Source organism: Abyssibacter profundi (assembly GCF_003151135.1).
Taxonomy (GTDB): domain Bacteria; phylum Pseudomonadota; class Gammaproteobacteria; order Nevskiales; family OUC007; genus Abyssibacter; species Abyssibacter profundi.
Genome location: NZ_QEQK01000007.1, coordinates 194,719 through 251,351 on the forward strand (window position 1 = coordinate 194,719; position 56,633 = coordinate 251,351).

Below are 56,633 nucleotides of genomic sequence, written 5' to 3' on the forward strand. Positions count from 1 at the left end.
AGCCGGGCGGCGTGCTGGGCGGCGGATTCACGGGAGGTGTCGGGCAGCAACATGACAAATCGCTGCCCAGCCCAGCGGGCGGCCAGATCGGAACTGCGTGCCTGCGTATGCATGACCTCACCGATAGCACGGAGCAACGCGTCGGTCGCGTCCGGGCCCAGCCGGTCGGCGAGCCCGTCGAACTGATCCAGCTCGATGGTCATGACCGCCAGCGGGTGACCATTGCGTCGCGCCTGGTTCAGACAGCGCTCAGCCTGATGCATCAGCTCACTGCGATTCAGCAAGCCGGTCAATGCATCGGTCACGGCCAGGCCGGCCAATGCGGCATTCGCCTGTTCCAAGGCCTCAGATCGGGCATCGAGATCGGCACCTAGCGCGTCCAGTACATCCAGCCGCTCCATGACCAAGGCGGTGAACTCGGCCAGCGTGCCCAGCAGCCAGCGCTCGTGTGGCCGGGGTGTCCGCGGCGTCGACCAATAGCAGCCGATCGCGCCCACAGGCGCGTCAAGCTGGATCGGGGTCACCACCAGCCCGCGGACGAAGGTGGAGCGGTAAAGCGTCTGCGGCACCCGATCATCGGCATGCGCATCGGGAATGATCACGACCTCGCCCTGCAGCATGGCCCAACCGCTGACGCAGGCCCTGAGTGGAAATCGCCGCCCTTTCCAAAGCGGCGCGACCGCGTCTTCCTCGACGTAGCAGCATTGGCCCTCTGCGCGCATGACAAAGCAAGCACCCTGCGCATCCAGGCAGGTACGCACCGATCGACAGACCGCGGTTTGCAGGTCGGCCAATGTTGGGGCCTGGAACAAGCGGGGTACGGCCTGCAGCAAGGTCTGCATGGATCGCAGGCAGGCGGGCTGATCGGCCGCCGGCACCTCCGGTGGCATCAACCGAGTTGGACTGGCAGCGACGGTTTTCAATCCCACCTCCCCGCGCGCGTTGGCTGCGTCCATGCAGCAATGCTGCCGAGCTTAGTCCGCCCTGAGTCCTGAGCAAGCCGCAACGGGGAGTTTCCGACAAACGCGCGACCGAGGCCGACCCCTACCGCAAGCTGGCGCCCAGAAAATCGAGCAACATGTCCCAGGACCGACCACCGGGCAGCACCGCGTCGAAGTGTCCCTCGCCGGCGACCACCCGCAGCTGCACCGGATCGTTCTCGAGCATGGCGGCATGCGCAAACGCCTCCACGGACTCGGGCGCCACGATCTCGTCCTGCCCTCCGCTGATCAACAACACCGGCACGCGCAGGGGCAATCGGTCCATGGGTGAAACCGCCGCGTAGCGATCTCCGACAGTCGCGGGCGTACCGCCCATCACCCTGTCCACTGCAGCGTGGCAACTGCGCTCCGGGCCGACACGGTAGGCCGCCAGGTCGGTAATCGGCGCGATCCCGACCACCGCGCGAACCGGCAGCGGCGCATCGGCGGGTAGCGGACCATGCGGGTCGTCGCGCGTCGCGGCCCACAGCGCCATCTGCCCGCCTGCGGAGTGACCCAGTACGGCGACGCGTGACAGATCCAGTGGCTGGCTGTCACCCAGTGTCTGCAGGTGATCGATCGCAGCACCCGCATCCAGGAACGTGCCCGGCCACCCTCCATCCGGATCGCCAATGCGTCGGTATTCGATGGACCAGGTGGCATAGCCGGCGTCGGTGAGACCAGCGGCCAGATGACTGAAATATTCCAGGCTGAACTGGGACAGCCAACAGCCTCCGTGTATCAGGACCACGACCGGATGCGGCCCGGCACCGGCCGGCAGTCGGAGTTCACCGAACTGCTGTGGGGCCGGCCCGTACGCCAGCCGTTGACCAGGGGGCGGCTGCGGCATCGCCGATAAGACAGACCAGGCCAGGGGTGTTGCGGTGGCGGGCGCCGCCGTCTCGGCAACCGGCGCCACGGGCGTGCGGCTGGCGCAGCCCACCAGCCCGAACAGGAATAGGCCCGCGGCCAGAGATCGGATCCAGGACATACGTCAGGTGACTCGTTGTTGTGCTTGAAACCGGGCATCCCGCCACCGGCCAGATGCCATGATCTGCGCCAGACGTGCCCCCGCATCCCAGACATCGACATGGCGCAGGTACAACGGCGTCAGCCCGAAGCGCAGTATGTCCGGGGTGCGGAAATCGCCGATCACACCCGCCTCGATCAAGGCCTGGCAGATCGGCCAAGCATCCGGATGACGACAACTGACCTGGCTGCCACGACGCACCGGATCGCGGGGGGTCACCAGTTCGAATCCAGCATCGGCCAGCGGCCCGTCGATCCACGCTGCCAGCCCATCGAACAAGGCGGCGGACTTCTCCGCCACATCGGAGATCGACACCGAATCCCAGACCGACAACGCGCCTTCCAGACTCCGCATCCCGATGACGCCGGGCGTGCCCACCTGCCAGCGATCCACCCCCGCCGCAGGTTCGTAAACATCATCGAATTCAAATGGCCGCGCATGACCAAACCAGCCACAAATCGGATTCTCGAGCACGGGCTGTAGCCCCGGCGCCACATAGAGAAATGCCGGGGCACCTGGGCCACCATTCAAGAATTTGTAGCCGCAGCCAATCGCGAGATCGACGTCATCGCCGGCCAGATTCAGCGGGACGGCACCGGCCGAATGGGCCAGATCCCACAACACCAGAGCGCCGCATGCGTGGGCGCGGCGGGTCACGGCGGCCATGTCATGTCTTGCCCCCGTCCGATAATGCACGTGGCTGAGCACCACCACGGCCACCGTCTCGTCGATGGCCTGCTCGATCTCATCAAACGCAACCCGTCGCACTCCATGCGTTGCACCTGCCCGGGTCGCCGCGTCGGTGATGTACAGATCGGTGGGAAAGTTGCCGGCCTCGGTCAGCACCGTGCGGCGCCCGGACTGGAGGGCTAGCGCCGCCACAAGCAGTTTGTAGAGGTTGATTGACGTGGAATCAGCCACCCGTATGTCCTGTTCGGCGGCGCCGAGCAGGTCCGCCAAGCGCCGACCGCAACGCTGAGGCAGGTCAACCCATCCAGCGGTATTCCAGCTTCGGATCAGGCCACGGCCCCACTCGTCTCCGATACAGGTCTGCGCCGCATCACGCGCCGCGTGAGACAGCGGACCCAGGGAGTTGCCATCGAGATAGATCATGCCTTCGGGTAGCTCGAACTGGTCCCGATGGGCGCGCAAGGGATCGACGGCGTCGAGCGCCGCCGCTTCTTCTCGACTCATCAGCATTCGCGAAAGATGCGGCGGCCTGCGTGCCAGCGCAAGTCTGCGCACCCCACGGTTCGCCGCAGTAGGAGTCCGTGCGTGGTGAATCCCGCTTCGGCGATACTGGCCGCATGCACCTCGACCCGCTCATGCTGAAACTGGTCGCCGCGCTGCTGGTTATTCTGGTGGTGGGTTTGGGGTTGCGTATCTTGAAACAGCCCCATGTCGTCGGTTATCTGCTCGCGGGCGTCATCCTCGGACCGCATGGACTAAGCCTGGTTGCCGACCAGCATGCGGTCGCGCGCCTGGGCGAGTTCGGGGTGATCTTCCTGCTCTTCTTCATCGGGATGGAGGCTTCACCCAAGCGGCTGATCGCCAACTGGCGGGTCACCGTCATTGGGACTTTCATCCAGATCAGCGCATCCGTCGGCATGATCTGGATCGTCGGCGCCATGGTCGGCTGGTCCATCGCGCGCATCGTCCTGCTGGGCTTTGTCATCAGCCTGTCCAGCACGGCGGTGGTGCTCAACTATCTGCACGACTCCGGGCGGCTGCGCACCAAAGTCGGCGAGGACTCCATCGGCGTGCTGCTGGCACAAGACCTGGCCATCATCCCCATGCTGGTGGTCATCGGCATTCTCGGCGGCGGGCAGCCCGACCCGCACACCATCTCGCTGCAGGCCATCGGCATCGTGCTGGTCGCCGGGTTACTCGTGTGGATGGTTCGCAGCGACCGTGTCCGGCTGCCGTTGGGCGCCCGGTTGCGGGCAGATAAGGAACTGCAGGTCTTCGTCGCGGTGCTGATCTGTCTGGGCCTGGCCCTCATTACCGGTCTGTTTGACCTGTCGACCGCGCTGGGTGCATTTCTGGCTGGCATGCTGGTGGGCGCGGCCAAGGAAACCCACTGGGTTCATCAGCGACTGGAACCGTTTCGTGTGGTCTTCGTCGCGATATTCTTTGTCTCGATCGGCATGCTGCTCGACCTCGGATTCGTTCTTGAGCACTGGGCCATGGTGGTAGCGCTGCTCCTCACCGTGCTGGTCACCAAGACCGGCATCAATGCGGTCATGTTCCGCTCGCTGGGCGACACTTGGCGGCATGCCGTTCTGGCTGGCGCCGTACTTGCGCAGATCGGCGAGTTCAGCTTTGTGCTGGCTGCAGCCGGTGCTCGCACAAACCTGATTACCGACTTCGCGTACCAGGTCGCAATCTCGGTCATCGCGCTCAGCCTGCTGGTGAGCCCGGCGTGGATTGGAGGCACCCTGCGACTGCTGAAGCGGAACAAGGCCAGGGCGGCGCAACGGGCAGCAAACGCCCAAAATTGAACAACCTCAATATGAACAACCCTCGCTCATTGCCCGATCTTGTCCAAATCACCTCGACCTGCTTGCGCCATGGCGGGGCTTGGCAATCCCCCGTCACAACAGGCGATGTCGCTGATCAGCGACAACCCGCCTCGTCGCTGACGATGCGTGCACAGGCCGCGCAGATCTTTCAATGGACACTGAATGGGTTACTCACATTACGACCCTGCTTGCAAGCATTTCAGCAGCGCGGCCAATTAATATTAAATTCTTGTGAAGAAGCCACCTAACGTGCTGATTTTTATATCAATGCTGCGGAGCAAAAAGGTCACATTTTGTTCACATGGGTAGAAATCACCTCTTGACTTTCTCGCTGGCCAAAACTTTTCCCCAAAGTTATCCACAGCCTGTGTGGATTGCCTGATGTCCACGGGAGAATCATCCCGCACCGTCCAGGTGGCGGTCCCCACGCCGCTGTACCGATGCTTCGACTACGACCTGTCAGCCGGTCAGTCCGCCCCTCCTGGCACACGTGTTCAGGTGCCCTTTGGACGCCGGCGCCTGGTCGGCGTCGTCACAAGCCAGGATGCGGCGGCGGATCAGCGGCCACGCAAGTGCGTCGAGGCTGTGCTCGATGACACACCGATTTTCGGCGCCGAGGATCGCGCGCTCATCGAATGGACCGCGCGCTACTTCGCCGCCCCCATTGGCGAGGTGTACTCGCTAGCGCTGCCCGTACGTCTGCGCGCCGGTCAGTCCGCCGCCTGGTCAGCACCCCAGGCCTGGCGCCTGCGCGATGACCACCCCACCCCTGCCCGGCTGGGCCGCCGGCAACAGGCCGCGCTGGATGCCCTGCGGGATGGCGCATTGGGTGAAGACGAACTTCGCGCACGCAGCGGATTGGACCGACGCGGCGTCGAGCGGCTCAGCGCCCTCAAGCTGATCACGGCCGCCGAAGACGCATCTCCCGCGGCCGCGGGCACCGCGGCGCGGCTCAGCGATGCCCAGGCCGCCGCCGTCGCCTCCCTGACCGCGCGCCTCGGTCAGTTCAGCGCCAGTCTGGTCGATGGTGTGACGGGGAGCGGCAAAACCGAGGTGTATCTGGCCGTAGCCGCCGAGGTCATCGCGCGGGGCGGCCAGGTGCTGGTGCTGGTGCCCGAGATCGGTCTGGTCAACAGCATGGCTGATCGCGTCCGGGCGCGTCTGGGACGGTCACCGCGTGTCCTGCACTCCGGCCTGTCAGACGGCGAACGGGCTGAACAATGGCTGGCGGCCCGTGCTGGGGCCGCCGACGTGGTGATCGCCACACGTTCGGGTGTGTTTGTCCCGATGCCACGCCTCGGCCTGATCGTCGTCGATGAAGAACATGATGGCAGTTACAAACAGGAAGACGGCTGTCGGTACTCGGCACGGGCCGTGGCGGTTTGGCGCGCCCGGCAGCGGGCGATTCCCATCGTGCTGGGCTCGGCAACGCCCAGTCTGGAATCGCTGCAACTGGTCCAGGCCGGCCAGTGCGAGCGTCTGGTTCTGCCGGGACGGGCAGGCGCCGCAGTCCTGCCCAGCGTCCGCCTGGTGGATGTCCGGGCCCATCAGCTTGAACACGGGCTGTGCCACGAATCGCTGACAGCCATGACCGAGCACCTGCAGGCCGGCGGGCAAGTGCTGGTCTTTCTCAATCGGCGCGGCTACGCACCGGCCGTTCTTTGCCACAGCTGCGGCTGGGTTGCCGACTGCCATCGCTGCGACGCGCATCTAACGCTGCATCGCGCGCGCAATCGGCTGTGCTGCCACCACTGCGGATTGGAAGCCGCCCCGCCGGACCGCTGTCCCGACTGTGGCGACCGCAACTTCGTCGGAGCCGGCGCAGGCACGGAACGCCTGGAGCACGCGCTGGCACGACGCTTTGCCGGGTTTCCGGTACTCCGCATTGATCGCGATACCACCCGACGGGTTGGCGAACTCGACGCCCGCCTGGCCCGGGCGGCCTCTGGTGAGGCGCGGATTCTGGTGGGCACGCAAATGTTGGCCAAGGGTCACAACTTTCCCAATCTAAGCCTCGTCGTCATCGTCGATGCTGACCAGGGCCTGTTCAGCGCCGATTTCCGTGCCGGCGAACGTATGGCGCAGGGAATTTTTCAGGTGGGTGGTCGTGCGGGCCGCGCGCAACGAGCGGGGGAAGTGCTGATCCAGACACACCACCCGGACCATCCACTACTGCAACAACTGGTCCGCGGCGATTACGGTGGATTTGCCCGGATGGCCTTGGCAGAGCGGCACGAAACCGCCCTGCCGCCGGCCAGTCACCTCGTCTTGCTGCGCGCCGAATCCACCGACACCGATCGACCGCTGGAGTGGTTACGCGAGGCGGCGACCGTGGGTCGACAGCTGTTTCATGATTCCGTATCGATTTGGGATCCCACCCCCGCGCCGATGGCGCGTCGGGCCGGCCGACACCGTGCCCAGCTGTTGCTGGAATGTGCCCGCCGCGCCCCATTGCAAAGCGGTTTACCCGCGTGGATTGAGGCCTTGGCCAACCTGCGCAACAGCCGCAAGCTGCGATGGAGTCTCGACGTCGATCCGCAGAGCATGCTCTAGCGAACGCCCACGCAGTCCGTCCGGGGTCCCAGGCGCCACGCCGCGGAACCTGCGCTCAGGTTAGAATGCGCGGCCTTTTTTGAATGTTCGGGCACTTCGATGCAGGACCAGATTGTCGAGCTATTGCGCGCCGCCCTGAAGCAGGTTGCGGCCGGTCCGTTTCCCACGCTGGAGGTGCCCGAACGCATCGGCATCGAGCGCACGCGTGACGCCAGCCACGGCGATTTTGCGACCAATGTCGCGATGGCCTCTGCCCGGAGTGCGCGGGCCAACCCACGCCAGATCGCCGAGGCGATTGTGGCGGCCCTGCCCAATGATCCGCAGGTCGAGAAGGTGGAGATCGCCGGCCCCGGTTTCATTAATTTTTTCCTGACCCGTGATGCCGCCACGGCGGTTGTGGGCCGCGTGCTCGACGCAGGCGACCGCTACGGCCACGCCGCTGAACCCAGCGGCCGCAAGGTCATGGTCGAATTCGTGTCGGCCAACCCCAATGGCCCGCTGCATGTCGGTCATGGTCGCGGGGCTGCCCTGGGCGACTGCATCGCCAATCTGCTGGCCGCCGCCGGCCACACGGTGGCGCGTGAGTACTACGTCAATGACGCGGGCCGGCAGATGGACATTCTGGCCGCCAGTATTTGGGTGCGCTATCTCGAACAGCAGGACCAGGCCATGCCCTTTCCCACGGGTGGGTATCAGGGCGCCTATGTCCGCGATATTGCCAGCGGGCTGATCACAAACCATGGCGACCGCTTCCTACACCCGGCCGCCGAGGTTCAGGCCGATCTCGGCCATGACGCCCCGGCTGGCGATAAGGACGCCTATGTCGACGCCCTGATTGCCAAGATGAAAGCCCTGCTGGGTGATGATTTTGCGCTGGTTCATGCCGCAGGCCTGGACAGCCAGCTCAGCGATATCCGCGAGGACCTGGAAGGCTTCGGCATCGTCTACGATCGCTGGTTCTCCGAAGCCAGCCTGGTGACCGATGGCGCCGTTGAGCATGCCCTGGAACGGCTCCGCGCCTCCGGCCACACCATCGAACGAGATGGCGCACTGTGGTTGAAGTCGTCCGAGATGGGCGACGAGAAAGACCGCGTCCTGGTCCGTGCCAACGGCGCGTACACCTATTTCGCCACCGACATTGCCTACCACCTGAACAAGCTGGAGCGGGGATTCGACACCCTGGTCAATGTCTGGGGTGCGGATCATCACGGCTATATCGCGCGTATGCGTGCGGCCATCGAGGCGCTGACCGGCAGCGATGACGCACTGGTGGTCCGGCTGTCGCAGTTCGTCAGCCTGTTCCGGGCGGGCGAGAAGGTCGGCATGTCCACGCGTGCGGGCGAATTCGTCACCCTACGAGAGCTCCGGGACGAGGTCGGCCGGGATGCCGCGCGCTTCTTCTATGTGATGCGCTCCTCGGATCAACCGCTGGACTTTGACCTGGCACTGGCCACGTCCCAGTCCAACGACAACCCGGTGTATTACATCCAATACGCCCACGCGCGAATCTGCAGCGTGCTGCGACAGGCCACCGATGCCGGTGTGACCGTCAACCCGCAGGCCGGCCGTGCAGCGCTGGGGCGACTGACCGAGTCGCATGAAACGGCCTTGATGGGCTTGTTGGCCACCTTCCCGGAGCGCATCGAACAGGCGGCCGCGCAGTACGCACCGAACATCGTGGCCAACGCCCTGCGCGACGTGGCTGACCAGTTCCACAGCTACTACAACGCCCACCGTTTTCTGCTCGATGACGATGCCGAATTGACCCAGGCCCGCCTCACACTGGTATTGGCTGTGCAGCAGGTCTTGGCCAATGGGCTGACCCTGTTGGGCGTCACCGCGCCGGAGACCATGTAGATGGCGCGCGACTACGCCAATCGCAAGAAATCGCCCCCTCGGCGGGGTGGACAAACCAAATCGACCCAGCCGGGCTTGCCTGGCTGGGTCTGGCTCATGGTGGGCGTCACCGCCGGTCTGGTCATCGCCGTGGTGCTGTACATCATCAATGGACCAGAACCTGCGTCCCGCCAGCCCCAGGCACAGCCCGTCGAACAACAGGCCGAGACGCCGGAACCTGCCAAGGAGCTACCGCCCAAGGAAGAGGCCCGGTTCACGTTCTACGAGATGCTGCCCAATTTCCAGCTGGTCCCCCGCACCGAGCAGTACACACCGCCGCCGGAGCCTGAATCCAACCTGCGTTACGCGATTCAGGCGGGGAGCTTCGGCCGTCAGGCCGATGCCGAGGCCCGTCGCGCAGAAATCGCGTTGCTGGGCATGCAATCCCGGGTGGAAACGGCCAAGTTGGATGACGGTCGGACCGTGTATCGGGTCATCATCGGGCCGGAGTCCAGCTTCAAGCGGGTCAAGAATCAAATGGCTCGGCTCTACGACAACGGGATCGAAAGCTTCTTTCGCCGTATCGATTCCTGACCAAGAGACATTGCGCGTCGCCCACCGCCCGGGCCGCTCGATGCGCAGTGCTCGTCTGCGCGAGATGGGTCTTCGACGCCTAGGGCAGGCAGCCAGTATCAACCGTGATTCCGTCGCAGTCCGGTTCGTCCGGTGTGTCATCCGGGTCGTCACCGTCAGGCGTGACCTCCTCCGCCAGCGACTCGCCCAAGGCCCCGAACGCATCGTCGAGCACCCAGCCCACGACGACAGCGGTGATCAGTACGCCCCCAACAACCGTCCAGCCATAGCGGGAGAACCACCCGGCCTCGCCTGACGCCTCGCCACCCGCCCGCGCAGCTGACGACTGACCCATCACGGACCATTGGCCTGATGTCATGCGGCCATCGCGCTGGTAGCGTAGCAACGGAGCGCCGGTCATCGGCGCGGCTGCAGGCAACAGGTCCGGCGAATCCGGCAGCCATTGCAGGCGCAGCTCGGCCTGCTGGGTCTCGCCACCAAAGTGAATCTGCGCCTGCAACCAGGCCGCATCTGCGCTGGCGACAGCCGGCAAACAAGCCACCAACACCGCCAGAACTGGACGGAGCCGGTTCACGACGGCATGTCCTCCAAGACAGCCGCGCTTGCAACGGACGCCGGGGGATATTGCTTGACGCCGCGGGCGGTGATCCAACGCCCGCCATGCCGCCGCAACAGCGCTTCGGCAATGTCTTCACGCACCGCGCGGCCGCCCAGCAAAGGGCTGAGCAGTGGCGACTGCATCGGCGCGCCGGATTCGCCGTCCACCGTGTCTACGGCAAGGATGGTCCGGCGATCATTCAGGTAGAGATTGGTTGGCATGGTGACCCTTATTCCAGTCATGCCCCTCAAGACGGCAAGTCGCGACAAAAGCGGACACGCCACCGTTCGGCACCGACCAGCGGCGCTTGTAAATGCGAACGATTCGCAATAGCGTATCTGCATCACGCCCATCAGAGCTTCGTATGCACCTCGTCGCCGATCTTGAAAACCTGTTGCTCGACCCGCTGCCGGCCATCGAATACTGCCTGCGCACGACCCTGTTGGAGATGGGTTATGCGCCATCACCCGACCGGGATTTGTCCTGGGTGGTCAACGTGCCGTTCTCCGACGCCGCCATCACCCTGCTGGCCGATGATGCGCCCGCCCGGCTGGACGAGTTCACGGCGCGGTACCAGCGGCTGTTCGCCTGCCGAGGTCGCCGAGCATTTGGCTTGTACCCCGGGGCGCGCGCCGCTGTGGCCAGCTTGCAGGCTACACACAACCGCCACCTGCACTACTTGACGCACATCGGCCCGGACAGCGCCAAGGCATTGCTGGAGCACTACGCGTTTAGGCAAGCGGTGGACAGCATTTTCACCGCGCCGGCTCCGCAATGCCGGATGTGCCGCCCCAGCCTGTTGGAGAAGCTTTCCGGCAAGTTGCGGGAGCAGTCCGGGGAGGCGATTGCCTTTGCCTCGGACGACCCGGCCGAGCTGGCGCTGGCCCGGCGCATGGGGATTCACACCATCGGCCTGCTCTACGGCCGGTCGCCTGCTCCGGTCATTCGCCGCGCCCAACCCGATCTACTCATCGAATCCGCCGCAGGTTTGCCGACCGCCTTGGCAACGCTGGTCGCAGAACCCGGGCGGGCCGGAGCACATTGATGTCGCTGCGCGTCCATGCCCGCCTCGTGGACGGCTGCCCCTGCGTCGAGCTGCGCGATGAGCACACCGGCCAGGCCCGCTACCGCTGGCATCGCTGCGTCCCGGCCGCCGACATCGACGGCCACGCAGTGCAGGACCTGATCCGCATGTTACTGCTGGCCAGCGCCCAGCCCGACACGCCGCAGACTAGGGCTGCCAGTCCACCTGCAAACCGATGACACGCGATTCGCCATACCGCCGCGCCTGCCGGCCACGCAGAATGAACTGATCCTGCACATTCACGTCATCGGTGAGATTGCGCCCGAAAACGGCCAGTGTGAAATCGCCGATCTGCCGGGCCACTCGGGCGTTGACAAGCGTCCGCGACGGGATGGTGCGATCCGCCGTATTCCCGGGGTCACCGTAGTAGCGCCCGGTATGCGTGACGTTGAGTTGCAGACGGGTGGTCCGCCAGGGGTGCCAGGTTCCGGTCACTCCGCCGGAGACGCCCGGCGCGTAATTGAAGTCATTGCCAGCGTAGTCCTCATCGACATTCTGGAACCGGTCGTACTCGGTCTCCAGTAGGCCCAGCGAGGCGGACAGTTCGAACGCGCGCCCGGGCCGCCACTGTACGGCGGTCTCCAGACCGTAGAGATGCGACTCGCCGGCGTTTTCGATGATGGTGTAGTAATCCGTACTGACGCCGGTTTCGACCTGCTGATTCTCCCAGCGAGTGGCGAAGATGTTCGTCTGCAGGCTCAGACCCCAGTCGGCAATCCGGTTCCGTAAGGCCAGTTCGAGCGTATGGGTGGTTTCCGGCTGGTAGTCGTTGACGGTGCCGCCGAAGAAGCTGACCGAGGTCCCGCCGGAACGATAGCCCTCCGAATACGTCAGCGACAGCAATTGATCGGGCCAGTACCGCCAGCTCACGCCCAGCTTGGGCAACCAAGCCGTAAAACGCGTATCACCCCGCTCATCGTAGTCCTGGGGCAGCGGGTAAAACCCGGTGGACTCCAGGGCGTCAACCACCGAGGCAGGCAATAGCGGGCTCTCGCCCACGGCGTTCAAAGCCTCGATGACCACATCGGGGATGGGCACGCCGCCGGTACCGCTGGCATAGCTCACATCGCTGACGTTGTGCCGCCGAAAGCGTTCGTACTGACGCCGAAGCCCCACGGTGACCGACCAATCGTCGACAAACCACCACTCCAGCTCACCAAAGCCGGCCAGGGACTCGACCGACCGGTTGTACTCAACAAAGCCATCCAGCGAAACGGTGCCACCACCGATGAGCACATCGTCGCCGGTGACCAAGGAGTACTGCTGTAGACGGCCGCCATACACACCGACCACCGCGCGCAGTGCATCGGCGCGATACTCCAGCCGCAGTTCCTGCGACAGACTTTGATCATCGAGATCGTAGGTGCTGACGCCGCCTTCGTCCTCGGTGCGATCGAAATCCGAGACCCGGTCATCCTGTCCCTCGGCATAACCACTGGCACTGACCAGCGTCCAGGCCTCGCCCAGGGTTAGCGCTTGGTTCAGGCCGTAGATCTCGGTGGCATAGGTCTCGACATAGCGGACATTGGCGGTCTCGGTGCGATCGCCATAGGTGGAATCAAAGACGTTGTCGCCGAACTCATTGTCACTGTAAACAGCCAGTAGCTGCGCCGAGTAAGGCCCGCCGAGCGGCGCGAATCGGAGCTTGAGCCGAGCCATATCGGACCATTCGCGCCCGGCATCATCGAAGTTGACGATGGGCGGGGCGGTTTCTGTCTCTTCGCCGGTGATGGGGTCGGATTCGGTCTGTGGCGTGATGTTCACGACATCGCCGTCGCTGTGGTGGTGGTCCACCGCCACACGAAATGCAAAGTCGTCGGACCAGAGCGGACCACCCACGGCCGCCGCCAACTGCTCGCCACCCTGCTGGGCCAGCCCACCGCGCAACTTCGCCTCCCAGAACGGTTCGGCATCCCGTGTTTGGATGAACACGGCGCCGCCCAGGGCATTGCGACCCTGGCTGGTGGACTGCGCCCCACGCAGCACCTCGATCTGCTCCACATCGAAACCATTGAGCGGCCCGCCGAAGTTGGCTGCGCGCTGCGGCAGCGGAATGCCGTCGAGATACACGGAAATGGTCTCGGAATCGCCCCCGCCATTACCATTTTGCAATACGCCCCGAATGGCGATTTGCCGGTTACTCTGCGCCTGGGTCACGTTACCGAGACTGCCCAGCAGCTCGTGGAAGTCCTGGGTGCTGCCTTGCTCGATGTCTTCCCCGGTCACAATCGCGGTGCTGGCGCTGGCGCCATCCAGGTCGCGGCCCAGGCGATCGCCGCGAACCGTGAGTGCCTCCAGCGCAATGGCATCGGCGGGCGAGGCCGCCCCCGCTGGCACTGCCGCGTCGTCGTCGGACTCCACGACGATGACGTCGTCATAGGGCTCCACCGACTCGGCGGCGGCAGAGGACAAGACCAGCAGACAGCAGGGCAGCGCAAGCCCACGCAGAACAGGGGACACGGCAAGAACAAGTAATGATAATCGTTCCTATTATCCTTGTATGTTGGAAGCAGGTACAGCCACGGCCCTTGTCCGGATGTTGCTTCGGATCTCGTTATTCAAGCTGACCGGCGTATTCACGCCGGACCTCACGGTTTAAGGAGTACGACGATGGAACGTCATTACGTCCTCAGCGCGCTGGGTTACGGGCTGCTGGGCCTGGTGCTGGGGCTTTACATGTCGGCCAGCGGCCAGCACCAGCAACTGGTCACCCACGCCCACATCATGCTCGTGGGCTTCTTGCTGGGCTTTGCCTACGCGCTGCTGCACCGACTTTGGCTGGAGGCACCGCAGCCCTCCTGGGCCCGCCTGCAGTTCGCCTTGCATCAGTTGGGCGCGCCGCTGCTTTTTATCGGCCTGTTTCTGCTCTATGGCGGCTGGGTGCCGGAATCCCTACTCGGCCCCGTGCTGGGCCTGGCATCGGCACTGATCATCGCGGCTTTGGGGCTGATGACCTGGCTCTTTGTCCGCCAGCCGCAAGCCGGCACGGGCTAGAAAGCCGGGCTAGGCTAGATCGGGTCCAGCTTGGCGATGGACTGCATCAGCCACTTGGAGCCGACGGACTCGAAGCTGACCTCGACCCGTGCGCGCTCGCCCTCACCCTCCAGCGACAGCACGACGCCCTCGCCGAACTTGCGATGCACCACCCGCTGGCCGAGCTTGAGTCCCGCGGATTCGGTTTGCCGCAGTCCGGCGCTGGCCCCGTAGCCCAGCGGCCGGCTCACCGCCACGCGTGGACGAATCTCTTCGACGCAGTCGGGCGGCAGCTCGGCCAGAAACCGTGAGGGCACGCAGAACTGGTCGTTGCGGTACAGGCGACGGCTCTCAGCGTGCGAGATCACCAGCTGCTCGCGCGCTCGGGTAATGCCCACGTAGCAAAGCCGACGCTCTTCCTCGAGGCCGCCCTCGCCGATGGCGCGTTCATGTGGGAACAGTCCGTCCTCCAGGCCGATCATGAACACCACCGGGAATTCCAGCCCCTTGGCGGCATGCAGACTCATGAGCTGCACGGCGTCTTCCCACTCACCCGCCTGGTCCTCGCCGGCCTCCAGCGCCGCATGGGCCAGAAACGCTGACAGCGCCGGCAAATCCTCGTCGCCCTCGCTGGGCTCGAAGCCGCGGGCCGCGTTGGCCAGCTCATCAAGGTTTTCAATGCGGGCTTCACCCTGCTCGCTCTTGTCCTTGCCGTAATGGGCGCGCAGGCCGGACTGCTCCACGACGTGGTTGATCTGCTCGCCCAGCGTGTGGTCTTCGGTTTCCTCGGCCAAACGGTCGATCAGGTCCCGAAAACCACGAATCGCATTGCCGGCCCGGGCGGCCAGCTCCTCAGCCACTTCGCCGGCCGCCGACCACATGGTCAACTGGTCACGCCGCGCCCGGTAGCGCACCTTCTCCAGCGTGGTGGCCCCGATGCCGCGCGTGGGTTGGTTGACCACGCGTTCAAAGGCCGCATCGTCGGCACGATTCTCAACCAGCCGCAGATAGGCCAGCGCATCCTTGATTTCGGCGCGTTCATAGAAGCGGAGACCGCCATAGACCCGGTAGGGCATTTGCGCGGTCAGCAAAGCCTCTTCCAGCGTGCGCGACATGGCATTTGAGCGGTACAGAATGGCGCAATCACTGCGTTGCCCACCGGCCGCTACCCAGGCCTGGATGCGGTTGACGACGAACTCGGCTTCGTCTCGCTCGTTATAGGCGCTGTAGACCTGAATGGGCGAACCGTCCGGGTCCTCCGTCCACAACTCCTTGCCCAGCCGGCCACTGTTGTGGGCGATGAGGGTGTTCGCCGCCTTGAGAATATGCCCGGTGGAGCGGTAGTTCTGCTCCAGGCGAATCGTCTGTGTGCCGGCAAAGTCCTTGGGAAAGCGGATGATGTTCTCCACCCGCGCCCCCCGCCAGGAGTAGATCGACTGGTCGTCGTCGCCCACCACGAACAGCTTGGCGCGATCACCGGCCAGCACCCGCAACCAGGCGTACTGCAGTTTGTTGGTGTCCTGGAATTCGTCGACCAGGATGTGTTGAAACCGGTTGCGGTAATGCGCCTGAATCTGCGGGTGGTCGCGACACAGCTCATGCGCACGCAGCAGCAGTTCGGCGAAGTCGACCAGATCGGCGCGCCGGCAGGCGTCTTCATAGACACCATAGATTTGAATCAGCGTTCGCCGCGTCCAGTCACCGTTGTCGTCGAGATCGCCGGGGCGCAGCCCTTCTTCCTTGCGCGCGTTGATGAACCCAGTGACCTGCTTGGGCACCCACTGGTCTTCGGGCAGATCCATGCCCTTGATCAGCCGCTTGACCAGGCGTTGCTGATCGTCGGCATCCAGAATCTGAAAGTACGGCCCGAGGCCGGCTTCCTTGGCGTGCAGTCGCAGCATGCGATGGGCGATGCCGTGGAAGGTCCCCACCCACATGGCCCGCGTCGGAAACCGCACCAGCGACTCGATGCGCGAACGCATCTCCTTGGCTGCCTTGTTGGTAAAGGTCACCGCAAGAATCGACAGCGGCGATACACCCTCCACGCCCATGAGCCAGGCTACGCGGTGGGTGAGCACGCGGGTCTTGCCGCTACCCGCCCCTGCCAGTATCAGTCGGTGTTCCAGCGGGGCCGTGACGGCCTCGCGCTGCGGGTCGTTGAGCGGGTCAACAATCGGGGTGATATCGCCATCCATGGGCGCGGATTCTACCCGGCCAGACCGCCCCCCGCCGATCAGTCGTTGCGGGTCGTGCCTGCGCGCCCCTGTCCCCACCGCACGGAGTACAAATCGTGGCGGCGATCCTTGAGGTTTTGCACGGTGCCCGATTTGCGCGCCTGAACCAGCGCATCCAGCGACACATCCGCAAAGGCAATCATCTCCACGTTCGGCGTCGTATCGGCCGCGATGCCATCCCGTGCAAATGGGAAGTCGCAGGGCGTGTAAATGCCCGACTGCGCGTAATGCATGTCCATGTTGAAGTAGCGTGGCAAATTACCGACGTTGCCGGCCGTGGCCACATAGATCTGGTTTTCGATGCAACGCGCCTGGGAGCAGTAGCGCACCCGCAAATAGCCGTAGCGCTCTTCGGTGGAGAACGGCACGAACAGCAGATTCGCGCCCTGATCCACCAGATGACGGGTCAACTCGGGGAACTCCGAGTCGTAGCAGATCAGCACCCCGATGGGGCCGCAGTCGGTATCGATGGCGCGCACCGTATCGCCGCCGGTGATCTGCCACCAGTAACGCTCGCCGGGTGTGGGATGAATCTTTGGCTGCTCATGCACGGAGCCATCGCGCAGGCAGATCCAGGCCACGTTCAGCAATGTGCCGTCGGGCTGCAGCACCGGATGAGAGCCGCCAATGATGTTGATGTTGTAGCGCAGGGCCAGTCGCTGGAGCAGGTCGCGCACCGGCTCGGCGTACTCCGCGAGCTTGCGGATCGACTCCAGTGGCGACAGCGCGGCATTCTCGATCGACAACAGCTGCACCGTGAAGTACTCCGGAAAAAGCACGAAATCACAGCGATTGTCGGCGACCGTGTCGACAAAATAGGTGACAATGCGTTCAAAACCGGCCCAGTCGTCAATCGCGCGTTGCAGGTATTGCACCGAGGCAATCCGCACGGTAGACGCCGGCCGATCCGGCGCATAGGCCGCGTGTCGGGACTTGGGCTGATCCTGGTCATTGCGCCAGACCAGATGCACCGCGTAACCCAGCGATGCGCGGTCGGTGGGGTCGTAGCCCGGCAACACACCAATGGGCTCGAAGCCGTTGCGCAGCTGAAAACTCATCACCTGATCACGCAGATCACCGGCCCGAACCGCGGCGACATAGTCCTCGGCCGACGGGTAATCCGCCTGTCGGCGCGCCAGGCCCGGCAGGCGTCCACCAAACACAATGCCCTTCAGCCCCAGCTCCACACACAGCTTGCGGCGCGCGGTATACAGGCGCTGCCCCAGGCGATGGCCCCGGTGACTGCGGTCGACCATCACCTCGTAGCCATACAACCAGTCACCGTCGCTGTCATGGGTGCTGCCATAGCCGTTGCCGGTGATGCTCTTCCAGGTATGCGGGGCCAGCGCCCGGCTTTCGGGCAGCCGGATGCTCGCGCAGTAGCCCACGACCTCGCCGTCGTGTTCGGCGACCAGATGTCCGTCTGGAAACCACCGGATCTGGGCGGCGATCTGGTCTGCCGTGTAGTTGTCCTGCTCCGCATAGGCCGTTGCGCCCAAACGGCGAATGGCCTGAACGTCAGCCAGGCGGGCAGGGCGGATATGGATGCGACGCGGCTCGGTCGCCGGCGTGGAGGACTCGCTCATTCAGACTCCGGGGCACGGCCGTGCAACCGCACGGGGTTGTGCACCTTGCGAATACGCAGGTTGATCATCTCCACCGCGACCGAAAATGCCATCGCGAAGTAGATGTAACCCTTGGGAATGTGGAAATGCAGGCCTTCGCCAATCAGGGCGACGCCCACGAGAATCAGGAACGACAGGGCCAGAATCTTGACCGTGGGGTGGTTGTCGACGAAACGGGACACCGCGCCGGCCGCCACCATCATGAATCCCACCGCCAGCACGATGGCAATCACCATGACCGGCACGTTATGTGTCATGCCGATGGCGGTGATGACCGAATCCAGCGAGAACACGAGATCCAGCACCATAATCTGGGCAATGACGCCGGCAAAGCTGGCCGCGACCTTGGCCTTGCCCGTGACCTCGGCCTCGCCCTCCAGCTTGTGATGAATCTCCAACGTGGACTTGGCAAGCAGGAATAGGCCGCCTCCGATCAGGATGAGATCGCGGCCCGAGACCGCATGGCCCAGCACGGCGAACAACGGTGCGGTGAGCTTCATGACCCAGGTCAGCGACAACAGCAGCAATACCCGCATGATCATGGCGGCGCCCAGGCCGACCGTGCGCGCCCGCGCCTGCTGATGCTCGGGCAGACGGCTGGCCAGGATCGAAATGAAGATGATGTTGTCGATACCCAGGACAATCTCAAGCGCGGTCAAGGTGACCAGCGCAAGCAGGACATCGACTTCGAACAATCCGGTCATGGGCGACCCATCCGATTGGCAGGGGCGCCAGTATACGGATCGCTTGATCGAGTGAATCGGCCATTCAGGCCCGACCCGTCGTGGTGCTTCGCCGGGTATCAGGTGGCACCGTACAATGCTTGCGCCGAGGGATCGCCAGCGTCCGCGCCCAGGCTTCACCACCCCGACAGGATCAATGGAATGACGTATCGCCTGCTGCAACGCGCCGCCCCCCTGGCGCTGCTCTCACTGCTGCTCGTGGCCTGCGAAGGCGAACTGCAAATCCGCCTAACCGACGCACCCATCGACGACGCCACGGCGGTCAATGTCCGCTTTACCGGCGTGGAGCTGCTCACCGAGGCCGGCACTGCAGAGACTTATGATTTCGACGAGGTCCGCACGATCAACCTGCTGGACCTGCAGGGTGGCCGGACGGTCACCCTGGTCTCGGATGATGACGTGCCCGGCGGCACCTACAGCGGCATCCGTCTGCTGATCGACGCGCCCAGCACCGGCTCGGAATCCACCATCACATTCTCCGATGGCAGCGAGTTCCCGCTGGTGCTCAGCTCGGCGGCCGGCGGCAGTCGCAGCGTGTCGGGTAGCTTCACCGTGGAGGAAGACGAACGTTTGGCACTGACCGTGGACTTCGACCTGCGCCGCTCCATCCTCGAACCCACTGGCACCGCGACGGCCTACCGCCTGGCACCGCGTTTGCGGCTGGTGAACGACGCCGACGTGGGCACGCTGACCGGCCGTGTCGCGGCCGCCTATCTGACCGACCCCGACTGCGACAACGGCGATGACAACAGCGTCGGCAACACGATTTACGTGTTCTCCGGCCGCAACGCCACCGTCAGCGACATGGACAACGCGGTGGACGACGCCATCACCTTCGGCGCTGTGGAACTGGATGACACCAGCGGCGAGTACAGCTACACCGTGGGCTTTCTACCGGCCGGCAACTACACCGTCGCCCTCACCTGCCAGGGCCGGCTAGATGACCCGGTGACCCAGGAGACCATCGCCTTCACCAGCACGACCAACGTCAGCATCGAATCGGGCCGCACGCAAACAGTGGATTTCGACTGAGCCTCGCCCGACCGTCATCTGGCGGTCATCAAACTGTCAACAGAGGATCAAAGTCGCCACGTAGCGTGATGGAAACCTGCAACGGGATTTCACCATGCGAATTGCCTACGGCGTGATGGGGTATGGCCGCGGCCATGCCATGCGAACCGGGACCGTACTGCCCCACCTGATGAAGCATCACGACGTGCGCGTCTTTGCCGCGGCCGATGCCTACAAGGTGCTGGCACCGCGTTTCCCAACAACCGAGATCCCGCTGTTCCGGTATCACTACGGGCGCGACGGGCGGTACTCGCTGCGGCGCACGGTCGGTCGCAACATCAAGCCGATCGCGGACCTGCTGTTCCAGCTCGACGGCATGCAGTCGCTGATGAACGAGTTCGCGCATTTCCGCCCCGATGTCGTGATCTCCGACTCCGAGGCCTGGACGCTGCGGGCGGCCGAAGCCATGGGCATTCCGCGCCTGAGTTTCGATCATGTCGGCATCATTGCCCACTGCGAACCGCACTTCCCCTGGGAACTGCGCCTGGCCGGTGCGCGCGATGCGATGGGCTATCGCTATTTGATGGGTGAGCCGGAGCGCATCCTGATTTCCAGCTTCTATCCGGCCACACCCAAAGACGCACGCACGCGGGTCATCGGGCCGCTGATGCGGGATGAGGTCCTGGGCGTCACGCCCACGCAGGGCGAGCACCTGCTGGCCTATTTCAACAAAGGGGAGCACTTGTTCCGCCCCCAGGTGGAAGAAGCGCTGCGCAAGAGCGACCGGCCGGTGATCGTTTACGGCACCGAGCGACGGGGCCAGGACGACAATCTGCTCTTCAAGGCACCGGCCAATGCCGCATTCGTCCGTGACCTGGCCAATGCCAAGGCCGTCATTGGCACCTCCGGCAACCAGCTGGCCGGTGAGGCGATCCACTTCGGCAAGCCCATACTGGCCCTGCCGGAAGACGCCTTCGAACAACGGCTGAACGCCTACATGATCGAACGCATGGGCGTGGGGATGCGTCGCTCGCTGAGCAGCCTGCATGTCCGCGACATCGAGGATTTTCTCGCCATGTCACCGTTCATGCGCAACAACATGGACGAGCATCGTCGCGATGGCCGCGCCGAGGCCCAGCAGTGGCTGGACACCTACATCGATGAACTCGCCGGTGACCGCACCCGCCGCTCGGTCGGCCCCGCGGTCAACGGCTGGATGGCCCAGACCGCCTGAGCGCCGCCCTCAGCAGGCGCTGAGGCGGTCGAGCAGGTCAAAGAGGATCGGGCGCAGTGCGGCGAATCGCGCCGGGTCCGCCATCATGGCCTCGGCAGACTGAATCGTCGGCCCCGGAGTGAAATCCGTATGGTCGATGATGTCCTGCGCGCTGGCAGGCGTGGTCTCCAAATGGCATTGCAGCCCCACAACGCGATCACCCACGGCGAAGGCCTGCTGCGCATACAGCGCGCTGCTGGCCAGGTGCACCGCACCGGCGGGTAGCTCAAACGTATCGCCGTGCCAGTGGTAGGCATCAAAGCTTGCCGGGAGCGCATCACCCACCGGATGCCGGACACCGGCGACCCGTGTCACCGGAAACCAGCCCACCTCTTGTACCGGCCCACGAAACACACGCGCACCCAAGGCCCGGGCAATCAGCTGGGCACCCAGACACACGCCCAGCACCCGGACATCGCCGGCCAGCACCGACTGCAGCCAGCGCCTCTCGGCCTGCAGCCAGGGATACGCCGACTCCTCGTCAACATTCATCGGCCCACCCATGATCACCAGCAAATCCAGACTGGCCGGGTCGGGCAACGCATCGCCATCCCACAAGGCAATGCGCTCGAACGCATAGCCCCGTGCGGCCATCCACTCGCTGATCAGCCCCGCCCCCTCAAAGGGCACGTGTTGTATCCATGCGCAACGCATGCAGGCGATGAACTACTCGTCGGTCTCAAGACGCTGGCCCGGCGGTGCCTCGCCCGCGTCGGCCTCATCGCCCTCTGCAAGTTCTTCGCCCGTGGGGACTGCCTGAGCCAGCTGGGCAAGATCCTTTAGCCCCAGCTCCTTGACGAGCGCATCAAGCAAAGGCGATTGAGCCCGATACGCCAGTGCCGCGTTGACCATGTCATTCGCAAGATTGCCCGAGCCCGGCGTAGCTGCCCCGCTGGGGGCCGCCCCACCAGCTGTGCCGTTGAGTCCCCGCACGTCCATGATCTTGATGCCATCAATGGCCTGGAGGGGCTTGACCTGTTCGGCGATGATCTCCGGCAAGCGGTTGATCATGGCCAGCTTGACATCCAGACCGATGAGCTCCGAGCCCAGAATGTTTCGAGCGTCGTTCAATAGGCGTACACCTTCGGCCTCTACCGCCAGGCGCTTTTCATCGGCCTCCGCTCGCGTTCGAATCGCATCGGCCTGCGCACGCGCTTCGATACGCACGGCCTCAGCCTGGTCTTCCGCTGCGGCTTTCTCAGCCTCTGCCGCCACGGTCACGCCAATAGCCGATTCCTCAGCGTCTTCGCGCGCTTTCACCAAGCGAACCGCCTTGGCGCGTTCTGCCGATGCCACCTGCTGGACAGTAAGCACCTGTTCGGAGGCCTTCACCGCCTCGGCCCGCTTCGCATCTGCAGCCGCAGCAGCTGCTGACTCTTCCTGGGACTTCAGGGAGGTGGCGATCTCGGCATCCTGGGACGCAATCTTCACGTCGCGCTCTGCCGCCACCTTTGCCGATCGCTCATCTCTGGCCGCCTGCTCCCTGGCAACCTTGACGTCGCGCTGCGCTTGAATTTCCGCCTCTTCTGATTCGCGCTTTCGGCCCGCCTGCTCCGCCTTGATCATCGCGTCGGTCTGCGCCCGACGCATTTCGACTTCCTGCTCCTGCGCGAACCGGGCGTACTCACTATCCCGCTTGATCTCGAGAGACTGGCGTTCGGTTTCCAGGTTCTTTTGCTCAATCAGCACCTGGTTCTCACGCTCGATATCGTTTCTGACTTTCTTCTTTTCTTCGATCTGACGGGTCAGCTGAGTCAGACCTTCTGCGTCAAAAGCATTGTCGGGGTTGAAGTACTCTTTCCCGGTCTGGTCCAGGCCAGTCAGTGAGACTGACTCAAGTTCCAAACCGTTCTGCGCCAAGTCCTCGGCCACCGAGTTCTTCACCTCCTGTACGAAGGTGGTGCGATTCTCGTGCAACTCCGTCATCTTCATGCCTGCGGCGACGGCGCGCAGTGCGTCCACGAATTTGCCTTCCACCAACTCCTTGAGCGACTGCGGATTCGTCGTGCGCTCGGCCAGCGTCTGCGCGGCAACACCGATGGACGCCTCGTCCGGTGATACCCGAACATAGAATTCCGCCGAGCAATCAACACGCATGCGATCAGCCGTGATCAGCGCGTTCTCATTTGCCCGCCTGACCTCCAGCCGCAGGGTATTCATCCCGACGTGGCGGATCTCGTGAAAGACCGGGAGGACCAGGGCCCCTCCGTCCTTGATGACTTTCTCGCCACCAAATCCGGTTCGAACGAAGGCCAAATCCTTGGAGGCTCGTTTGTACAGTCGCATCAGGATCAGCCCAAGCGCCACCAGGGCACCCAGAATGATCGCGGCAATCAGCAGCGGGCCGGTCAGCATCAGAGGTTCACTCCTTGTCTATGAGTGCCGAATTCGGCACGGGTATGGCCCGAAACAGGGCACCTTTGACTTGCGCAACTAACAACACATGCTCGCCCTGACTCAACGTATCGCCAGACACATCAGGGATGACGCGGATATTGTGTCGTTGACCATGTCGGTCGCTCAGGACAGCACCGGCTGGCCGGTCGATGGTCGCATCGCCCAGTGACACCCGTGCGGTCGCACCGATGAAACCGGCAAGCGAAACTGCACTGGTCTCATCCTTGGGCATCAATCTCACCAAGATACCCGCCGCCCAACGCGTCGGCGGCAAACTCGCCAGGAACGCGAGGGGAGAGGCCAGCCCTGGGGGCAGCAGGTAGCCTGAGATGCCGTGCATCAACGACTGCCCCACCCAGCCCACGAGGCCAAAACTCGTCAGAAAACAGACGAGAATCATCAACAAAGGCACCTTGCCGATGTGCAGCCAGCCCAGGGCACGACCCAAATTGTTTGGCGCGACGTCGGCCTCGACGGCCGGGTCCACCAACGCGTCGGGCAGCAAATGCTCAACAGCCTCACTGACACCAAGCCCCAGTGCCGCACTGAGGACTTCGATCATCAGCAGAGCGAGCATGAGGAGAATGGCGACAACGAATGGTTCACAGCCCGGCTGTCCGATGACCTCCAGCATGGCTTAACCCTGACGCTGCGCCTTGAGTGCAGCGAGGCGCGCCTGCACCCGATTTTCGTGTGCCAGATTATCCAGTTCATCAAGCGCCGCGGCACGCTTGCCATCCGTCGCGCCCACCCCTGACAAGCCGGTCTGCCGTTCCAGAACACGATCAAAGGCCGAGGTCGCCTGTTCAGCAGCATTCTCGCGCTCCGCCTGATTGACGACGCCCGCAGCTGCACCATCGACACCCGGACTGGCTGCAGCCGCACGGCTAGTGCGAAACGCCTTCAGTTCGCTACGCATTTCGCGCTTCTTCGATTGCAAGGCTCGGATGTAACCTTCAATTTTTTCCGACTGCATGCGCAGGTCCGACATGCGCTCCGCCAGCACGGGCACCTGGTCCTCGATACTCAGCGACTCTTCGATAGCGGCAGTCGCTAGATCATCGCGGCCGCTTTCGATAGCGATCTCCGCCTTCTCTCGCAGAGACTCCAGCTTGTTCGACTCTTCGGCATGACGACGCGTTGCGAGGTGCAGGTTGGCCGATACCCCTCCCAGCTCGAGACGAGCATCTGCAATCACGCTGTCGATTTCGCGGATTGCTTGCTCCATCACGGCCTCTGGCGCCTGCCCTTCCACGGCATCCACCAGCGCGTTGAGTCCTCCACTCACAATTCGCCCCACCCGGGCGGCAAGAGATTCGCTCATGACCTTTCCTCTCCGTTAGTTACATCTGACGCAATCGATGCCAGTTTGGCCAATCCGGCCATTCTCCCGCGCATGGACTGCTCAAGCCCAGTCGGATCATAGGTGCTGGCGTAGTTGCTGACAGCCTGCTGCAACAACACTTCCGCCATGCTCATCAACCGCTTCGCAAGACCCATCTCAAGTTTGCGCAGTTGCTCGGCAGGCCGAGCCTCGCTGGACACGGCGGTACTGATGGCAAACGCGAAGCTGTCGCTCATCAGATTCATTGCACGCGCCACCAGCTCGGAATGCTGATCAGCGGCATCCTCGAGCACCTTGATCTCCGCATCCGCACGTGACGCAAAGCCACCGAACAACCGCATGGCGGCAGGGTAGTCCCCAAATCCCTCCCGCATCTGGCGGGCCTCGGCCATTAGCTTCCGGATGAGATCGGCATTGGTTTCGTCCGGCCTTCGATCCATGCCGGCCAGAAACTGCAGCATGTCGTCGTCGAGTCTGACCGAGGTGGGTGTCATTGAACTACGCTCGTATTCGTTTCAACTACGACTGTAGTCCGCTCGCCCTGGCCGCGCAAGCGTTCGCGTCCACAGCCAGGCGTCCCGTCCACCGAATCCACTGCTAACCTGCAACTACGAGATGTCGGCAAATAACCGGACACGACCATGAGTGAGAGACGACTATGACCGAACAAAAACGCGTCGGCCTCGGCGATATTGCCCGCGGGATGGTGCGCTGCGTGCCCGACACGCCATCCATCGCACGTGGGCTTTATCAGCTGGTGACGATTCGCCCGGGCAGCCAACATTCGATTGGCCGGGTCATCGAACACTGGGCCAACAAAACACCCAACGCACCGGCACTGCGTTTCGAGGGCCGCACCTGGTCGTACGGCGAGTTCAATGCCTGGGTGAATCGAATTGCCGCCGCGCTGGCTGCCGATGGTGTGACCGCCGGACAAACCGTTGCGGTGCTGATGGAAAACCGCCCCGAGGCGCTGGCCTGTGTTGCGGCGGCGCTCAAACTGGGCGCGGTGGCCGGCCTGCTCAATCACAATCAGCGTGGCGAGGTCCTACGCCACAGCATCGACCTGATCACGCCCAGCGCCATCATCATCAGCGCCGAGTGTGCCGAGACGATGGCATCGGCAGAGCTGGGGCCCGATTCGGCGAGCGACTGCCGCTGGTATTGGCACGGCGGCGACGACGCACAGCCTGCCCCGGACGGCTGGCAGGACATCGACCGGCTGGCCGGACGCCAGACCAGCCGCAACCCGGCGAGCACAGGAGCCGTGCAGGCCGACCAGCCCTGCTTCTACATCTTCACCTCGGGCACGACAGGGCTGCCCAAGGCATCAGTGATGACGCATTACCGCTGGCTGTCGGCCATGGGCGGAGTCGGCAATGCCACGCTGCGCCTGCATCGCGACGATGTGTTCTACGTCTGCTTGCCGCTGTACCACAACAACGCGCTCACGGTGTCCTGGAGCAGCGTGCTCGCCGCCGGCGCCTGCCTGGCACTGGACCGTAAATTCAGCGCCAGCCGGTTCTGGGACCGGATTCGCGATAACGGAGCCACCGCGTTCTGCTACATCGGCGAGCTGCTGCGCTATCTGTTAAACCAGCCGCCATCCGCAAGAGACCGTGACCACGCCGTGCGCCTGATTACCGGGAACGGACTCCGCCCCGAGATCTGGGCCGACTTCGAGCAGCGCTTTGGCATTGAGCGCATCTACGAGTTCTACGGCGCCAGCGAATCCAATATCGCGTTCATCAATGCATTTGGCGTCGACCGGACGGCGGGGTTTACGCCCATGGCCTTTGCGGTGGTGGCCTACGATACCGAAGCCGATGCACCGATCCGCCAGGGCAAGCGCCAGCGCATGCAACGCGTGGGCACGGGCGAGGTTGGCCTGCTGATCAGCAAGATCACCAAGCGCCGGCCCTTCGATGGCTATACCGACCCCAAGGCCAGCGAGCGCAAGCTGCTGCGCGATGTGTTCCGCAAGGGAGACTGCTGGTTGAATACCGGCGACCTGGTCCGGCGCCAGGGCCTGCGCCACATCCAATTCGTGGACCGCACCGGCGACACCTTCCGCTGGAAGGGCGAGAATGTGGCCACCGGCGAGGTCGAAGGTGTCCTCGCCAAGACACCGGGGGTCGAGCACGGCGTGGTCTACGGGGTGCAGGTCGCTGGCCATGACGGGCGCGCCGGCATGGCCGCCCTGACGCTGACGCCGGACACCCCGTTCGATGGTCAGGCGCTGGCCCGGCACCTGCTACAGGCCTTGCCCGCCTATGCCGTCCCGGTCTTCATCCGCCTGCGGGACGAGCAGGACACCACCGGCACGTTCAAGTACCGCAAGGTCGATCTGAAAGCCCAGGGCTTTGATCCGACCACGCTGCCCGACCCGGTCTACGTGCTACTGGATGCCGACTCGGGCTACCAGCGGCTCACCGAGCAGCTGGCGCAGGCCATCGTCAGCGGGGAGCAACGCCTGTGACACCCGTCAACCCGATGGACCTGGGCTTTCTGCTGCTGGAGCGGCGCAACCAGCCCATGCATGTAGGCGGCTTGATCCTGGCGCGCCCACCAGCCGATGCCGGCCCCGACTACGCGCAGACACTGCTTCGCGACATGCTCGCCTACCAGCAACCGGAGGCGCCGTTCAACCAACGCCTGCACCGCCGTGCCGGGGTCTGGTGCTGGACACGCGACGAGGAGTTCGACCTGGACTCGCATGTCTACCATTTGTCGCTGCCCGAACCCGGTCGCATCCGCGAACTGCTGGCCCTGGTCTCCAAACTGCACTCGGCGTTGCTGGATCGCAGCAAGCCCCTGTGGGAGGCCTATGTCATCGAGGGCGTGCAGGATGGGCGCATTGCCCTGTACATCAAGGTGCACCATGCGCTGGTCGACGGCGTGGCCGCGATGAAGCTGATGCAGCGCGTCACCTCAACCGACCCTGCTGCGACCGTGGTCGCACCCTGGGCGGTGCCGCCACGCATCCGGGACGCTGCGACACCGGAACGCAGCACCACCGCGCTCACTGCCCTTGCCGACGCGGCCTCGCAGTTCAGGCGCCACGCCGGCTCTGCCAAGACCGTGGCCACGGAAGTGTTGCGGTCCATCCGGGCGCGCAAGACCGACCCGGACTATGTCTCGGTGTTCCAGGCCCCCCGCAGCCTGTTCAACCAACGCATCTCGGGCAGTCGCCGGTTTGCTGCGCAGTCCTACGCCATGGCGAGAATTCGCGACGCCGCCGACCGCCACCAGGCCACGATTAATGACATCGTGCTCGCGATGTGCGGTTCGGCGCTGCGACGCTATCTGCTGGACCTGGGCGAGCTGCCGGACAAACCGCTGGTCGCGATGGTGCCGGTGTCCATGCGCCGCGATGACTCCGAGGGCGGCAACCAGGTCGCCATGATTCTCGCCAACCTGGCGACACACCTGGACGACCCCCTCGAGCGCCTGGATACGACGGTGCGCTCGGTCAACCAGAGCAAGCAGCGATTTTCCCGCTTGAGTCAGGGCGAAATCCTCGCGTACATGACCACCGTCATGGCGGCCCACGGCGCCAATATGGCCCTGGGGATTAATCCGGGCTGGCAGGCGTTCAATGTCATCATTTCCAACGTGCCGGGACCGCCCGAGCCGCTGTACTGGAACGGCGCGGCGGTCGAAGGGGTTTATCCGGTGTCCATTCCCATCGACGGCGCGGCGCTGAATATCACCCTCAACAGCTACGCCGACAGCCTGGAATTCGGCCTGATTGGCTGCCGACGCACACTGCCGCATATGCAGCGTTTGCTGGGCTATCTGGACGACGGTTTGAGCACGCTTGGCGCCTGAGTACGCCCTGGTTTCGACCGGCAGGCTTGCGACCGCTTGAACTTGTCACGCATCCTGCTTTCCAAGCAGCACGGCGCGCATCGACGCGCCGTGTGGGGTTTTCTGGCCCGCAGGGGGACTTGCAGACGCTGCTCGTCTGCGCGGGTGACATCAAGAGAGTTATCAGTGATTAAACACGTACTGCTAGGCGGTGCCGTCATCGGCATGTCCGCCTGTTCGCATTTTCAGGCGGTGGAAACCGCCGAATCACCGCAGCCGCAGGCACCATTGGCGTCCGGCGTAATCCACGCCCATTTCGACGACTCGGTCCAGCCGCAGGAAGACTTCTACCGCTGGGTCAACGGCACCTGGCTGGAAGAAACCGAAATTCCCGCCGATCGCTCCAACTACGGCGCATTCAGCGTGCTGGACGACCGTGCCGAACAGCAGCTGCGCAGCATCATTGAAACGGCCGCCGAGACGGACGCTGCACCCGGCTCGGACACCCAGAAGATCGGCGATTTCTACACCAGCTTCATGGACGTCGAAACCGTGAACGCCCTGGGCGCAAAACCCTTGGCAGAGGAGTTCGGCCGCATCGATGCGCTGACCTCCACCGACGAGCTGCCCGCGCTGATGGCCCACCATCAGCTGGTCAACATCGGCGGCATCTACGGCGCCTACATCTGGCAGGACGCCAAGCAGTCGGACCAGTACACGGTGTACTTCGTACAGTCCGGCACCGGCCTACCCGATCGCGATTACTACCTGGAAGACACCGAAGACTTTGCCCGGATTCGCAAGGCCTATCGTGCACATATCGAAAAGATGCTGACGCTGGCCGGTATCGAGGCACCGGCGACCAAGGCCGAGGCCATCTTCGATCTCGAGACCGAGCTGGCCCGCATGCAGTGGACCAAGGTCGATAGCCGGGACATCTCCAAGACCTACAACAAGGTCACGGTCGACGAGCTGGCGAAACTGACACCGAATTTCGACTGGGCCACCTTTCTCACCGAGATGGGTATCGAGCTCGATGCCGTTGTCGTCGCCCAGCCCAGCTTTTTCGAAGCCACCAGCGATCTGATCGCCAACACAGACCTGGCCACCTGGCAGGCCTATCTCAAGTGGCAGGTCATCGATGACTACGCCCCTTACCTGTCGCAGGAATTCGTCAACGGCGACTTCGATTTCTACGGCAAGACCCTGCGCGGCACACCGGAAATCCGTCCCCGGTGGAAGCGTGGCGTGGCCGTGGTGGAAGAATCGCTGGGCGAAGTCCTGGGACGCATCTACGTCGCCGAGCACTTTCCACCCATCGCCAAGGCACGCATGGAGCGCCTGGTCGACAACCTGCTGCTGGCCTACGAGCAGTCGATCAAGGAACTGGAGTGGATGACCGATGACACCAAGGCGGAGGCGCTGAAGAAGCTGGCGACCTTCAAGCCCAAGATCGGTTACCCCGACAAGTGGAAGGACTACTCGGCGCTGGAAGTCCGTGCCGACGACCTGTTCGGCAACATGGTGCGCTCCAACCTGGTGGAATCACGCCGTGAAATCGCCAAGCTGGGTGGCCCGGTCGACCCGGACGAATGGCACATGACCCCGCAGACCGTGAACGCCTACTACAACCCGGTCGCCAATGAGATCGTTTTCCCGGCTGCCATCCTGCAGCCGCCGTTCTTCAACCTCGAAGCCGAAGACGCGATCAACTACGGTGGCATCGGTGCCGTCATCGGGCACGAAATCGGTCATGGCTTTGACGATCAGGGCTCCAAATTCGATGGCGAGGGCAACCTCAACAACTGGTGGACCGACGCCGACCGCCAGGCCTTCGATGCCCTGGGCAAGCAGCTGATCGAGCAATACAACGCCTACGAGCCGATTCCTGGGTACAAGGTCAATGGCCAGCTCACGCTGGGCGAGAACATTGGCGATCTGGGCGGCCTGAGCATCGCCTACGAGGCCTATAAGCTGGCGCTAAACGGCCGGCCGGCACCGGTGCTGGACCGCTACACCGGCGAGCAGCGGCTGTTCATCGGCTGGGCGCAGGTCTGGGCTCGCAAGTACCGGGAAGAAGCACTGATCGAACGCATCAAGTCCGATCCGCACTCCCCCAGCGAGTACCGCGCCAACGGCACACTGGAGAATGTTCCAGCCTTCCATGAGGCCTTCAACACCCGTCCCGGTGACGGCATGTGGAAGGCACCGGAAGACCGCGTGCAAATCTGGTAACCCGCCGGCAACATCCAGCAACAAGGCCGGCATCATGCCGGCCTTGTTGTATGCGCCTGCCATACAACGGCGCCCCCTGCCCACTGCGGCACCCCATTGCAGCCAGCCCGACCCGGACACCCCATGACCCGACCCGCCACCCGATTTCGCCAGGTTCAACACGGCCTTGGCAATCTGCGAGACCGCATCCGCAATCCCGCCGCCCTGATCCAATCGGAGCACACGCCGTTTCAGGTGCTGCAACGCCAAGGCATCGTCCAGCTCCGGTGGTACCCGCCACTGGATGAGGCCAAAACGCGCCACCCAACCCCGGTCGTGATCGTGCCGCCATTGGCCGTGAACATGTCGATTTACGATCTATTCCCCAACCGCAGCCTGGTCCGTCATCTGCTGGAGCAAGGATTTCCGGTTTATTTGCTGGACTGGGGCCGTCCTGGCCCGGCCGAGGATCACTGGCAGTTGGCCACCTACATCACCAAGCTGCTGCCCGATCTGCTGGCTCGGGTGCGCACCCATGCGGGCACCCGGCAGCTCAGCCTGCATGGCTGGAGTTTTGGTGGCCTGTTTGCCTATGCCTATACCGCCTGGAGCGAGGATCCGGACATCCGCAATCTGGTGCTGGTCGGCGCCCCCTGCGACTACCACAACAACGGCATCGTCGGTCGTCAGCAACAACGGATTGGCCGACTGGTCCGCCGGGTGGGGCGCATCCGCCGGCTGCGTCCCCACGCCATGCCCCCGCGCGTGTTCCGCTCGCCCGGCTGGCTCAACAGTACGATGTACAAGCTGACCAGCCCGGTGGCGAGCCTGCGCCCCCACCTGGACCTGCTGCGCCGCCTGCAGGACCGTGACCGGGTCGCGGCCCACGCCACCAACTCGGCGTTCGTGGACGACATGGTCGCCTACCCCGGCGGCGTGGTGCAGGACGTGTTGCAACACCTGTGGTGCGACAACCTGCTGGCCGCCGGCCGACTCCCCATCGCCGGCAGCGATGCCCGTCTGGATCGCATCACCGCCAGCATCTTGCTGATCGCCGGCGAGGGCGACCCGGTGGTCACGCCCCAGTCCAGCCGCAGCTTGCTAGACCTGGTCGGCAGCCAGGACACCCAGGCTCTCGGCATTCCCGGCGGTCACATGTCCATCCTCGCCGGCACGCAAACCGCCACGGACACCTGGCCGGCAATCACCCAATGGCTGGCGGCGCGCAGCTAGGCCGACCGACGCCCCGGCCCGGCGGCGATACACTTCGCGTTCTCGATCTCGACGACCAGGGCTTTGCGTGTATCTGAACTGCGATCTGGGAGAAGGCTGCGGCGATGACGCCGACTTGATGCCGCTGATCGATCAGGCCAGCGTGGCCTGCGGAGGACATGCCGGCGATGCCGAATCGATGCGTGCCACCGTGGCGCTGGCTGCCCGGCATGGGGTCATGATCGGCGCGCATCCGTCCTACCCGGACCCTGCAGGCTTCGGACGTCAGTCCATGCAAATGAGCCAGGAGGCGCTGCAAGCCACGCTGCTCGAACAGCTGCGCGGCTTACGGGACATTGCCCAAGCGGCGGGCCAGTCCGTTCGATACTGCAAACCACACGGCGCGCTGTACCACGACATGCTGGATTGCGAACCCGTGGCCGAGGTGCTGGCCGACATCGCAGCCCGGCAGGCGCTGGCTCTGGTCGTTCCCGCCGGGTCGCCGGACAGTGCCATCGCGATCGCTGCCCGCCGGGCGGACGTATTGCTGTGGACCGAAGCATTCGCCGACCGGGGCTACGGCGACGATGGCCGCCTGCTGCCGCGCTCCGAGCCCGGCGCCCTGTTAAGCGCCGAGTCGGCGGCCGCACAGGTGCGCGCGCTGCTCGAGGGCTGGCTGGTCACGGCATCCGGTCGTCGAATCGCCATGCAGGCGGACACCCTCTGTGTTCATGGCGATACGCCGCAGGCCACCCGCATCGCCCAGGCCGTGCGCCAGGCGCTCGCAGCGTCGGCATGACCGCGGCAGTGCAGCTCGCCGGGCCGATTCGCGCGGCCGGTGACGGCGGACTGATTGCCGAACTCGTGGCCGCGCCCAATCCCGGTGCGGCACAGCCGGCCATCCACCGCGATCCCACACCCGCCGCTGTCCGCGCCGCGACCCACGCAGTCGCCGACGAGCTAACCGCCGCACTGGGCCGCGGCTTGATTGACCTGGTGCCTTCGAGCAACCGGCTGCTGGTGTTGTTCGACCCCGGTTCCGCCGCCCCAGCGACCGTGCGCCGGCTGCTGCGCGAGGCACTGGCCCCACCATTGGCGTGTATCGACGACACGGCACAAACCGTGACCCTGCCGGTGTACTACGGACCCGAAGTCGCCTGGGATTTAAGCGCTGTCGCGGCGGCGGCCGGGGTGACGCGGGAAACCGTCATCGACTGGCACAGCCAGGCCGACTACACCGTCCGGGCCATTGGCTTCGCGCCCGGCTTCGCCTATCTGGGCGGGCTGGACAGCCGACTGGCCCGGCCCCGACGCGCGACGCCGCGAGTGCGGGTACCAGCCGGCGCGGTGGCCATTGCCGAGCACCAGACCGCCATCTACCCGGCCGAGTCGCCCGGCGGCTGGCACGTACTGGGCCGGTGCCCGGTGGTCTTGTTTGACCCCGAGCGCAAGCCGCCCCTGCCATACGCGTTGGGCGACAAAGTGCGGTTCGAGCCCATCGATCGCGACCGCTTTCTGGCCCTGGGCGGCCAGATCGGTACCGGCGCATGAACGGCCTGCTCATCCGCGCCGCAGGCCCCCGGTCGCTCATCCAGGACCGGGGTCGCTTTGGCCACCACGGGCTGGGCATCACCACAGGCGGACCGCTGGACTGGATCGCATTGGATTGGGCCAATCGCCTGCTCGGCAACGCGGCCGATGCTGCAGCAGTCGAGATCACGCTGGGCCCGCTGGAATTGGAGGCCATGATCCCCACCACGCTGGTGGTCACCGGACCGGCCACGCTCAGCATCAACAATCGGACCCAACCGGCCTGGCAAGGCCATGCGGTGAGGCCTGGCGACCGCATTGCGGTGGGCGTCAAACCAGCGGGCCTTTGCGCGTATCTGGCGCTGGCCGGCGGCGTACAAAGCCGGCCCATGCTGGGCAGCCGGGCCTCGGTGACGCGCGAGGCCCTGGGCGGCCTGCACGGCCGGGACAGCGAGCCGCTGCAAACCGGTGACTTCCTACCCGTGAGCCCGGATACCGGCACGCCGATTCACGGCCTGCCCACCGCCCATCAGCCCATCTACAGCCAGTCGGTCACCCTGCGCATGCTGCCGGGCTTTCAGTGGCGCCAGTTCGGCCGGGCTGCACGGCGCAAGTTGGCGAGCGCGCACTTCACCGTCTCTGCGCAGTCCAGCCGCATGGGCCTGCGCCTGGATGGCCCAGCCATCGCCACACCGGAGCAGACCATCGACTCGGAAGGCGTTTGTACCGGCGCGATCCAGATCACGCCTGCTGGCCAGCCCATCGTGCTGCTACCCGACCGCCAGACCATGGGCGGCTATCCCAAACCGGGAGCGGTGATCACGGCAGACTGGCCCCGGTTGGGTCAGCTGCGCCCGGGTGCGCAGCTGCGCTTCCAGCCGGTGACGGCGAGCACGGCGCGGCGCGCCCTGGCCGAAATCCTGGAACCGATGTCGGCCTTTGAAGAGGCCGGTCATCGCGCGGACACCACGGACTGAGTCCCTGCCGGGCACAGCGTGCCCGCTACCAGGCGCCGGCCTGCTCCAGCTGGGCTGCAATCTGCTCGGCAATCTGCCGATAGCCGGCCGCGTTCGGGTGGATGCGATCCGACCGCAGCCCGCTTTGCGACAGCACATCGGCCATGACATCGTCGACCAGAACCAAATCGTATTCGTCCGCCAGTGATTCGTACTGCGGCGGCGCATCCAGGCCGATGAGCGCCGGCTCCGGCACGGCGATCAGCACCAACGGCAGCCCCCGCGCCTGAATCTCTTCGATCATCGCCGCCAGATGGCTGCGCATGGTCTGCAAACTGCCCTTGCGCAGCATGTCGTTGCCGCCCAGGCAGAGCAGGACCAGATCGGGGTCGACGGCCTCCAGCACGTCCGGCAGACGTTCGCGGCCTTCGGCCGTGGTCTCGCCCGGCACGCCGGCGTTGACCACGGTCCGCTGAGCCAGACGCTCCAGCACTGCGGGATAGCTCTGGTCGCGTTTGGCACCCGTGCCATAGGTCAGGCTATCGCCAAACGCGAGAATGACCGCGTCCTCGCCCAACCAGGGCAGCGTGGGCTGCGACCGCCCGCCGCAGCCGGTCAACAACACCACCAGCAGCATCCAAACCCAGACCGACCACGCCTTGCCCTGGGACCACTCCATGCTCAGCCTGTCGTCTCGGGCCGCTTCGGGCGTAGCGTGATCACCGTCGACACCAGATTGACCAGCACAATGGACACAACGAAGTAGTAGAGGCCCGACAGCAGCTGCGCCTCGGTGATGCCGTCCAGGCGCGCACTGACAATCAAAATGGCGATGACGAATACATCGAGCATCGACCACTTGCCCAACGCGCCCAGTACGCGCATGCCGAAACCATGCGGCCGCCCCAGCTGGATCAGCACCAGCAGCCAGACGTTCTTGACCACCGGGAACAGAATGGAAAACAACATCAACACGCTGCCAAGAAACGTCTCTCCGCTGCGCAGTAGGGTCATGGTGCCGCTCCACAGCGAGATCGTGTCGGAGAAGATCCAGAACTGCTCGAAGCGGATCATGGGCTGGGTCAGGCCCGCCACGAGCAGGCCCAGGGCCACCCAAAGCAGCAGCGCCAGCGGAATGCGGTAACGCCAGCGCAGAGGCGCCGGACTCATCGGCGCCTCTGCCAGCGGCATGTCACAGCAGCACCCGCCGATAGTCCGACAGCAGCTCGGTCAGGTAGACCACGAACCGGGCCGCGGCCGCGCCGTCGATGACGCGGTGATCGTAGGACAGTGACAGGGGCATCAGGGTCCGCGGCACGAATTCGCTGCCGTTCCAGACCGGCTTCACCTCGTTGCGGGACACGCCCAGAATGGCCACCTCCGGCGAATTGACAATCGGCGTGAACGCCGTGCCGCCAATGCCCCCCAGGCTGGAGATCGAGAACACGGCGCCCTGCATGTCACCGGGCCCCAGCTTGCCATCGCGCGCCTTCTTCGCCAGTTCGGCCGTCTCGGCAGCGATCTGGATCACGCCTTTCTGGTCCACGTTCTTGACCACGGGCACGACCAGCCCATGGGGCGTGTCGGCGGCGAACCCGATATGGCGGTAATGCTTCATGACCAGCGCGTTGCCGTCGGCCGTCAGCGAACTGGCGAACTCGGGGAACCGGTCGATGGCATGGCTCACCGCCTTGATCAGCAGCGGCAACATGGTGAGCTTGGCCGCGTGCTTGTCTTTCTCGGCCTGCCGGAACGCCTCCAGGTCGGTGACGTCGGCCTCGGCAAACTGGGTGACATGCGGGATGAGCAACCAGGACTTGTGCAAGTGCTTGGATGACAGCTTGCGAATCCGCGCCAGCTCCACGGTTTCCACGTCGCCGAACTTGCTGAAGTCCACATCCGGTTGCGGTGGCAGCCCCGAACCGGCGCTGACGGCCGCCTCGCTACTGGCACTCTTCATCACGCCCTTGACGTGGCTCTGGACATCTTCCTTGAGGATGCGCCCCTTGGGACCACTGCCCTTGACGCCCTGCAGGGTGACACCCAGCTCGCGCGCAAACTTGCGCACGGCCGGCGAGGCATGGGCCGGCACGCCGCTGCGGGTGGTGGGGTCATCCCGCGAGGGTTGTTCGGTCGACGGCTTGGGTTTGGGCGCCGCAGCCGGCTGATCCTGATCAGCAGATGCCGTGCGTTGGGACGGCTGTTCCGCCTGACCGGCCTCGCTTTGCTTGGCCCCGCCGTCTTGGGCACCGCTGTCTGCAGGCTTGTCGCCGCCCGCTGCGCGCACCACGGCCACGACATCACCCTGGCGGACGGAATCACCCAAGCCCACGGCCAGTCGGACCAGGGTCCCGGCCACGGTCGAGGGGACATCCATGGTCGCCTTGTCGGATTCCAGCGTCACCAGACCCTGTTCGACCTCGACTGCATCACCCTCTGCGACCAGCACCTCGATGATCTCGACGGCATCGAAATCACCAATATCCGGCACGGTGACCTCGACCTCCTCGCCATCGGAGGCGCCGGCGTCATCGGACTGGCCCTCGCCGTCGCCGCCGGCCTCTGCGGGCTCCGACTCATCGGCGGTGGAAGCGTCGGGCGCTTCATCAGATGCATCCGTCTCGTCGGCGTCCGCATCCTGCGCGTCATCGGGTGTTTCGGCGTCCTCGGCCTCGATCTTGGCCACGGCATCACCTTCGGCCACCTTGTCGCCCACCCCGACCAGCAGCTTGCTGACCTTGCCGGCGGCCGTGGACGGTACATCCATGGTGGCCTTGTCGGACTCCAGGGAGACCAGTCCGTCCTCCACCGCCACGGTATCGCCCTCGGCGACCAGTAATTCGATGATCTCGACGGCGTCGAAATCGCCTATATCAGGAACCTTGACCGTGATCGTGCTCATACCGTCACCGGGTTGGGCTTGTCGGGATTGATGCCGAGATCCTTGATGGCCTTGGACAGCACCTTGCGCTCCAGCGTGCCGTCAGCCACCAGCGACTGCAGGGCGGCCAGCACAATCCATCGCCGATCGACCTCGAAGAAGTCTCGCAGCGCCTCGCGGGTATCGGAGCGACCAAAGCCGTCGGTGCCCAGCACCCGGTAGGTATGGGGAACCCAGGGTCGGATCAAATCCCCGTATGTCTTCATGTAGTCCGTGGCTGTCACCACCGGGGCGTCCACCTCGGCCAGTTGCCGGGTGACGAAGGGATCACGCGGCTCCTCGTCGGGATGCAGCAGGTTCCAGCGGTCGCAATCCAGGCCGTCGCGCCGCAGCTCGGTAAAGCTGGTGACACTCCAGACATCGGCAGCGACCTTGTAGGTTCCTTCCAGCATCTCGGCAGCGGCCATGGCCTCGCGGAGAATCGAACCGCAAGACAGCAGCTGTACGCGTTTCTTCTTACGGCCATCCCCGCTGCGCAGGCGGTACATCCCGCGCTTGATGCCATCCTCAACGCCCTCGGGCAGCTCGGGATGCGCGTAGTTCTCGTTTTCGCAGGTCAGGTAGTAGAAGACATCCTCACCCTCGGCAAACATGCGCCGCAGGCCGTCCTGAACAATGACGGCGATCTCGTAGCCGAATGTGGGGTCGTAGGCCCGGCAGTTGGGAATGCAATCGGCGAGCAAATGGCTGTGTCCATCCTGATGCTGCAAACCCTCGCCATTGAGCGTTGTGCGCCCGGCCGTGCCGCCGATCAGAAAACCCCGAGCCCGCATGTCGCCGGCGGCCCAGGCCAGATCCATGATGCGTTGGAAGCCGAACATCGAATAAAAGATGTAGAACGGGATCAGCGTGGTCTGGTGGTTGGCGTAGCTGGTGGCCGCGGCAATCCACGACGACATGGACCCGGCTTCGGTAATCCCTTCCTCCAGGATCTGACCGTCGGTGGACTCGCGATAAAACGCGAGCTGGTCGGCATCCTGCGGCTCGTAGAGCTGACCCACCGGCGAGTAGATGCCCAGCTGCCGGAACATGCCTTCCATGCCAAAGGTCCGCGCCTCATCGGGCACGATGGGCACGATGCGCTGACCGATCTGCTTGTCGCGGCATAGCGTCTGCAGAATGCGGACAAAGGCCATGGTGGTGGAAATCTCGCGATCCCCCGACCCCTTGGTCACCGAACTGAACGCATCCAGCCCGGGGAGTGTCAGCGACTCTTGGGCAACCCGACGTTGTGGCAGCGAGCCGCCGAGGGCTTCGCGCCGCGCCTTGAGATAGCGGATTTCCTCCGAATCCTCGTCCGGCCGGTAGAACGGCACATCCTTGATCGCATCGTCACTGATCGGAATTTGGAAGCGGTCGCGGAACTTGCGCAAGGCCTCCTCGCCCATCTTCTTCTGCTGATGGGTGATGTTCTGACCTTCACCGGCCTCGCCCATGCCATAGCCCTTGACGGTCTTGGCGAGGATGACCGTGGGCCGGCCATCGGCGTCGTTCACCGCATGGTGATAGGCCGCGTAGACCTTGTGCGGATCATGGCCGCCGCGATTCAGCCGGGCGATGTCGTCGTCCGACATGCGGGCAACCATTTCCTTCAGTTCCGGGTATTTACCGAAAAAATGCTCGCGCGTGTACGCGCCACCCTTGGACTTAAAGTTCTGGTACTCGCCATCCACCGCCTCGTTGAAGCGCTGCAGCAACTTGCCGTCGCGGTCTTGGGCGATCAGCGGATCCCAGGCCGAGCCCCAGATCACTTTGATGACATTCCAGCCCGCCCCCCGGAACGTGCCTTCCAGCTCCTGGATGATCTTGCTGTCACCACGCACCGGGCCATCCAGGCGCTGGAGGTTGCAGTTGACGACGAAAATCAGGTTGTCCAGCCCCTCGCGGGAGGCGATGTCGATGGCGCCAAGCGATTCCGGCTCATCCATCTCACCATCGCCGCAGAAGCACCAGACCTTGCGGCCCTCTGTCTTGGTCAGACCGCGGTTCTCCATGTACTTCATCAGCCGCGCCTGATAAATCGCCATGATCGGCCCCAGGCCCATGGACACGGTGGCCAGCGACCAGAAATCCGGCATCAGCCAGGCATGGGGATAGCTCGACAAGCCGCCGGGTTGGGTCTCGGTGCGGAACCGGTGGAGCTGATCCTCGCTGAGCCGACCCTCCAGAAACGCGCGGGCGTAAATGCCGGGTGCGCTGTGGCCCTGTACGTAGACCAGGTCGGCACCGGTCTCGTGATCCGGCCCCTTGAAGAAGTGGTTGAAGCCCACGTCGTAGAGCGTCGCGGCCGATCCGAAACTGGCGATATGCCCGCCAATGCCATCGTGCTCGCGGTTGGCGTGCACCACCATGGCGGTCGCATTCCAGCGAATCAGCGACCGGATCTTCCATTCCAGTGCATGGTCGCCATCACTCTTGGCTTCGCTATGCGGAGGGATGGTGTTGATGTAAGCCGTGTAGGGCGAGTGCGGAATAAACGTGCCGCCGCGCCGTGAGCGCTCCAGCAAGCTTTCCAGCAGAAAATGCGCCCGCTCGGGGCCTTCCAGCTCGATCACTGCCTCGAAGGCATCCAGCCATTCCCGCGTCTCGGTCGGGTCAGCATCGGTCTGGTCGGACAACGTGGCGTCAAAGACGCGACGATCAGTCATACGGCTCCTCCTTGGCCAGAGCTATTCGATGGTATCGACGGCATGGCACCATGGCTACCGTGATCAAGCACCTTTACCAGCGTCTGTTCAAGCCGACCCCGCCCGACTGGCTGGGACCACCCGTGCGCGAGACCGAATCGGGCAAGATTCGACGCATTGGCGTCGAGCTCGAATTCTCCGGCCTGGGCATCGAACAAATCGCCCGCACCCTGCGCGATACCGTCGGCGGTTCGATCAGCCCGATCTCGCCCTATGAGTGCGATGTCGAGGACACGCCTCACGGCACCTATCACATCGAACTGGACTCCAGTTACGTCAAACGGCTGGGCCGTGAAGACGATGACAAGCCCGATGACCAGGGCCTGTTCTCGCTGGAGCGCCTGTCCGACGAGGTGATCGGCGCCATCGCCAAGCAGATCGTGCCCTTCGAGATCGTCACGCCGCCGCTGCCCATGTCCGACCTGGAGCAGATGAACGATCTGGTGACCCGCCTGCGCGAAGCCGGCGCCCGGGGCACCCATGATTCGCCGATCTACGCCTTCGGCCTACACCTCAACCCCGAGCTGCCCGACACGCAGGCCGACACGCTGCTCGCTTACCTGCAGGCTTTTGTCTGTTTGTTCCCCTGGCTGGCCAAGGCCTCCAAGGTGGATTGGTCGCGCAGAATCACGCCTTACATCGACCGTTTCGGCAGCGATTACGCCCGGCTGATCACCGAACCGGACTACGCCCCGGACATGGATCAGCTCATCGACGACTACCTGCAGTACAACGCCACCCGCAACCGCGCACTGGACATGCTGCCCGTGTTTGCCGAGGTGGATATGGAACGGGTCAAGGCGGGCGTGGACACGCGCCTGGTCAAGCCGCGCCCGGCACTGCACTACCGCCTGCCGAACTGCCTGATTGACGAGGACGGCTGGACTCTGGAAGAGCCGTGGCGGCACTGGCTCCAGGTGGAGCACCTGGCCGTGGATCACGCCCGCCGCGACGCGGTCATGCACGCCTACCGACAACATCTGGACGATCCCGTCGCCAAGCTGTTCGATGTCTGGGCGCGCGACTGCGAACAATGGCTGACGCCCATCCCCTAACCGACATGCCTCAACCTGCACGCACAATCCGCAACCGTCATCGCCGCCCCGTCATCGGCATCACAGGACCGGATAAGCGTGTGGCCTGGGGCTGGTGGTTCGGCGCCATGGCCGTTCGCATGGCGGGCGGCACGCCGGTGCGACTGACACCCGGCCGCTCGGCCCGCATGGGGCGACTCGATGGCGTGATCATCGGCGGCGGCGATGACATTGATCCCAAGCTCTACGCGGGGGACGACCCGGGCACCGGGCATTACGACCCGGCCCGCGACCGCTTCGAGATGGCGGTCATCGAGGCGGCGCTACGCGAGGGTCTGCCCATGCTCGGCATTTGCCGAGGCGCGCAGCTGATCAACGTGGTCCATGGCGGCGACCTGATCGGCGACCTCCGCCCTGTTCGCAAGCACACCGGTAACCGGCGACTCATTCTGCCGCGCAAGACGCTGCACATTCAGCGCGGCTCGCGTCTGGCCAAGCTGACCGGGCGTCAGCAGACGCGCATCAACAGCCTTCACCACCAGGCCGTGCGCCGCCTGGGCCGCGGACTCAAGGTATCGGGCCGCGATCTCGATGGCATCGTGCAGGCCATCGAACGGCCGGGCCGGGGCTTCCTGCTCGGCACCCAATGGCACCCGGAGTACATCCCCCAACGCGGTGTTCAGCGGCGCTTGTTCCAAGCGCTGGTCCGCGAGGCAGCGCGGCGCCGGGTCTAGACCCGGCCAACGAAAAACGCCCGCACCGACAACCGGCGCGGGCGCTTGTTACGACTCCCCGGACTAGCGAATTGCGGCAGGCGCGGCGCAGTAGGGAATGCTCTCGTCCGGCGTCGCCGGGCGCTCTGGCGGCGCGGTGCTCCACACGTCGCCGGTCAGCGGCGTCACCGTGGCCGAACAGTCGGAAGCGATGGTGATGTCGAACACCGACCAGTAGTTCGTGGAACCGGCCTGCTCACCCGCCGGCGGTGTGAACACCCGGGTATTGCCGTTCACCGTCAGCTCCACACGCGCCGGTGAGCCGCTAATGCCCGGCTCCACCTCGGAGAAGTTGTCCACGAAATAGCGGTAAGTCCCGACCCGCGGCCGCACGACGGTAATCACCTCGGGTCCGAAGCTGCTGACGTCATCCACATCGAGATTGGCGAAGGGCTCGGACTCCAGGTCGCCCCGGTTGGTGTACGAAATATGGCCACCTTCCGGGCGATACAGCCAGGAATCCAGGTCGCGAGGACTCTCGCCCCAGGTCAGCTGAATCGTGAACGGCTGCTCGTTGTCGGCGCCGAAGCGCAGGCAGCTATCGGTGATATCCGCGTTGGCACTGCCGGAATTGATCACCGCGGTGTTCGTCACCGCCTGACCCGACTCGCCGCGCAGGGTCAGCTGCGACTCACGCCGGACCTGGATCCGGAACTCGCCATTGCTGTCGCTGCGTGCGCGGGAGGTACCCGTATAGTCCACGCCGGAGGATTTAATCCGCACACCCGAAACCCGCTCGCCCTGAGCATCAACAACACAACCGGTGAGCGTGATGGTTTCCAGTCGCTTGTCAGCGTTCCAGTAGCTGAAATGGGCCACCTCGCCCTGGTAGTAGCTCTCACCGTTCTCGGTGACCAGCTGGGCGGAACCCTCGCGCATCCACAGGCCGGTAGATTCGTCAAAGGCCCACAACGGAATGGTCGGATCGGGATTGGCGTTGCGGCTGCTCAGCGGAATGCGAATGGTCGCCATGGAGCCATTGCTCAAGGGCACCTCATTCCCGCTGTCATCCATGATGTTGACGGAAATCGCCCCCAGCGATTCGATCATGGTCATCTCGCCGCCATCCATGCCCATGAAATCACCCGGCATGTTGTCCGGAGACGCACCCGGGTCGACATCGGTCAACGTGACCATGACTTCGCTCGCCGTGCTGTCGATCTCGCCGGCATCGAACATCACCATGGCGGTTGAGCCGGCGATGCTGACATTGCCTCCGGCCGCCGGGTCGACCATCTCCATGGTGCCCACTGGCAGCAGCGAGGCCGAGACCATGGATGTCTGTCCCTCCAGGATGTCGACCACGCGCATGTTGGTCTCGTAGCCCGCCGCCGAGACGTCCAGCATTACGCGCTCGCCCACCGGTACATTGTTGAGCTGGTACTCGCCGTTCGCGTCGGTGGCCCCCGTCACATCACCGATCCGAACCTGCGCGGACGGAATGAGGGCACCGGTGGTGGTATCCGAGATCGTGCCGACCACCGACCCGACAGCCGTGGCCGGGTCGGTTTCGTCATCGTCTGCTGCATCACTACAGCCGGCATCGGCCAGATCGATCAGCCCATCGTTGTCATTGTCCACGCCATCTGCGCAGGCAGCGGCCATCACTGGCGGATCGTCGCCGCCGCCGTCTTCATCATCATCGCCGGATGAACAGCCACCCAGCGTCAGCGCCCCGGCGACAGCCAGGCTTAGTAAATATTGTGTCTTGGTCATGAGAACTCCCTTTGCTCCCCGAATGTATCGACGGCGCGGGAGGGGCCAATGCCTTGAGCAGTCCACCGAACCTCGCGCCAGACTTGATGGTTCAGGCTTGGCGCGGAGGAAAACGTGCAGCGGTTCACAACCCTGCTCAGGGCGTCCCCCAACTGGAGGACTAAAGCGCGAACCGCGTCGCCTCAGTCGGGTTCAGGGTGTCGCCACCGCTGGCAGGGAATCCCCTTGAGCACGGTGGTGTCCTCGATGACGGCACCAAGGCGGGCGGCCACGGCCTGCGAGGCCAGGTTGTCCGGATGGATGAAGCTCACCAGGCGCCCGCGCTTCAGCACGCGATAGGCATGATCGCGTGCCGCGCCGGCCGCCTCGGTCGCAAAGCCATGGCCCAGCTGACCGGGTGACAGCCAGTAGCCCAGCTCCAACTCGGGCCAGCGCTCGGGCATCCACAACCCCACGGACCCGACGAACACGCCCGTATCCAGCCGTTCCACGGCCCAGGGGCCGAAACCCCGCAGACACCAATGCCCGACGGTGACGGCGAACCGGCGCCAGGCTTCTTCGCGGGTACAGGACGCGCCGATGTAGCGGCAGTGCTGCTCATCGCTGAAAACAGCGGCGAAATCATCGAAGTCCCCCGGTCGCCAGCCCCGCATCCGGAGGCGGGCGGTGGCAAGCTCGGGGACCGCCGGCATCATCGGCCGGGCAGCTCCATCATCGGGGGCTCCACCCCGCGGGTCCGCAACCAGTCGCGCAGTGCCAGCCCGGTGCCGAACGGCCAGACCTTGCAGCGCTCCAGGGGCACGGCTTTCCAGTCGGATAATTCCTCACCCAGGGTGACCGTGCCCTCGGCCTCAACGTGGTAGGCGATGAGCACCTCGTTGCGCCGGATGAACTCGTACACCCCGATCAGGCCACCGATTCGCCCGTCCAGACCCAGCTCTTCCTTGACCTCCCGGAGCATGCCGTCCTCCGGCGTCTCGCCGGCTTCGAGAAAGCCGGTGATCAGACCGTACATCCAGTCGGGCCAGGCCGCGTTGCGAGCCAGAACGACCTGTCCCTGGTATTCGACCACCGCCGCCACGACGGGCGCCGGGTTATTCCAGTGGATGAAACCGCAATCGGTGTCAGGGCAGACGAGGCGGTCGATACCACCGCGTTCGGCCGTGGCCAGTTCGGATCGACATTGAGGGCAGTAGCGCATCGGCCTAGGAAAACATTGATCGATTCACCCTGCCAAGTTCACACACTCAAACCAGCCTGCGGCGAGCAGCGTCATCGATGCGGTGGTCACGGACCGCGCACGCCGCAAACGGCTGCCCGGTCGCTGCGCCCTAGTAGCTGCGAAAAACGCCGACCGCGCGACCTTCGATCGCCAGTGGCTGGGTGGCCAGATCGACCTCAATGGGCGCGAACTCGGGGTTATGTGCGATTAACCGGACTTGTCGGCCTCGTCGCTCGAACTCCTTCACCGTCACGTCTTCATCCAGCCGAGCCACGATGATCTGGCCATTGCGCGCCTCATGGCTTTTCTTCACCGCCAGCAAGTCACCATCCATGATCCCGGCATCCCGCATGCTTTCGCCGACCACCCGCAGGAAATAATCCGGCTGTTCGTTGAACAGGCCACCCTGGGTCTGGATGCGCTTTTCGACATTTTCGGCAGCCAGAATCGGCGAGCCGGCCGCCACGCGGCCAATCAACGGAATACCGGCATCCCGCAATCGAATGCCACGTGAAGTCCCTTCCACCAGATCGATGGCGCCCTTACGGGCCAGGGCACGCACGTGATCCCGGGCCGCGTTGTCTGACGAAAAGCCCATGCCCTTCGCGATTTCATGCAGCGTCGGCGGCATGGATTCAGACTCGGCAAACTGGCGGATGAAGTCGAGCACTTCGGTTTGGCGTCGTGTCAGCATGCTGTATTTTTAGACAGTTTTCACCGCAGTATCCAGGACCGCTGCCACGGCCGCAAGCACCTGCGCGTCCCGTTCACTGAAACGATCAATTGTCGGGCTGTCCAGATCGAATACCCCAACAACGTCCCCCTGATCGATCAAGGGGATCACCAGCTCGGATCGCGAATCGGGATCACAGGCAATGTGCCCCTCAAAAGCATGGACATCCGCAATGCGCTGCACCGTTGCCGTGGCGGCCGCGGTTCCGCAGACACCACGCCCCCAGGGAATCCGGATACAGGCCGGCTTGCCTTGAAAGGGACCCAGGACCAGTTCGTTGCAGACTTCATCCCGCAGGTAGAATCCCACCCAATTCACATCGTCCAGTGCATGGAAGACCAGTGCCGCGACATTGGCCAGATTGGCAATGCGGTTGGATTCGCCCGCGACCAGCGCCCGGGCCTGGGCGGGTAATTCATCAAGACTGGCGGGCAGCGTGGCATACGACATGCTTTTGTCACCTGATTCGCAAACACTGGGCGCGCAAGCATAGTCGGGAACATGCTTTACGTAACATTTCGTGGCATGGTTTGCGTTAGCGCGAGGCATACGCACGCCATCATCTTGGCAAGGAGACGCCAGTGAAAGCGCCCAGGGACCTTCCGGAGATCTTGAGTCCAGAAACGGTGAGCGCCAGCGAACAGGCATTTCGAGCCCTACGTGAGCAGTTGCGGGAACTCACCGTGCTCTGTGCCGCTATGGGCCAGGCCTTCGAGCCCCAGAGCATGGAGCGCCGTATCGTGACCAGCGCCAGCCGCATGGTGGGGGTCGACGGCTGCAGCCTGTACCGAACCCAAGGTGACCAGCTGCGTTTTCGCGTCGTCAAATCGACGCCACTGGGCCTGATGGCGGTCACCGATTTCGGTGAGGAAGGCGTGTTTGCGCCGATTGCACTGCTCGATGCCGATGGGGCGCCCTCCCGGGACACCATCGCCGCGCGTGCCATCACCGACAACGATGTCGTCAATGTTTCTGATGTGACCCGGTTACCGAATTACGATTCTTCACGCGTCGCCCAGTTCGATCAGCGCATGGGCTACGAGACACGGTCGATTCTGGCCGTTCCCGTGAGCTTCGCCGGCCACGGCCCGCTCGGCGTCATGCAATTCGTCAATGCCAAGAACGGCATTGGTAACCATGTTCCTTTTTCGACCACGCATGTGCAGCTGGCGCGTAGCCTGGCCATGCTGGTCGGCATGCTCTGGATGCAGGCGAGCCCCGATCTCTCTTGACCGTTTTTGCGCGCATTCTGGCGGGCGAGCTGCCCGCAAGCTTTGTCTGGCAGGATGACCGCTGCGCGGCGTTTCTGGACATCAACCCGGTGTCACGTGGCCATGCGCTGGTCATCCCCAAGCGCAGCGTCCAGCACCTATCCGAACTGACCACCGAAGAACTCGCACACCTGTGGCAGGTGGCCCGGGAGATCGGCAGCGCGCAGCAAGCAGGCCTCGGCAGCCTAGGACAGCATTTTCTGGTGAATGACGGCCGCGCCGCCAGCCAAAGCGTGCCGCATGTCCATATCCACGTGATCCCACGGTATCGTGGCGACTGGGTCAAAACCCTTAGCCGCATGCTGTGGCACCTGGGCACCCTGATGCTGCCGGCCATCGAGCGGCCGGCGAAGCGACGACGCCTCGATGCCACGGCCAAGGCCATCGCCGACGCCATGCCGCCCCGTGCGTGAGCTGCTCATCCTGGGCTGCGGCCACTCGGAATCGCTGACCCATTTCAACACCAACGCGGCGATTCGTGAGCGGGGCCGGTTGTTCCTCATCGATGCCGGCTGGACGATCAAGCCGGCGCTCGCGGCCCAGGGCCACGGCTTCGCCGATGTGGACGGTATTTTCATCACCCACGTCCATGGCGACCACGTGTTCGGCTTGGAGCGCATCGGCTACGAATCCCGCTTTGGTCTGAATCGCCGCATTCCGCTGCACCTGCTGCCCGCGCTCGAGGACGAGCTATGGACCCACACGCTGCAGGGCTCAATGGGCGGCAATTCCGAGGGGGCGCAGCAGCTGGGGGACTACTTTGATGTGCGCTACGTGACCGGAGAGCAGCTTCGCACACCGCAGATCAATGCGCAGCTCATCGAAACCCATCACACGCCCGGCAAGCTGTGCCGCGGCCTGTTGTTGGAGGATCGGGTGTTGTTCACCAGTGATACGCGGCCCATTCCCGGTCTGGCCGATTTGGACTTCACCATCGGCTTTCATGACGTGACCTTTCAAACCGGTAATCCGGTGCACGCTTCCTTGGAGGAGTTGCTCGATGTCTACCCGGCATCGCTACGCAAGCGGCTGTACCTGATGAGCTACGACGACCACTACGCGCAGTTCGAGGACCGGGTCAACGCAGAATTCGCTGGACTGGCGCGGCAGGGCATGACGGTTCCGCTGTAGCATGCGGGCCCGATCTGCTCCGGATACGCATCCAATGATCCGCGTTCGTCTTGTACCGCTGCTCCGCGCCAGCCTGTTCGTGCCGCTAGGCGGGGCCGCCTTCGCAGCGGGTTCCCCGTACATCCAGACTGTCGAGGAACAGTTGCAGCAACTCGGTTACGCCGTGGGCGAGATCGACGGCGTGTTCGATCAGGCACTGGAAGCCGGCCTCAATGCCTTCAAGGCCGATGCCGGCCTGCCACAAAATGGCCTGCTGGATCGGGAGACCCGGACGCTCATCGAAGCCCGCGTGCAGACACCTCACGCAAACCAACCTGATAGCACCGGAGCATCCGCCGCGAGCGCCAAACCGCCCCCCGCCGCACCGAACACCGCGACCCCAGCCCGCAGCCAGCCGGCGCAAACCATCGGGCCGGCGACGCCCCCACCAGCTAGCTCCGCTGATGCCGACCCCGACGCGGCCACCCGGTATGCCCAGGCCACCCGCAGGCCGGTCGTGTTTGGCGACCCCGCGTGGCGCGCCGAACGCCCGACGTACCGGCGCCGCATTGGCTGGATCGCGGAGGTGGCGGCCGAGTTTGGCGGCGACGAATTGGTCACCGTGACGCTGGACAATAACGAGCGCGAGGACATCACCGCCGGCGACGGGCTCTTACTCGCCGGTGGCGGCTACTGGCTGCTACGCCCCGACTTCGGGCTGCAGGGGCTGCTGGGCTACAAGCTCAACGAATCCTCGGCTGCCGATTCCGACCTCGGCGTGGAGCGCTGGACGCTGGAAGCCTCGGCCTTCACCTTTGTCGGCGAGGTGCAGCTCACCGCTGGCGTGGTCCACCATCGCGATATCGATTTTGATGGCGATGGGTTTCTCCCCGACTTTTCCTTCGACGATGCCACCGGCCTGAAACTCGACGCCGCCTGGCGTTGGTTTGCCTTGTCCTACACGCAGATCGACTACGAGGTGAACGGCTTTCGCTTCGACGCCGGCAGCATCGGCCTGCGGTTGCGCGGCGGCTTCTAACCCGGGTTGACCGTGGCTTTCGACTACGCCTGGTACGACTTTGTCGGCAATCTCGGTGTGCTGTGCATCGTCGGCAGCTATTTCGCGCTGCAAATGGACCGGCTGGACAGCCGCGGCCTAGCCTATAGCCTGATCAACGGCCTGGGCGCGCTGGCGCTAATGATTTCGCTGAGCTTCGACTTCAACCTGTCGTCGATGATCATCGAATGCTTCTGGCTGGCGATTAGCCTGATCGGACTCTGGCGCTGGTGGCAGCGCCGCCCCCCGCAAACGGAGGACAGACAAGCATGATGGCAACCCGACGACTCAGATACTGGGCCGCTCTGCTGGCTGGCTTGATCCTGTGCACGGCCTGTGGCTCGGCCTCGGATACGCCCGCGAGCGTCCAACAGCTCGGCACCCAACAGGCCGCCGATGCGATTGCCCGCGGTGTCACCACAATCGATGTGCGCAGCGAGGCGGAATGGGCCGCCGGCCATGTCGCCGGTGCCCAGCATGTGCCGGTCGACGCAATGTCCAGCACGCTACCCCAGCTCAAGCTGGACCCCGATGCACCCGTATTGCTGTATTGCGCAGCCGGTGGCCGGGCCAGCCGCGCCGCCGAAACCCTGCGGGCAGCGGGATTCTCCAGGATCTCAGTTCTCAAGCCGGGAGGATTCGACACGCTGCGGGCTGCCGGCGTGAAGACACAGCAACCCGGTGCCGGGACACCACCGAACTAACGTCCGCCGCCGTCTGCGGAACACTCCGCCGCCGCTTCGGTCGGATGCCAAGTGCGGCCGTCGCCCCGAGGGCAGGTTGCACCTGATCCGACCTGGAGGACCTGATGACCCAACCCGCCTATTCAGCCCGTGAGTTGGTGCGCCGCGCCAAAGGCTTGGCCGGCACATTAAGCCCGGAGGAGGTCGCCAAGCTGCACCGGGAAGGTGCCATCCTGATCGACGTGCGTGAACCCACGGAAACCGCCTCCGGCCAGATTCGCGGCGCCCACGCCGTGCCCCGGGGCACGCTGGAGTTCAGCATTGGCGACGTCACCGACGATCACGATGCCCGTCTCGTCACCTACTGCTCGGCGGGCAGCCGTGCCGCGCTGGCTGCCGCCACACTGAAGCAAATGGGCTATGCGGGCGCGATTGCGTCGGAAGCCGGCTTTGAGGAGCTGCGCAAGACTGGGCTACCCATCGAGCATGACGACTAGGCCGATGACGACCAGCGCCCGGCAGCCCACCATCGTGCTGGTCGGCGCAGGCCACGCCCACCTGCATATTGCAGCGCGCGCCCAGGCCTATCGCGATGCGGGCGCCCGGCTGCTGCTCATCGACCCCGGCGAGTTCTGGTACTCCGGCATGGCCACAGGTCTGCTGGGGGGAGAATTCAGCCCCGACGAGGACCGCATCGACCCAAACGCGTTGATGCAGGCCTCGGGCGGTGCGTTCATCCGTGAGGCCGTCACCCGCATCTGCCCCGACAGCCGTCGCATCACCCTGGCCAGCGGCCGGACGCTGGACTACGACTGGCTGTCGTTGAACGTGGGTAGCGAGGTCGACACCGAGTCCCTGCCGACAGCAGACAACGGGCCGCAGATTTGGCCCGTCAAGCCGATCCCACCGCTGTACTCGCTGCGCCTATCGCTGGAAGCCGCCATGCGGGATCAAGCCTCCATGCCGCCTGTGGTGATCATCGGCGGGGGCGCGACCGGTAGCGAGATCGCCGCCAACTTGGCCGGGTTGGCCAGGCGTTGCGATGTCGCGCCCCAGGTCACGCTGGTGTCCCGGTCATCCCGCCTGCTGACGTCGGCCCCAGCCGGGGCCGCACGCAGACTGCAGGCCGCATTGGATGACTACCCCGTGGCGCTGCGGCTTTCCGCCGAGGCCAGGCGCATCACGCAAACCGGCGTTGAGCTGGCCTCGGGCGAGGTGTTGCCGGCCGCGCATGTCGTCATGGCAGTGGGTCTGCAGGCCAAGGCGCTCACCCGAACACTGGGTCTGCCCGCCGGCCCACAGGGGCTCAAGGTGGGCCCCACCATGCAAAGCATCGCCGATCCCCGCGTCTTTGCCGCCGGCGATTGCGCCGATTATCAGCCCCGGGCGCTACCCAAGCTGGGCGTGTTCGGCGTCAAGGCCGCCGAGGTAATCCATCACAATCTGCTGGCCAGCCTGCAGCAACGGCCCCTGCGGCCGTACCAACCGCAACGGCGCTGGTTGGCCATTCTCAACCTGGGCAATGGACAAGGCCTGTTGTTGTGGTGGCGATTCTGGTGGCGCGGGCGCTTTAGCGCCTGGCTGAAAAACCGCATCGACCGGCGTTTCATGGCGCAGTACCGCCGCGCAGGTCAGGCTGACTGAATCACGAATTGAATGGCGTCGGTGCAAGCGCAGACCAAAGCAACGTGACCGTGAGCAGGCTTACGCCGGATCAGCGCCACGCGAATCCAGCGCGCCCTGTTGTTCCAGCTTGGCGCCAAGTGCGCGCCACGCAGCCCAGGCCTGTTCGATGTCGGCCGGCAGCGGGCAGCTCAGCCCCAACTGCGGAACGTGAATCTGATCCCCCATCACGCCGCCGCTGAGACTGCGCGTCGGCGAACCGACAATCGACCGGAACTTGCGCCGATGTTGCCGAAAGCGATCCCGGCTGATCACCGCGGCCTTCATGGCCTTGGCCTGCGTTAACAGCTCCCGATCGGCGCTGTGCCCCGATGGCACCTGCAACGCCAATGTCGGAGATTGCAGCAACTGCGTAAACACAGTGTGCTCACTGGCCGGCAGCTGATAGCCCGCACTGGCATCAAAGATCAAACCCACGCAAGACCCCTGCCCCAGCAATCCGATGGCCAAGCCCAGGGGAAGCCGCAGCGTGGGCGGCGCCCCACACCAGTACGCCACGTTGAGTGCATCCACCAGCAGGACCGGGGCGGGGCCAGTTGCCACTGGCGGCCTACCGAGCTTGCGCTGTCAGGTACTGCCGCGCCTGGCTGCGGGCCAGAGCCACGAGGTCGGCCTGCGCCAGGTTCACATCGGCCAGATGCAACCCCCAGTTATCACCCCCGAAAAACTCGCCGGGATAATCGTCGGCGCGTGGGTCTTGCGGGTCGGCGTCAATCCGCACCTCCAGATAATGGGCCCCGCTGTCGGGATGCACGCGGCAGGCACCGTCGATCTGCCCCGGGACCGCGAAGAACGGTGTCTCGACCATCGCCGCAACATTGTCCGCCCGGTTGGCATAAGGCCCGCCGCTGCCGCGGGGCCTAAGCAGCGCCTGGAACACCGGCGGCAACACGAATGGCAGCCGCGCCTGCAAGCCGGCCCGCCCGCCAGACAACGCCGCCGGGTGTACACAAATCGCCTGCATGCCTGGCTCGGTCACCAAGCCGAACCGGGGGTTCGCCAGTGCGGGATCATCGGCGCGGTAACTGGCGTAGGCGACCACACAGCCGGTTTGCGTGGCGTGGCGACAAACCGGGGTGCTGCGAAAACTGCCGCCCACATCCGCTCCCACGGGCTGCGCCAGCGTGGTGCCGGGAATGTGGGCCGCCACCAGACGGGCGGCCAGCGCAGGCGTGGTCTCGACCACCTCGGCGATTAGCCGGGCCAGTAGCCGCGCGCCCTGGGAGTGACCGATCAACACAAAGCCGCGCCCCTCGTTTGCGGTGGCGATGTAGTGCAAAAAGGCCTCGCGCACGTCGCCATAGGCCACTTCATTGGCAGCCTCGATGGCCTCCGGCGAATACACCACATCGGTCCGCCCCGAGACCGCCAGCGCGGTCAGGCTGCGCTGCCGATACACCGGCGCGAACATCCGACAGGTATCCCGGTAGCGACCGGCCTGCAGCAAGGTGGTTTGCCGTTCCTGCACATCTGGCATGCGGTCGGCGTTGGCTCCGGGGTCGGCACTGGTCGTCGGGTACACATAGAAGCAGTCGACCTCGAACTCGGGCGTCAAGGCCACGGTTTCGATGGTTGCCGTGCCATCGGCCGCCACAACCCGGGTATCCAGCGCGCCCATACAGGCGTCGTCCTGGCTATCGAGTTGGGGGTGGCACAGCCAGTCATTGAGATCCGCATACACCTCGCTGACTTCCCCAGGCGCGGGGGATGGCGATGTCGAATCTGCATCACCTGTGCAGGCCTGCAAGCCGGCTGCGAGCGATAACACCGACAGCATCTGCAAGAAACGTCGACTTATGGTCTCCCCATTGATCTTGTTGTTGGGCGACAGACTCTAGCAACCCGCAGGCTTGCCATGCTTGGGCAAAACCGCCGGCCCGAGACCACCGTCCATAAAGTGCGAATCATCACTATCTTCGATAAGATGTGACCAATCGCACTTGGAGGCCCGACATGCAGACAGCTGCCAAAGCCCCGCACATCGATGACGCCGCACTGATCAAAAAGGCCGCGCGCAACGCGGCGACCCAGGCCGGCTTATCAATGCGAGAACTTGCCGCGATCATCGGCTGCCGGCGGGAGACACTCTCGCGCAGCACGGCTGAGCTCAGTGGCAAGCAGGCGGAGCTGGCGCTGTTGTTCCTGCGCTCACAACGCAGCCTATCTGCGCTGACCGGCGGCAGTCGGTCGCACATCCGTCACTGGATGCGCACTCGCAACCTGCACCTGGGCGACCAAGTGCCGAAGACTTTGATGCAATCGGTCGATGGGCTGGTCCGCTCTGTCACCTACCTGGATGCCATGCGCGGCAAGCTGTGACGCGCGACTTCCCCCTCGAACCGCTACGCGGCTCGGCGCTGCGCTATGTGGAATCTCAAAGCCTGATCGCCACGACAGAATTCGTGGACACCGCGGAGGAACAACACCGGCTGGAAGCGCTCCTGGATGCAGCCAAGCCTGCCCTGCCGCCAGATGTCGCCCAGATGCACTGGCTGCTGCGTTCCGCATTTCGCTACCCGCCCCTGCCCTATGGCAGCCGCTTTGGCCCATCGACGGCGCGAGGGATTCTCTACCTCAGCGAGCAACGTTCTGCGCTGGTCGCAGAAATGGCGTTTTACGATTACCAGTTCTACGCTGGCATGGCCGAACCGCCGCCCACCCCGATCCGGCGGTCTCACACCGTCATTCGCGTCGCCGTGGCCACACAACAGGCCACCGACACCCGCCGGCAACCTGATTCCGAGCGGCTCAGTGCCCCGGACAGCTGGCAGGCCAGCCAGGCTTTTGGCACCGACGCACGGGGAGCCGGCGTCGAGGTGATTCGCTATCCCAGCGCCCGCACCTGTGCCCCGCAGGCCACCAACCTGGCGGTGCTCAGCCCCCGAGCCGTCGCCAACGCCCAGAGCCCACCAACCACCGAAACGGGCTTTCGCAGCCGCGTCGATGCCCGTGGCGTCTGGCTGAGCGAAACGCTTTGCGGGCCCGAGTTCTTTCCGGCCGAAGGCCTGCAGCGCAGGCCGTTCTAGGCCAGATGAACCAACTCGTTCTTCTGGCTATGCGCCTGGGGTGAGGGGGGCATTAGCCGGCTGCTTCCAGTGCCGTGCCGAAGCGTCGTCGCCCATAGAAGATGATGCCCAGCGCCGGAAGAAACATCAGCAACCCATAGACGGCTGCGGGCATGTACATGATCTCGCCGTCCAGCCCGCGGACGCCATTCAACACCGTGCCGGCCACCACCATGCCCAGCAAGGTGTTCTGAATGCCCACCTCAATGCCCAGCGTGATGACCTGACGCGTGCCCACGCTCAGCAGCACGCCCAATAGCAATCCAATTGCAGTCATGATCACGGCCAGCACCGCAGTGACGCCCCCGACCACGGCAGCCATCGCCAGGATGTTTTCCCGCGATTCCCACACGATCGCCAGCAGGATGAACAGAAAGCCCAGCGCGGCGAAGCGATCGTAGGCCGGGCCGATGCGCTTGCAAAAAGCCGGTGCCAAGGCGCGCAGCGTCATGCCCAGCCCGATAGGAACAATCGTGAACATGAACACCTGGACGATCATGCGGGCCACTGGCAGCGGCACATCCACCGCCTCACCGGAATACACGTCCATCGCCAGTCCGGCGTACAGCGGAATCGTAAACACCACGATGCAGCTGTTGAACGCGGTCAACGCCACCGACAACGGAACGTCCCCTCGCGCCAGAAACGACACCACGTTGGATGTGGTCCCGCCAGGGCAAGCGGTGAGCACGATCAGACCGACCGCCAGCGCCGGGGTGAGCCCCCACAATCCGGCCAGTGCAAAGCCGACCGCCGGCAGCAGCACGAGCTGACCGATCAACCCCGCACCCACGGCGCGTGGGTACTTACGCAGGTTGGCAAAGTCTCGCGGCGTAAGCGTCATGCCCATACCGAACATGATCAGCAGCAGAATCACCGGCAGAAAAACTTCCACCAGCACGTTGCTCTCTTCCATCGGTTCTCCTCGTCGACACCAGCGCGCTCGGGGTTATCGTTGGTTTGTAGCGAGTCGCGCGACGCCCCCAGTGTAAACCCGTGGACTGGGCCAGTCGCCCGGCGGCCAGACGGTTAGACAGCCGGGTTGGGCTGGTCCGGCTTCAGGAGGCGTACGGAAGATTCGTTGGTCTCAGGCTGACCAGGGCAAACGTGGTGGCGGAGCATCCGCAGATGAGCAAGCACCTGAAGATGGCTATCTACTTTGCAGATCCGCACGCCCCGTGGCAGCGAGGCAGCAACGAGAACATCAACGGCCTGCTACGGCAGTGATTCCCGAAGGGCACCGACCTGTCAGGTGTGAGCCAGGTCCGCCTGAACGACGTCGCGTGGCTACTGAACACCCGGCCAAGGAAACCTTTTGACTTTCAGACCCCGCAGGAGCTTTTCGACCAAGCAACGGCGGATTATCTCAATCATGTTGCACTTGATTCTTGAATCCAAGCCTGGCCCTGCTGGTCGGTGACAACTTCCACATTACCCAACGCATCGGTGTGGGCGTACGTCATTCGCTTGAATTCGGCGACATCATCTCCGTTGGTGCTGGTCATGATGACCGAACCGATGTTGCGTCCACCTCCTCCCACATGGTGGGTGTGCACAATCTTCAAACTACCGTCAGAAGCCCAGGTGCGCGTCCGCTCGAACAGTCCAGCGATGTAGACCGTCTCAGAGCGATCGCCTGAGATCGGATCATCGACCTTCCAGTAACGCTGACGATTGGCACCGTACTTGAACGTGACCGTTCCGTTTGAGCTATTGATCTGGCTTGGCTTACCGAAACTGGTCCACGTAAACGTGCGATCAGCATCCGTCTTCAATGCACCATTGCCGTCGTAGGTCAGGAATATAAGGGACAGACCACGATTTCTAGAACAAACTCTCATTCCGGCCAACTTCCGGCTTACGGGGCCTGCCCGATTTCCCAGGTGTGACGCGCCGAGCCAGCATCAACGCCACTTCCTCTGCGAATCGTTCGCTACCCAGCGCATAGTGCCCATTCGTCGTCTTGCGAATCCTGCCCACCATCTCGGGTTCGAGGTCCCACCGAAACAGCGTAGGCTCAGGAAACAAGTGCAACTTCAACTCGCTACCGGCAACGCTGGCAGCATGACCACGCAGGCATTCACTTATCTCAGTGAAATACTTGTCCAATCAAGTGGGACCACTTCTTGCTGCGGTTT

Annotated in this window: 55 protein-coding genes (1 of these 55 running past the window's edge); 28 read left to right on the top strand and 27 right to left on the bottom strand. The window is 64.3% G+C overall.

Annotation, left to right across the window (positions count from 1 at the left end; translation table 11 throughout):
- The 3 genes from DEH80_RS09690 to kynU all read right to left on the bottom strand — a co-directional run.
- A protein-coding gene (locus tag DEH80_RS09690) for a sensor domain-containing diguanylate cyclase (RefSeq protein WP_109720288.1) crosses the window boundary here: on the bottom strand, positions 1–956 show its 5' portion. It extends 178 nt beyond the left edge of the window; 956 of the gene's 1,134 nt are visible here — the first part of the coding sequence; it begins with the start codon at positions 954–956; the stop codon falls past the left edge of the window.
- An 88-nt stretch (positions 957–1,044) separates the two neighbouring features.
- A complete protein-coding gene (locus tag DEH80_RS09695) occupies positions 1,045–1,971 on the bottom strand; it encodes an alpha/beta hydrolase family protein (RefSeq protein WP_109720289.1) in 927 nt (308 codons plus the stop codon).
- 3 nt (positions 1,972–1,974) lie between these two features.
- On the bottom strand, positions 1,975–3,204 hold the full coding sequence (gene kynU, locus DEH80_RS09700; RefSeq protein ID WP_109720352.1) for a kynureninase: 1,230 nt from the start codon (positions 3,202–3,204) through the stop codon (positions 1,975–1,977).
- A 77-nt stretch (positions 3,205–3,281) separates the two neighbouring features.
- Between kynU and DEH80_RS09705 the strand changes: the two genes are divergently transcribed.
- The 4 genes from DEH80_RS09705 to DEH80_RS09720 all read left to right on the top strand — a co-directional run bounded on the left by DEH80_RS09705 (position 3,282) and on the right by DEH80_RS09720 (position 9,515).
- On the top strand, positions 3,282–4,511 hold the full coding sequence (locus tag DEH80_RS09705; protein WP_165831397.1) for a cation:proton antiporter: 1,230 nt from the start codon (positions 3,282–3,284) through the stop codon (positions 4,509–4,511).
- A 402-nt stretch (positions 4,512–4,913) separates the two neighbouring features.
- Complete coding sequence (locus DEH80_RS09710; RefSeq protein ID WP_109720291.1) at positions 4,914–7,085, top strand: primosomal protein N'; 2,172 nt, start codon at positions 4,914–4,916, stop codon at positions 7,083–7,085.
- A gap of 99 nt (positions 7,086–7,184) precedes the next feature.
- On the top strand, positions 7,185–8,942 hold the full coding sequence (gene argS / locus DEH80_RS09715; protein ID WP_109720292.1) for an arginine--tRNA ligase: 1,758 nt from the start codon (positions 7,185–7,187) through the stop codon (positions 8,940–8,942).
- The gene (locus tag DEH80_RS09720) at positions 8,943–9,515 is read left to right on the top strand and encodes an SPOR domain-containing protein (RefSeq protein ID WP_109720293.1); all 573 of its coding nucleotides are present in this window, start codon (positions 8,943–8,945) and stop codon (positions 9,513–9,515) included.
- Positions 9,516–9,594: 79 nt separating this feature from the next.
- Here the strand turns inward: DEH80_RS09720 and DEH80_RS09725 are convergent, their stop codons facing one another.
- Positions 9,595–10,089, bottom strand: a complete 495-nt coding sequence (locus tag DEH80_RS09725; protein WP_109720294.1) for a hypothetical protein — start codon at positions 10,087–10,089, stop codon at positions 9,595–9,597.
- A complete protein-coding gene (locus DEH80_RS09730) occupies positions 10,086–10,334 on the bottom strand; it encodes a hypothetical protein (protein ID WP_109720295.1) in 249 nt (82 codons plus the stop codon). Before DEH80_RS09730 ends, DEH80_RS09725 begins: the two co-directional genes overlap by 4 nt.
- 143 nt (positions 10,335–10,477) lie before the next feature.
- Here DEH80_RS09730 and DEH80_RS09735 point away from each other — a divergent pair, with 143 nt between their 5' ends.
- The gene (locus DEH80_RS09735) at positions 10,478–11,158 is read left to right on the top strand and encodes an HAD family hydrolase (protein ID WP_109720296.1); all 681 of its coding nucleotides are present in this window, start codon (positions 10,478–10,480) and stop codon (positions 11,156–11,158) included.
- Positions 11,158–11,376 carry a hypothetical protein gene (locus DEH80_RS09740; RefSeq protein WP_109720297.1) on the top strand — a complete coding sequence of 73 codons (219 nt, stop codon included), beginning with the start codon at positions 11,158–11,160 and terminating at the stop codon, positions 11,374–11,376. The genes DEH80_RS09735 and DEH80_RS09740 overlap by 1 nt, the downstream gene beginning before the upstream one ends.
- Here the strand turns inward: DEH80_RS09740 and DEH80_RS09745 are convergent.
- Positions 11,345–13,657: a TonB-dependent receptor gene (locus DEH80_RS09745; RefSeq protein ID WP_109720298.1), complete on the bottom strand. Its 2,313-nt coding sequence runs from the start codon at positions 13,655–13,657 to the stop codon at positions 11,345–11,347. The two genes, DEH80_RS09740 and DEH80_RS09745, sit on opposite strands and share 32 nt — an antisense overlap.
- 150 nt (positions 13,658–13,807) lie before the next feature.
- Here DEH80_RS09745 and DEH80_RS09750 point away from each other — a divergent pair, with 150 nt between their 5' ends.
- Positions 13,808–14,191, top strand: coding sequence for a TonB-dependent receptor (locus DEH80_RS09750; RefSeq protein ID WP_109720299.1), 384 nt, complete (start codon positions 13,808–13,810; stop codon positions 14,189–14,191).
- Positions 14,192–14,205: 14 nt separating this feature from the next.
- On the opposite strand, the gene uvrD is transcribed toward DEH80_RS09750, so the two are convergent.
- Genes uvrD through DEH80_RS09765 form a run of 3 tightly spaced genes read right to left on the bottom strand, consistent with a single transcriptional unit; the run spans position 14,206 to position 18,733 of the window.
- The gene (gene uvrD, locus DEH80_RS09755; RefSeq protein ID WP_109720300.1) at positions 14,206–16,365 is read right to left on the bottom strand and encodes a DNA helicase II; all 2,160 of its coding nucleotides are present in this window, start codon (positions 16,363–16,365) and stop codon (positions 14,206–14,208) included.
- A gap of 38 nt (positions 16,366–16,403) precedes the next feature.
- The gene (locus tag DEH80_RS09760) at positions 16,404–17,990 is read right to left on the bottom strand and encodes a GNAT family N-acetyltransferase (RefSeq protein WP_109720301.1); all 1,587 of its coding nucleotides are present in this window, start codon (positions 17,988–17,990) and stop codon (positions 16,404–16,406) included.
- Positions 17,987–18,733 (bottom strand): TerC family protein, encoded by a 747-nt coding sequence (locus tag DEH80_RS09765; RefSeq protein ID WP_109720353.1) that lies wholly within the window; start codon positions 18,731–18,733, stop codon positions 17,987–17,989. Before DEH80_RS09765 ends, DEH80_RS09760 begins: the two co-directional genes overlap by 4 nt.
- A 180-nt stretch (positions 18,734–18,913) precedes the next feature.
- Here DEH80_RS09765 and DEH80_RS09770 point away from each other — a divergent pair, with 180 nt between their 5' ends.
- Both DEH80_RS09770 and DEH80_RS09775 read left to right on the top strand, forming a co-directional pair.
- Complete coding sequence (locus DEH80_RS09770; protein WP_165831398.1) at positions 18,914–19,804, top strand: DUF4382 domain-containing protein; 891 nt, start codon at positions 18,914–18,916, stop codon at positions 19,802–19,804.
- 94 nt (positions 19,805–19,898) lie between these two features.
- A complete protein-coding gene (locus tag DEH80_RS09775; RefSeq protein WP_109720303.1) occupies positions 19,899–21,017 on the top strand; it encodes a glycosyltransferase family protein in 1,119 nt (372 codons plus the stop codon).
- Positions 21,018–21,026: 9 nt separating this feature from the next.
- Here DEH80_RS09775 and DEH80_RS09780 read toward each other — a convergent pair whose 3' ends face one another.
- Genes DEH80_RS09780 through DEH80_RS09800 form a run of 5 tightly spaced genes read right to left on the bottom strand, consistent with a single transcriptional unit; the run spans position 21,027 to position 25,292 of the window.
- A complete protein-coding gene (locus tag DEH80_RS09780) occupies positions 21,027–21,686 on the bottom strand; it encodes a type 1 glutamine amidotransferase (protein ID WP_165831399.1) in 660 nt (219 codons plus the stop codon).
- A 36-nt stretch (positions 21,687–21,722) separates the two neighbouring features.
- Positions 21,723–23,411 carry a flotillin family protein gene (locus DEH80_RS09785; RefSeq protein WP_109720305.1) on the bottom strand — a complete coding sequence of 563 codons (1,689 nt, stop codon included), beginning with the start codon at positions 23,409–23,411 and terminating at the stop codon, positions 21,723–21,725.
- Positions 23,412–23,418: 7 nt separating this feature from the next.
- Positions 23,419–24,087, bottom strand: a complete 669-nt coding sequence (locus tag DEH80_RS09790; RefSeq protein WP_109720306.1) for a YqiJ family protein — start codon at positions 24,085–24,087, stop codon at positions 23,419–23,421.
- A 3-nt stretch (positions 24,088–24,090) separates the two neighbouring features.
- Entirely contained in the window at positions 24,091–24,777 is a 687-nt protein-coding gene (locus DEH80_RS09795) for a PspA/IM30 family protein (RefSeq protein ID WP_109720307.1), read from the bottom strand.
- Positions 24,774–25,292: a hypothetical protein gene (locus DEH80_RS09800; protein ID WP_109720308.1), complete on the bottom strand. Its 519-nt coding sequence runs from the start codon at positions 25,290–25,292 to the stop codon at positions 24,774–24,776. Before DEH80_RS09800 ends, DEH80_RS09795 begins: the two co-directional genes overlap by 4 nt.
- A 164-nt stretch (positions 25,293–25,456) precedes the next feature.
- Between DEH80_RS09800 and DEH80_RS09805 the strand changes: the two genes are divergently transcribed.
- The 7 genes from DEH80_RS09805 (at position 25,457) to DEH80_RS09835 (ending at position 34,541) form a co-directional block, all read left to right on the top strand.
- Complete coding sequence (locus DEH80_RS09805; protein ID WP_109720309.1) at positions 25,457–27,277, top strand: long-chain-acyl-CoA synthetase; 1,821 nt, start codon at positions 25,457–25,459, stop codon at positions 27,275–27,277.
- Positions 27,274–28,629 (top strand): WS/DGAT/MGAT family O-acyltransferase, encoded by a 1,356-nt coding sequence (locus tag DEH80_RS09810; RefSeq protein WP_109720310.1) that lies wholly within the window; start codon positions 27,274–27,276, stop codon positions 28,627–28,629. The genes DEH80_RS09805 and DEH80_RS09810 overlap by 4 nt, the downstream gene beginning before the upstream one ends.
- 165 nt (positions 28,630–28,794) lie before the next feature.
- Positions 28,795–30,843: a M13 family metallopeptidase gene (locus DEH80_RS09815; RefSeq protein WP_243412783.1), complete on the top strand. Its 2,049-nt coding sequence runs from the start codon at positions 28,795–28,797 to the stop codon at positions 30,841–30,843.
- A gap of 123 nt (positions 30,844–30,966) precedes the next feature.
- Positions 30,967–32,055 carry an alpha/beta fold hydrolase gene (locus DEH80_RS09820; RefSeq protein ID WP_109720311.1) on the top strand — a complete coding sequence of 363 codons (1,089 nt, stop codon included), beginning with the start codon at positions 30,967–30,969 and terminating at the stop codon, positions 32,053–32,055.
- Between the two features lie 67 nt (positions 32,056–32,122).
- Positions 32,123–32,833 carry a 5-oxoprolinase subunit PxpA gene (pxpA, locus tag DEH80_RS09825; protein WP_109720312.1) on the top strand — a complete coding sequence of 237 codons (711 nt, stop codon included), beginning with the start codon at positions 32,123–32,125 and terminating at the stop codon, positions 32,831–32,833.
- The gene (gene pxpB / locus DEH80_RS09830; RefSeq protein ID WP_109720313.1) at positions 32,830–33,585 is read left to right on the top strand and encodes a 5-oxoprolinase subunit PxpB; all 756 of its coding nucleotides are present in this window, start codon (positions 32,830–32,832) and stop codon (positions 33,583–33,585) included. Before pxpA ends, pxpB begins: the two co-directional genes overlap by 4 nt.
- Positions 33,582–34,541, top strand: coding sequence for a 5-oxoprolinase subunit C family protein (locus DEH80_RS09835; RefSeq protein ID WP_109720314.1), 960 nt, complete (start codon positions 33,582–33,584; stop codon positions 34,539–34,541). Before pxpB ends, DEH80_RS09835 begins: the two co-directional genes overlap by 4 nt.
- Before the next feature lie 25 nt (positions 34,542–34,566).
- Here DEH80_RS09835 and DEH80_RS09840 read toward each other — a convergent pair whose 3' ends face one another.
- From DEH80_RS09840 to aceE, 4 genes are read right to left on the bottom strand one after another with little or no spacing between them, the layout of a single operon-like run.
- Entirely contained in the window at positions 34,567–35,199 is a 633-nt protein-coding gene (locus DEH80_RS09840; RefSeq protein WP_109720315.1) for an arylesterase, read from the bottom strand.
- 2 nt (positions 35,200–35,201) lie between these two features.
- Positions 35,202–35,690 (bottom strand): paraquat-inducible protein A, encoded by a 489-nt coding sequence (locus tag DEH80_RS09845; RefSeq protein WP_165831400.1) that lies wholly within the window; start codon positions 35,688–35,690, stop codon positions 35,202–35,204.
- A gap of 22 nt (positions 35,691–35,712) precedes the next feature.
- Positions 35,713–37,422 carry a dihydrolipoyllysine-residue acetyltransferase gene (gene aceF / locus DEH80_RS09850; protein ID WP_109720317.1) on the bottom strand — a complete coding sequence of 570 codons (1,710 nt, stop codon included), beginning with the start codon at positions 37,420–37,422 and terminating at the stop codon, positions 35,713–35,715.
- A complete protein-coding gene (gene aceE / locus DEH80_RS09855) occupies positions 37,419–40,109 on the bottom strand; it encodes a pyruvate dehydrogenase (acetyl-transferring), homodimeric type (protein WP_330408664.1) in 2,691 nt (896 codons plus the stop codon). The genes aceF and aceE overlap by 4 nt, the downstream gene beginning before the upstream one ends.
- 50 nt (positions 40,110–40,159) lie before the next feature.
- On the opposite strand from aceE, the gene DEH80_RS09860 reads away from it, so the two are divergent.
- Together DEH80_RS09860 and DEH80_RS09865 are read left to right on the top strand one after the other, a co-directional pair.
- Complete coding sequence (locus tag DEH80_RS09860) at positions 40,160–41,203, top strand: amidoligase family protein (protein WP_109720318.1); 1,044 nt, start codon at positions 40,160–40,162, stop codon at positions 41,201–41,203.
- On the top strand, positions 41,182–41,916 hold the full coding sequence (locus DEH80_RS09865; RefSeq protein WP_243412784.1) for a gamma-glutamyl-gamma-aminobutyrate hydrolase family protein: 735 nt from the start codon (positions 41,182–41,184) through the stop codon (positions 41,914–41,916). The genes DEH80_RS09860 and DEH80_RS09865 overlap by 22 nt, the downstream gene beginning before the upstream one ends.
- A 63-nt stretch (positions 41,917–41,979) precedes the next feature.
- Here the strand turns inward: DEH80_RS09865 and DEH80_RS09870 are convergent, their stop codons facing one another.
- The 5 genes from DEH80_RS09870 to DEH80_RS09890 all read right to left on the bottom strand — a co-directional run bounded on the left by DEH80_RS09870 (position 41,980) and on the right by DEH80_RS09890 (position 46,076).
- Positions 41,980–43,671, bottom strand: coding sequence for an astroprincin family protein (locus DEH80_RS09870; RefSeq protein ID WP_109720320.1), 1,692 nt, complete (start codon positions 43,669–43,671; stop codon positions 41,980–41,982).
- A 182-nt stretch (positions 43,672–43,853) separates the two neighbouring features.
- Positions 43,854–44,366: a GNAT family N-acetyltransferase gene (locus DEH80_RS09875; RefSeq protein WP_109720321.1), complete on the bottom strand. Its 513-nt coding sequence runs from the start codon at positions 44,364–44,366 to the stop codon at positions 43,854–43,856.
- On the bottom strand, positions 44,363–44,872 hold the full coding sequence (locus tag DEH80_RS09880) for an NUDIX domain-containing protein (RefSeq protein WP_109720322.1): 510 nt from the start codon (positions 44,870–44,872) through the stop codon (positions 44,363–44,365). Before DEH80_RS09880 ends, DEH80_RS09875 begins: the two co-directional genes overlap by 4 nt.
- Positions 44,873–45,002: 130 nt before the next feature.
- Complete coding sequence (gene lexA, locus DEH80_RS09885; protein ID WP_109720323.1) at positions 45,003–45,587, bottom strand: transcriptional repressor LexA; 585 nt, start codon at positions 45,585–45,587, stop codon at positions 45,003–45,005.
- Between the two features lie 9 nt (positions 45,588–45,596).
- Positions 45,597–46,076, bottom strand: a complete 480-nt coding sequence (locus tag DEH80_RS09890; protein ID WP_109720324.1) for a free L-methionine (R)-S-oxide reductase MsrC — start codon at positions 46,074–46,076, stop codon at positions 45,597–45,599.
- 161 nt (positions 46,077–46,237) lie between these two features.
- Here DEH80_RS09890 and DEH80_RS09895 point away from each other — a divergent pair, with 161 nt between their 5' ends.
- From DEH80_RS09895 to DEH80_RS09930, 8 genes are all read left to right on the top strand, one after another.
- The gene (locus tag DEH80_RS09895) at positions 46,238–46,858 is read left to right on the top strand and encodes a GAF domain-containing protein (protein ID WP_165831401.1); all 621 of its coding nucleotides are present in this window, start codon (positions 46,238–46,240) and stop codon (positions 46,856–46,858) included.
- On the top strand, positions 46,855–47,310 hold the full coding sequence (locus DEH80_RS09900; protein ID WP_165831402.1) for an HIT family protein: 456 nt from the start codon (positions 46,855–46,857) through the stop codon (positions 47,308–47,310). The genes DEH80_RS09895 and DEH80_RS09900 overlap by 4 nt, the downstream gene beginning before the upstream one ends.
- Complete coding sequence (locus DEH80_RS09905; protein WP_207774550.1) at positions 47,303–48,028, top strand: MBL fold metallo-hydrolase; 726 nt, start codon at positions 47,303–47,305, stop codon at positions 48,026–48,028. Before DEH80_RS09900 ends, DEH80_RS09905 begins: the two co-directional genes overlap by 8 nt.
- A 34-nt stretch (positions 48,029–48,062) precedes the next feature.
- Positions 48,063–49,046 carry a peptidoglycan-binding domain-containing protein gene (locus DEH80_RS09910; RefSeq protein WP_165831403.1) on the top strand — a complete coding sequence of 328 codons (984 nt, stop codon included), beginning with the start codon at positions 48,063–48,065 and terminating at the stop codon, positions 49,044–49,046.
- Between the two features lie 12 nt (positions 49,047–49,058).
- The gene (locus DEH80_RS09915; protein WP_207774551.1) at positions 49,059–49,337 is read left to right on the top strand and encodes a CBU_0592 family membrane protein; all 279 of its coding nucleotides are present in this window, start codon (positions 49,059–49,061) and stop codon (positions 49,335–49,337) included.
- The gene (locus tag DEH80_RS09920) at positions 49,334–49,768 is read left to right on the top strand and encodes a rhodanese-like domain-containing protein (protein ID WP_109720330.1); all 435 of its coding nucleotides are present in this window, start codon (positions 49,334–49,336) and stop codon (positions 49,766–49,768) included. The genes DEH80_RS09915 and DEH80_RS09920 overlap by 4 nt, the downstream gene beginning before the upstream one ends.
- Before the next feature lie 104 nt (positions 49,769–49,872).
- Entirely contained in the window at positions 49,873–50,244 is a 372-nt protein-coding gene (locus DEH80_RS09925) for a rhodanese-like domain-containing protein (RefSeq protein WP_207774552.1), read from the top strand.
- A 4-nt stretch (positions 50,245–50,248) separates the two neighbouring features.
- Entirely contained in the window at positions 50,249–51,391 is a 1,143-nt protein-coding gene (locus DEH80_RS09930) for an NAD(P)/FAD-dependent oxidoreductase (RefSeq protein WP_165831404.1), read from the top strand.
- Between the two features lie 60 nt (positions 51,392–51,451).
- Here DEH80_RS09930 and DEH80_RS09935 read toward each other — a convergent pair whose 3' ends face one another.
- The gene (locus DEH80_RS09935) at positions 51,452–51,973 is read right to left on the bottom strand and encodes a hypothetical protein (protein ID WP_109720332.1); all 522 of its coding nucleotides are present in this window, start codon (positions 51,971–51,973) and stop codon (positions 51,452–51,454) included.
- Positions 51,974–51,980: 7 nt separating this feature from the next.
- A complete protein-coding gene (locus DEH80_RS09940; protein ID WP_109720333.1) occupies positions 51,981–53,207 on the bottom strand; it encodes a DUF3089 domain-containing protein in 1,227 nt (408 codons plus the stop codon).
- Between the two features lie 176 nt (positions 53,208–53,383).
- On the opposite strand from DEH80_RS09940, the gene DEH80_RS09945 reads away from it, so the two are divergent.
- Entirely contained in the window at positions 53,384–53,749 is a 366-nt protein-coding gene (locus DEH80_RS09945; RefSeq protein ID WP_109720334.1) for an MbcA/ParS/Xre antitoxin family protein, read from the top strand.
- Entirely contained in the window at positions 53,746–54,456 is a 711-nt protein-coding gene (locus DEH80_RS09950; protein WP_109720335.1) for an RES family NAD+ phosphorylase, read from the top strand. The genes DEH80_RS09945 and DEH80_RS09950 overlap by 4 nt, the downstream gene beginning before the upstream one ends.
- Before the next feature lie 52 nt (positions 54,457–54,508).
- Here DEH80_RS09950 and DEH80_RS09955 read toward each other — a convergent pair whose 3' ends face one another.
- Positions 54,509–55,411 (bottom strand): bile acid:sodium symporter family protein, encoded by a 903-nt coding sequence (locus DEH80_RS09955; RefSeq protein WP_109720336.1) that lies wholly within the window; start codon positions 55,409–55,411, stop codon positions 54,509–54,511.
- Between the two features lie 454 nt (positions 55,412–55,865).
- Positions 55,866–56,270 carry a hypothetical protein gene (locus DEH80_RS09965; RefSeq protein ID WP_109720338.1) on the bottom strand — a complete coding sequence of 135 codons (405 nt, stop codon included), beginning with the start codon at positions 56,268–56,270 and terminating at the stop codon, positions 55,866–55,868.
- Positions 56,271–56,633 lie beyond the last annotated feature (363 nt).

Excerpts from the sequence above, each read along its gene's own strand:
- DEH80_RS09695 (WP_109720289.1), bottom strand. The coding sequence starts at position 1,971 with ATGTCCTGGATCCGATCTCTGGCCGCGGGCCTATTCCTGTTCGGGCTG.
- kynU (WP_109720352.1), bottom strand. The coding sequence starts at position 3,204 with ATGAGTCGAGAAGAAGCGGCGGCGCTCGACGCCGTCGATCCCTTGCGC.
- DEH80_RS09710 (WP_109720291.1), top strand. The coding sequence starts at position 4,914 with ATGTCCACGGGAGAATCATCCCGCACCGTCCAGGTGGCGGTCCCCACG.
- argS (WP_109720292.1), top strand. The coding sequence starts at position 7,185 with ATGCAGGACCAGATTGTCGAGCTATTGCGCGCCGCCCTGAAGCAGGTT.
- DEH80_RS09720 (WP_109720293.1), top strand. The coding sequence starts at position 8,943 with ATGGCGCGCGACTACGCCAATCGCAAGAAATCGCCCCCTCGGCGGGGT.
- DEH80_RS09730 (WP_109720295.1), bottom strand. The coding sequence starts at position 10,334 with ATGCCAACCAATCTCTACCTGAATGATCGCCGGACCATCCTTGCCGTA.
- DEH80_RS09735 (WP_109720296.1), top strand. The coding sequence starts at position 10,478 with ATGCACCTCGTCGCCGATCTTGAAAACCTGTTGCTCGACCCGCTGCCG.
- DEH80_RS09740 (WP_109720297.1), top strand. The coding sequence starts at position 11,158 with ATGTCGCTGCGCGTCCATGCCCGCCTCGTGGACGGCTGCCCCTGCGTC.
- DEH80_RS09750 (WP_109720299.1), top strand. The coding sequence starts at position 13,808 with ATGGAACGTCATTACGTCCTCAGCGCGCTGGGTTACGGGCTGCTGGGC.
- uvrD (WP_109720300.1), bottom strand. The coding sequence starts at position 16,365 with ATGGATGGCGATATCACCCCGATTGTTGACCCGCTCAACGACCCGCAG.
- DEH80_RS09760 (WP_109720301.1), bottom strand. The coding sequence starts at position 17,990 with ATGAGCGAGTCCTCCACGCCGGCGACCGAGCCGCGTCGCATCCATATC.
- DEH80_RS09765 (WP_109720353.1), bottom strand. The coding sequence starts at position 18,733 with ATGACCGGATTGTTCGAAGTCGATGTCCTGCTTGCGCTGGTCACCTTG.
- DEH80_RS09770 (WP_165831398.1), top strand. The coding sequence starts at position 18,914 with ATGACGTATCGCCTGCTGCAACGCGCCGCCCCCCTGGCGCTGCTCTCA.
- DEH80_RS09775 (WP_109720303.1), top strand. The coding sequence starts at position 19,899 with ATGCGAATTGCCTACGGCGTGATGGGGTATGGCCGCGGCCATGCCATG.
- DEH80_RS09785 (WP_109720305.1), bottom strand. The coding sequence starts at position 23,411 with ATGCTGACCGGCCCGCTGCTGATTGCCGCGATCATTCTGGGTGCCCTG.
- DEH80_RS09790 (WP_109720306.1), bottom strand. The coding sequence starts at position 24,087 with ATGCTGGAGGTCATCGGACAGCCGGGCTGTGAACCATTCGTTGTCGCC.
- DEH80_RS09795 (WP_109720307.1), bottom strand. The coding sequence starts at position 24,777 with ATGAGCGAATCTCTTGCCGCCCGGGTGGGGCGAATTGTGAGTGGAGGA.
- DEH80_RS09800 (WP_109720308.1), bottom strand. The coding sequence starts at position 25,292 with ATGACACCCACCTCGGTCAGACTCGACGACGACATGCTGCAGTTTCTG.
- DEH80_RS09805 (WP_109720309.1), top strand. The coding sequence starts at position 25,457 with ATGACCGAACAAAAACGCGTCGGCCTCGGCGATATTGCCCGCGGGATG.
- DEH80_RS09820 (WP_109720311.1), top strand. The coding sequence starts at position 30,967 with ATGACCCGACCCGCCACCCGATTTCGCCAGGTTCAACACGGCCTTGGC.
- pxpB (WP_109720313.1), top strand. The coding sequence starts at position 32,830 with ATGACCGCGGCAGTGCAGCTCGCCGGGCCGATTCGCGCGGCCGGTGAC.
- DEH80_RS09835 (WP_109720314.1), top strand. The coding sequence starts at position 33,582 with ATGAACGGCCTGCTCATCCGCGCCGCAGGCCCCCGGTCGCTCATCCAG.
- DEH80_RS09840 (WP_109720315.1), bottom strand. The coding sequence starts at position 35,199 with ATGGAGTGGTCCCAGGGCAAGGCGTGGTCGGTCTGGGTTTGGATGCTG.
- DEH80_RS09845 (WP_165831400.1), bottom strand. The coding sequence starts at position 35,690 with ATGAGTCCGGCGCCTCTGCGCTGGCGTTACCGCATTCCGCTGGCGCTG.
- aceF (WP_109720317.1), bottom strand. The coding sequence starts at position 37,422 with ATGAGCACGATCACGGTCAAGGTTCCTGATATAGGCGATTTCGACGCC.
- aceE (WP_330408664.1), bottom strand. The coding sequence starts at position 40,109 with ATGACTGATCGTCGCGTCTTTGACGCCACGTTGTCCGACCAGACCGAT.
- DEH80_RS09860 (WP_109720318.1), top strand. The coding sequence starts at position 40,160 with ATGGCTACCGTGATCAAGCACCTTTACCAGCGTCTGTTCAAGCCGACC.
- DEH80_RS09865 (WP_243412784.1), top strand. The coding sequence starts at position 41,182 with ATGGCTGACGCCCATCCCCTAACCGACATGCCTCAACCTGCACGCACA.
- DEH80_RS09870 (WP_109720320.1), bottom strand. The coding sequence starts at position 43,671 with ATGACCAAGACACAATATTTACTAAGCCTGGCTGTCGCCGGGGCGCTG.
- DEH80_RS09875 (WP_109720321.1), bottom strand. The coding sequence starts at position 44,366 with ATGATGCCGGCGGTCCCCGAGCTTGCCACCGCCCGCCTCCGGATGCGG.
- DEH80_RS09880 (WP_109720322.1), bottom strand. The coding sequence starts at position 44,872 with ATGCGCTACTGCCCTCAATGTCGATCCGAACTGGCCACGGCCGAACGC.
- lexA (WP_109720323.1), bottom strand. The coding sequence starts at position 45,587 with ATGCTGACACGACGCCAAACCGAAGTGCTCGACTTCATCCGCCAGTTT.
- DEH80_RS09890 (WP_109720324.1), bottom strand. The coding sequence starts at position 46,076 with ATGTCGTATGCCACGCTGCCCGCCAGTCTTGATGAATTACCCGCCCAG.
- DEH80_RS09910 (WP_165831403.1), top strand. The coding sequence starts at position 48,063 with ATGATCCGCGTTCGTCTTGTACCGCTGCTCCGCGCCAGCCTGTTCGTG.
- DEH80_RS09920 (WP_109720330.1), top strand. The coding sequence starts at position 49,334 with ATGATGGCAACCCGACGACTCAGATACTGGGCCGCTCTGCTGGCTGGC.
- DEH80_RS09925 (WP_207774552.1), top strand. The coding sequence starts at position 49,873 with ATGACCCAACCCGCCTATTCAGCCCGTGAGTTGGTGCGCCGCGCCAAA.
- DEH80_RS09930 (WP_165831404.1), top strand. The coding sequence starts at position 50,249 with ATGACGACCAGCGCCCGGCAGCCCACCATCGTGCTGGTCGGCGCAGGC.
- DEH80_RS09940 (WP_109720333.1), bottom strand. The coding sequence starts at position 53,207 with ATGCTGTCGGTGTTATCGCTCGCAGCCGGCTTGCAGGCCTGCACAGGT.
- DEH80_RS09945 (WP_109720334.1), top strand. The coding sequence starts at position 53,384 with ATGCAGACAGCTGCCAAAGCCCCGCACATCGATGACGCCGCACTGATC.
- DEH80_RS09955 (WP_109720336.1), bottom strand. The coding sequence starts at position 55,411 with ATGGAAGAGAGCAACGTGCTGGTGGAAGTTTTTCTGCCGGTGATTCTG.